General features: G+C 59.1%; 60 protein-coding genes (2 of these 60 only partly in view). 35 read left to right on the top strand and 25 right to left on the bottom strand.

The features are described from left to right. A protein-coding gene (locus ACA057_RS00555) for an acyl-CoA dehydrogenase (RefSeq protein WP_059405099.1) crosses the window boundary here: on the bottom strand, positions 1-487 show its beginning. 695 nt of this gene lie to the left of the window's left edge; the window shows 487 of its 1,182 coding nt (coding positions 1-487); its start codon is at positions 485-487; its stop codon lies beyond the left edge, outside the window. A gap of 157 nt (positions 488-644) precedes the next feature. On the opposite strand from ACA057_RS00555, the gene ACA057_RS00550 reads away from it, so the two are divergent. The 11 genes from ACA057_RS00550 to ACA057_RS00500 all read left to right on the top strand — a co-directional run bounded on the left by ACA057_RS00550 (position 645) and on the right by ACA057_RS00500 (position 10,735). Continuing rightward, positions 645-1,544 (top strand): LysR family transcriptional regulator, encoded by a 900-nt coding sequence (locus ACA057_RS00550; protein WP_497345126.1) that lies wholly within the window; start codon positions 645-647, stop codon positions 1,542-1,544. A gap of 434 nt (positions 1,545-1,978) precedes the next feature. Then, positions 1,979-3,100, top strand: coding sequence for a Re/Si-specific NAD(P)(+) transhydrogenase subunit alpha (locus tag ACA057_RS00545; protein ID WP_497345124.1), 1,122 nt, complete (start codon positions 1,979-1,981; stop codon positions 3,098-3,100). A 15-nt stretch (positions 3,101-3,115) separates the two neighbouring features. Next, the gene (locus ACA057_RS00540) at positions 3,116-3,439 is read left to right on the top strand and encodes an NAD(P) transhydrogenase subunit alpha part 2 (protein WP_003187010.1); all 324 of its coding nucleotides are present in this window, start codon (positions 3,116-3,118) and stop codon (positions 3,437-3,439) included. Continuing rightward, positions 3,439-4,875 carry an NAD(P)(+) transhydrogenase (Re/Si-specific) subunit beta gene (locus ACA057_RS00535; RefSeq protein WP_497345122.1) on the top strand — a complete coding sequence of 479 codons (1,437 nt, stop codon included), beginning with the start codon at positions 3,439-3,441 and terminating at the stop codon, positions 4,873-4,875. Before ACA057_RS00540 ends, ACA057_RS00535 begins: the two co-directional genes overlap by 1 nt. 180 nt (positions 4,876-5,055) lie before the next feature. Next, a complete protein-coding gene (scpC, locus tag ACA057_RS00530) occupies positions 5,056-6,549 on the top strand; it encodes a succinyl-CoA:acetate CoA-transferase ScpC (RefSeq protein ID WP_497345120.1) in 1,494 nt (497 codons plus the stop codon). Positions 6,550-6,868: 319 nt separating this feature from the next. After that, complete coding sequence (locus ACA057_RS00525) at positions 6,869-7,084, top strand: DUF1127 domain-containing protein (RefSeq protein WP_008154465.1); 216 nt, start codon at positions 6,869-6,871, stop codon at positions 7,082-7,084. A 257-nt stretch (positions 7,085-7,341) separates the two neighbouring features. Next, positions 7,342-7,551, top strand: a complete 210-nt coding sequence (locus ACA057_RS00520; RefSeq protein ID WP_497345118.1) for a DUF1127 domain-containing protein — start codon at positions 7,342-7,344, stop codon at positions 7,549-7,551. Positions 7,552-7,696: 145 nt separating this feature from the next. Beyond that, on the top strand, positions 7,697-8,014 hold the full coding sequence (locus ACA057_RS00515; protein WP_150711569.1) for a DUF2388 domain-containing protein: 318 nt from the start codon (positions 7,697-7,699) through the stop codon (positions 8,012-8,014). Positions 8,015-8,120: 106 nt separating this feature from the next. Further along, complete coding sequence (locus tag ACA057_RS00510) at positions 8,121-8,429, top strand: DUF2388 domain-containing protein (protein WP_497345115.1); 309 nt, start codon at positions 8,121-8,123, stop codon at positions 8,427-8,429. Between the two features lie 27 nt (positions 8,430-8,456). Continuing rightward, positions 8,457-8,777: a DUF2388 domain-containing protein gene (locus tag ACA057_RS00505; protein WP_008154459.1), complete on the top strand. Its 321-nt coding sequence runs from the start codon at positions 8,457-8,459 to the stop codon at positions 8,775-8,777. Then, positions 8,774-10,735, top strand: a complete 1,962-nt coding sequence (locus tag ACA057_RS00500; RefSeq protein ID WP_497345113.1) for a DUF7844 domain-containing protein — start codon at positions 8,774-8,776, stop codon at positions 10,733-10,735. The genes ACA057_RS00505 and ACA057_RS00500 overlap by 4 nt, the downstream gene beginning before the upstream one ends. Before the next feature lie 85 nt (positions 10,736-10,820). Here the strand turns inward: ACA057_RS00500 and ACA057_RS00495 are convergent, their stop codons facing one another. From ACA057_RS00495 to trpB, 3 genes are all read right to left on the bottom strand, one after another. Beyond that, positions 10,821-11,279: an anti-virulence regulator CigR family protein gene (locus ACA057_RS00495; protein WP_497345111.1), complete on the bottom strand. Its 459-nt coding sequence runs from the start codon at positions 11,277-11,279 to the stop codon at positions 10,821-10,823. 121 nt (positions 11,280-11,400) lie between these two features. Next, positions 11,401-12,213, bottom strand: coding sequence for a tryptophan synthase subunit alpha (gene trpA / locus ACA057_RS00490; protein ID WP_497345109.1), 813 nt, complete (start codon positions 12,211-12,213; stop codon positions 11,401-11,403). Next, the gene (gene trpB, locus ACA057_RS00485; protein WP_497345107.1) at positions 12,213-13,433 is read right to left on the bottom strand and encodes a tryptophan synthase subunit beta; all 1,221 of its coding nucleotides are present in this window, start codon (positions 13,431-13,433) and stop codon (positions 12,213-12,215) included. The genes trpA and trpB overlap by 1 nt, the downstream gene beginning before the upstream one ends. Positions 13,434-13,559: 126 nt before the next feature. Between trpB and ACA057_RS00480 the strand changes: the two genes are divergently transcribed. Next, entirely contained in the window at positions 13,560-14,453 is an 894-nt protein-coding gene (locus ACA057_RS00480) for a LysR family transcriptional regulator (RefSeq protein ID WP_497345105.1), read from the top strand. Here the strand turns inward: ACA057_RS00480 and ACA057_RS00475 are convergent. After that, on the bottom strand, positions 14,450-14,776 hold the full coding sequence (locus ACA057_RS00475) for an ElaB/YgaM/YqjD family protein (RefSeq protein WP_008027738.1): 327 nt from the start codon (positions 14,774-14,776) through the stop codon (positions 14,450-14,452). The genes ACA057_RS00480 and ACA057_RS00475 overlap by 4 nt on opposite strands. 155 nt (positions 14,777-14,931) lie before the next feature. Between ACA057_RS00475 and ACA057_RS00470 the strand changes: the two genes are divergently transcribed. Next, entirely contained in the window at positions 14,932-15,147 is a 216-nt protein-coding gene (locus ACA057_RS00470) for a dodecin (RefSeq protein WP_401360470.1), read from the top strand. Between the two features lie 124 nt (positions 15,148-15,271). Continuing rightward, a complete protein-coding gene (locus ACA057_RS00465; protein ID WP_497345102.1) occupies positions 15,272-15,493 on the top strand; it encodes a DUF1161 domain-containing protein in 222 nt (73 codons plus the stop codon). Between the two features lie 70 nt (positions 15,494-15,563). On the opposite strand, the gene ACA057_RS00460 is transcribed toward ACA057_RS00465, so the two are convergent. Next, positions 15,564-16,565, bottom strand: coding sequence for an LLM class flavin-dependent oxidoreductase (locus ACA057_RS00460; RefSeq protein ID WP_497345100.1), 1,002 nt, complete (start codon positions 16,563-16,565; stop codon positions 15,564-15,566). Between the two features lie 241 nt (positions 16,566-16,806). On the opposite strand from ACA057_RS00460, the gene ACA057_RS00455 reads away from it, so the two are divergent. Beyond that, positions 16,807-17,238: an OsmC family protein gene (locus ACA057_RS00455; RefSeq protein WP_497345098.1), complete on the top strand. Its 432-nt coding sequence runs from the start codon at positions 16,807-16,809 to the stop codon at positions 17,236-17,238. Between the two features lie 178 nt (positions 17,239-17,416). Continuing rightward, positions 17,417-17,650, top strand: a complete 234-nt coding sequence (locus ACA057_RS00450) for a DUF1161 domain-containing protein (protein WP_059403671.1) — start codon at positions 17,417-17,419, stop codon at positions 17,648-17,650. Between the two features lie 6 nt (positions 17,651-17,656). On the opposite strand, the gene ACA057_RS00445 is transcribed toward ACA057_RS00450, so the two are convergent. Both ACA057_RS00445 and ACA057_RS00440 read right to left on the bottom strand, forming a co-directional pair. Next, positions 17,657-18,079, bottom strand: a complete 423-nt coding sequence (locus ACA057_RS00445) for a PA0061/PA0062 family lipoprotein (RefSeq protein WP_497345096.1) — start codon at positions 18,077-18,079, stop codon at positions 17,657-17,659. 42 nt (positions 18,080-18,121) lie between these two features. Further along, positions 18,122-18,544 carry a PA0061/PA0062 family lipoprotein gene (locus ACA057_RS00440; protein WP_497345094.1) on the bottom strand — a complete coding sequence of 141 codons (423 nt, stop codon included), beginning with the start codon at positions 18,542-18,544 and terminating at the stop codon, positions 18,122-18,124. Positions 18,545-18,604: 60 nt separating this feature from the next. Between ACA057_RS00440 and ACA057_RS00435 the strand changes: the two genes are divergently transcribed. Next, complete coding sequence (locus ACA057_RS00435) at positions 18,605-19,681, top strand: aminopeptidase (protein ID WP_497345092.1); 1,077 nt, start codon at positions 18,605-18,607, stop codon at positions 19,679-19,681. A gap of 122 nt (positions 19,682-19,803) precedes the next feature. Here the strand turns inward: ACA057_RS00435 and ACA057_RS00430 are convergent, their stop codons facing one another. Both ACA057_RS00430 and ACA057_RS00425 read right to left on the bottom strand, forming a co-directional pair. Next, a complete protein-coding gene (locus ACA057_RS00430; protein WP_401360456.1) occupies positions 19,804-20,454 on the bottom strand; it encodes an HAD family hydrolase in 651 nt (216 codons plus the stop codon). A gap of 39 nt (positions 20,455-20,493) precedes the next feature. Then, positions 20,494-21,039: a gamma carbonic anhydrase family protein gene (locus ACA057_RS00425; protein ID WP_497345089.1), complete on the bottom strand. Its 546-nt coding sequence runs from the start codon at positions 21,037-21,039 to the stop codon at positions 20,494-20,496. Positions 21,040-21,128: 89 nt separating this feature from the next. Between ACA057_RS00425 and prlC the strand changes: the two genes are divergently transcribed. Both prlC and ACA057_RS00415 read left to right on the top strand, forming a co-directional pair. Next, the gene (gene prlC / locus ACA057_RS00420) at positions 21,129-23,180 is read left to right on the top strand and encodes an oligopeptidase A (RefSeq protein WP_497345087.1); all 2,052 of its coding nucleotides are present in this window, start codon (positions 21,129-21,131) and stop codon (positions 23,178-23,180) included. After that, the gene (locus tag ACA057_RS00415) at positions 23,177-23,464 is read left to right on the top strand and encodes a YheV family putative zinc ribbon protein (RefSeq protein ID WP_059403677.1); all 288 of its coding nucleotides are present in this window, start codon (positions 23,177-23,179) and stop codon (positions 23,462-23,464) included. The genes prlC and ACA057_RS00415 overlap by 4 nt, the downstream gene beginning before the upstream one ends. 40 nt (positions 23,465-23,504) lie before the next feature. Here the strand turns inward: ACA057_RS00415 and ACA057_RS00410 are convergent, their stop codons facing one another. The 3 genes from ACA057_RS00410 to ACA057_RS00400 all read right to left on the bottom strand — a co-directional run bounded on the left by ACA057_RS00410 (position 23,505) and on the right by ACA057_RS00400 (position 25,229). Continuing rightward, positions 23,505-24,149 (bottom strand): dual specificity protein phosphatase family protein, encoded by a 645-nt coding sequence (locus ACA057_RS00410; RefSeq protein WP_497345085.1) that lies wholly within the window; start codon positions 24,147-24,149, stop codon positions 23,505-23,507. Positions 24,150-24,277: 128 nt separating this feature from the next. Further along, positions 24,278-24,835 carry a hypothetical protein gene (locus tag ACA057_RS00405; protein ID WP_497345083.1) on the bottom strand — a complete coding sequence of 186 codons (558 nt, stop codon included), beginning with the start codon at positions 24,833-24,835 and terminating at the stop codon, positions 24,278-24,280. Between the two features lie 94 nt (positions 24,836-24,929). Further along, on the bottom strand, positions 24,930-25,229 hold the full coding sequence (locus ACA057_RS00400) for a hypothetical protein (RefSeq protein WP_497345081.1): 300 nt from the start codon (positions 25,227-25,229) through the stop codon (positions 24,930-24,932). Between the two features lie 216 nt (positions 25,230-25,445). Here ACA057_RS00400 and ACA057_RS00395 point away from each other — a divergent pair, with 216 nt between their 5' ends. The 3 genes from ACA057_RS00395 (at position 25,446) to ACA057_RS00385 (ending at position 29,095) form a co-directional block, all read left to right on the top strand. Further along, positions 25,446-26,504: a PA0069 family radical SAM protein gene (locus ACA057_RS00395; RefSeq protein WP_497345079.1), complete on the top strand. Its 1,059-nt coding sequence runs from the start codon at positions 25,446-25,448 to the stop codon at positions 26,502-26,504. A gap of 243 nt (positions 26,505-26,747) precedes the next feature. Then, entirely contained in the window at positions 26,748-27,479 is a 732-nt protein-coding gene (locus tag ACA057_RS00390) for a carbonic anhydrase (RefSeq protein WP_497345077.1), read from the top strand. 89 nt (positions 27,480-27,568) lie between these two features. After that, positions 27,569-29,095 carry a SulP family inorganic anion transporter gene (locus ACA057_RS00385; RefSeq protein WP_497345075.1) on the top strand — a complete coding sequence of 509 codons (1,527 nt, stop codon included), beginning with the start codon at positions 27,569-27,571 and terminating at the stop codon, positions 29,093-29,095. Between the two features lie 82 nt (positions 29,096-29,177). Here ACA057_RS00385 and ACA057_RS00380 read toward each other — a convergent pair whose 3' ends face one another. After that, a complete protein-coding gene (locus tag ACA057_RS00380; protein ID WP_497345073.1) occupies positions 29,178-29,828 on the bottom strand; it encodes a hypothetical protein in 651 nt (216 codons plus the stop codon). A 371-nt stretch (positions 29,829-30,199) separates the two neighbouring features. On the opposite strand from ACA057_RS00380, the gene coxB reads away from it, so the two are divergent. From coxB to ACA057_RS00360, 4 genes are all read left to right on the top strand, one after another. Further along, positions 30,200-31,327 carry a cytochrome c oxidase subunit II gene (coxB, locus tag ACA057_RS00375; protein WP_497345071.1) on the top strand — a complete coding sequence of 376 codons (1,128 nt, stop codon included), beginning with the start codon at positions 30,200-30,202 and terminating at the stop codon, positions 31,325-31,327. An 82-nt stretch (positions 31,328-31,409) separates the two neighbouring features. Beyond that, positions 31,410-32,999 (top strand): cytochrome c oxidase subunit I, encoded by a 1,590-nt coding sequence (ctaD, locus tag ACA057_RS00370; RefSeq protein ID WP_497345069.1) that lies wholly within the window; start codon positions 31,410-31,412, stop codon positions 32,997-32,999. Between the two features lie 117 nt (positions 33,000-33,116). Beyond that, positions 33,117-33,668 (top strand): cytochrome c oxidase assembly protein, encoded by a 552-nt coding sequence (locus tag ACA057_RS00365; RefSeq protein ID WP_497345067.1) that lies wholly within the window; start codon positions 33,117-33,119, stop codon positions 33,666-33,668. A gap of 25 nt (positions 33,669-33,693) precedes the next feature. After that, positions 33,694-34,581 (top strand): cytochrome c oxidase subunit 3, encoded by an 888-nt coding sequence (locus ACA057_RS00360; protein ID WP_497345065.1) that lies wholly within the window; start codon positions 33,694-33,696, stop codon positions 34,579-34,581. A 51-nt stretch (positions 34,582-34,632) separates the two neighbouring features. Here the strand turns inward: ACA057_RS00360 and ACA057_RS00355 are convergent, their stop codons facing one another. Continuing rightward, complete coding sequence (locus ACA057_RS00355; RefSeq protein ID WP_008152470.1) at positions 34,633-34,836, bottom strand: twin transmembrane helix small protein; 204 nt, start codon at positions 34,834-34,836, stop codon at positions 34,633-34,635. Positions 34,837-34,906: 70 nt separating this feature from the next. Between ACA057_RS00355 and ACA057_RS00350 the strand changes: the two genes are divergently transcribed. From ACA057_RS00350 to ACA057_RS00330, 5 genes are read left to right on the top strand one after another with little or no spacing between them, the layout of a single operon-like run. Then, positions 34,907-35,647, top strand: coding sequence for an SURF1 family protein (locus ACA057_RS00350; RefSeq protein WP_497345062.1), 741 nt, complete (start codon positions 34,907-34,909; stop codon positions 35,645-35,647). Next, positions 35,613-36,206, top strand: a complete 594-nt coding sequence (locus ACA057_RS00345; protein ID WP_497345060.1) for a PA_0111/PP_0108 family redox-active disulfide protein — start codon at positions 35,613-35,615, stop codon at positions 36,204-36,206. The genes ACA057_RS00350 and ACA057_RS00345 overlap by 35 nt, the downstream gene beginning before the upstream one ends. A 10-nt stretch (positions 36,207-36,216) precedes the next feature. After that, on the top strand, positions 36,217-37,296 hold the full coding sequence (locus tag ACA057_RS00340) for a COX15/CtaA family protein (RefSeq protein WP_497345058.1): 1,080 nt from the start codon (positions 36,217-36,219) through the stop codon (positions 37,294-37,296). After that, a complete protein-coding gene (gene cyoE / locus ACA057_RS00335; protein WP_109627098.1) occupies positions 37,284-38,183 on the top strand; it encodes a heme o synthase in 900 nt (299 codons plus the stop codon). Before ACA057_RS00340 ends, cyoE begins: the two co-directional genes overlap by 13 nt. Then, positions 38,180-38,815 (top strand): SCO family protein, encoded by a 636-nt coding sequence (locus ACA057_RS00330; protein ID WP_497345056.1) that lies wholly within the window; start codon positions 38,180-38,182, stop codon positions 38,813-38,815. Before cyoE ends, ACA057_RS00330 begins: the two co-directional genes overlap by 4 nt. Before the next feature lie 201 nt (positions 38,816-39,016). On the opposite strand, the gene ACA057_RS00325 is transcribed toward ACA057_RS00330, so the two are convergent. The 3 genes from ACA057_RS00325 to ACA057_RS00315 form a co-directional block, all read right to left on the bottom strand. Further along, positions 39,017-39,787 (bottom strand): MetQ/NlpA family ABC transporter substrate-binding protein, encoded by a 771-nt coding sequence (locus tag ACA057_RS00325; protein ID WP_497345054.1) that lies wholly within the window; start codon positions 39,785-39,787, stop codon positions 39,017-39,019. A gap of 75 nt (positions 39,788-39,862) precedes the next feature. Beyond that, positions 39,863-40,537, bottom strand: coding sequence for a methionine ABC transporter permease (locus ACA057_RS00320; RefSeq protein ID WP_497345052.1), 675 nt, complete (start codon positions 40,535-40,537; stop codon positions 39,863-39,865). Further along, entirely contained in the window at positions 40,537-41,544 is a 1,008-nt protein-coding gene (locus ACA057_RS00315) for a methionine ABC transporter ATP-binding protein (protein ID WP_497345050.1), read from the bottom strand. Before ACA057_RS00315 ends, ACA057_RS00320 begins: the two co-directional genes overlap by 1 nt. A 265-nt stretch (positions 41,545-41,809) precedes the next feature. Here ACA057_RS00315 and katE point away from each other — a divergent pair, with 265 nt between their 5' ends. Beyond that, on the top strand, positions 41,810-43,948 hold the full coding sequence (gene katE / locus ACA057_RS00310; RefSeq protein WP_497345048.1) for a catalase HPII: 2,139 nt from the start codon (positions 41,810-41,812) through the stop codon (positions 43,946-43,948). 105 nt (positions 43,949-44,053) lie between these two features. Here katE and ACA057_RS00305 read toward each other — a convergent pair whose 3' ends face one another. From ACA057_RS00305 to zur, 4 genes are read right to left on the bottom strand one after another with little or no spacing between them, the layout of a single operon-like run. After that, positions 44,054-44,770, bottom strand: coding sequence for a PA5502 family lipoprotein (locus ACA057_RS00305; RefSeq protein WP_497345046.1), 717 nt, complete (start codon positions 44,768-44,770; stop codon positions 44,054-44,056). A 37-nt stretch (positions 44,771-44,807) separates the two neighbouring features. Further along, positions 44,808-45,596 carry a zinc ABC transporter permease subunit ZnuB gene (znuB, locus tag ACA057_RS00300; RefSeq protein ID WP_497345044.1) on the bottom strand — a complete coding sequence of 263 codons (789 nt, stop codon included), beginning with the start codon at positions 45,594-45,596 and terminating at the stop codon, positions 44,808-44,810. Next, positions 45,589-46,374, bottom strand: a complete 786-nt coding sequence (znuC, locus tag ACA057_RS00295; protein WP_401360413.1) for a zinc ABC transporter ATP-binding protein ZnuC — start codon at positions 46,372-46,374, stop codon at positions 45,589-45,591. Before znuC ends, znuB begins: the two co-directional genes overlap by 8 nt. Then, positions 46,374-46,856: a zinc uptake transcriptional repressor Zur gene (gene zur / locus ACA057_RS00290; protein ID WP_497345042.1), complete on the bottom strand. Its 483-nt coding sequence runs from the start codon at positions 46,854-46,856 to the stop codon at positions 46,374-46,376. The genes znuC and zur overlap by 1 nt, the downstream gene beginning before the upstream one ends. Positions 46,857-46,922: 66 nt before the next feature. Here zur and ACA057_RS00285 point away from each other — a divergent pair, with 66 nt between their 5' ends. Next, positions 46,923-47,843 (top strand): zinc ABC transporter substrate-binding protein, encoded by a 921-nt coding sequence (locus ACA057_RS00285; protein ID WP_497345040.1) that lies wholly within the window; start codon positions 46,923-46,925, stop codon positions 47,841-47,843. A gap of 49 nt (positions 47,844-47,892) precedes the next feature. On the opposite strand, the gene ACA057_RS00280 is transcribed toward ACA057_RS00285, so the two are convergent. Together ACA057_RS00280 and ACA057_RS00275 are read right to left on the bottom strand one after the other, a co-directional pair. After that, positions 47,893-48,843, bottom strand: coding sequence for a homoserine kinase (locus ACA057_RS00280; protein WP_497345038.1), 951 nt, complete (start codon positions 48,841-48,843; stop codon positions 47,893-47,895). A 57-nt stretch (positions 48,844-48,900) separates the two neighbouring features. Further along, a complete protein-coding gene (locus tag ACA057_RS00275; RefSeq protein ID WP_059403714.1) occupies positions 48,901-49,191 on the bottom strand; it encodes a DUF2782 domain-containing protein in 291 nt (96 codons plus the stop codon). Positions 49,192-49,265: 74 nt separating this feature from the next. On the opposite strand from ACA057_RS00275, the gene polA reads away from it, so the two are divergent. After that, positions 49,266-52,037 carry a DNA polymerase I gene (gene polA / locus ACA057_RS00270; RefSeq protein WP_497345036.1) on the top strand — a complete coding sequence of 924 codons (2,772 nt, stop codon included), beginning with the start codon at positions 49,266-49,268 and terminating at the stop codon, positions 52,035-52,037. A gap of 380 nt (positions 52,038-52,417) precedes the next feature. Here polA and yihA read toward each other — a convergent pair whose 3' ends face one another. Beyond that, positions 52,418-53,062 (bottom strand): ribosome biogenesis GTP-binding protein YihA/YsxC, encoded by a 645-nt coding sequence (yihA, locus tag ACA057_RS00265; RefSeq protein ID WP_401360401.1) that lies wholly within the window; start codon positions 53,060-53,062, stop codon positions 52,418-52,420. Positions 53,063-53,253: 191 nt separating this feature from the next. Here yihA and ACA057_RS00260 point away from each other — a divergent pair, with 191 nt between their 5' ends. Beyond that, positions 53,254-53,318: the start of a c-type cytochrome gene (locus ACA057_RS00260; RefSeq protein ID WP_060540368.1), read on the top strand. Its footprint extends 226 nt past the window's final position; only the first 65 of its 291 coding nucleotides appear in the window; it begins with the start codon at positions 53,254-53,256; its stop codon lies off the right edge, out of view.

Below are 53,318 nucleotides of genomic sequence, written 5' to 3'. Positions count from 1 at the left end.
TGTAGCCGCCTTCCACTTTACGTGCACGAGTAATCATCGCGCCCGGGTCGGAACCGTGGTCAGGCTCGGTCAGACCGAAGCAACCAATCCATTCGCCCGAGGCCAGTTTCGGCAGGTACTTCTGCTTCTGCGCTTCGGTACCGAATTCATTGATCGGCACCATCACCAACGAGGATTGCACGCTCATCATTGAGCGATAGCCCGAGTCGACGCGCTCGACTTCACGAGCGATCAGGCCGTAGCTGACGTAGTTCAGACCGCTGCCACCATACTGCTCAGGGATAGTTGCGCCCAACAGACCGACTTCACCCATCTCGCGGAAAATCGCCGGATCGGTTTTTTCATGGCGGAAAGCTTCGAGAACACGCGGCGCGAGCTTCTGCTGAGCGAACTGTGCAGCCGTGTCACGGATCATGCGTTCTTCTTCGGTGAGCTGTTGATCCAGCAGCAGGGGATCGATCCAGTTGAAGCTAGCTTTACCGCCCATGAGTGTGTCCTCTCGAATCGAGTCAAATAACGTGGACTGATCCTAGGCCGGGTTCGGCGTTCCGGCAAACGAGGATTTAGCATACTGTTGTGCTAATTTCTCACTCCGTAACATCGCAAAAGAGCTTAGATGCGATGCATTAGTGAGGTTGACGTACATGCGCAGGAAAATACCCAGCACAACGGCCCTGATCAGCTTCGAAGCGGCCGCACGCCACGAAAGCTTTACCAAGGCCGCCGTGGAACTTTCGCTGACCCAAGGGGCCATTTGCCGACAGATCGCCAGCCTCGAGGAGTTCCTCGGCGTAGAACTGTTCCGACGCTCACGTCGTGGGGTCAAGCTGACGGAAGCCGGACTTTCCTACAGCCGACGAGTGGCTACCCAGCTCGATGCGGTCGAGCGCGACACCTTGTCCGTGATGGGCCAGCAAGGCGCCAACGTGATCGAACTGGCGGTGGTCCCGACGTTTGGCACTCAATGGCTGTTGCCACGGCTCAAGGACTTCCAGCAAAAACACCCGGAGGTCACGGTCAACCTCACGAACCGCACGCGGCCCTTCCTGTTCGCCGACACCGACTTCGATGCAGCCATCTACTTCGGCGATGCGGATTGGTCAGGCACCGAATCACACAGGCTGATGGGTGAAAATCCGATGCCGGTGTGCAGCCCCAACCTGCTGGGGAAAAGCACAAACCTGACGCCTGGTGAAATCGCCGAATTGCCCCTGCTGCAACAGACCACGCGCCCTTATGCCTGGCGCCAGTGGTTCAACTCGCAACACCTTAATATCCCGCGAGACATGACAGGGCCGCGCTACGAGCTATTCTCCATGCTTGCCCAGGCCGCCATGCACGACATGGGCATCGCGTTGATTCCGCCCTTCCTGATTCAACGCGAACTGGCCGAGAAGCGCCTGGTGATCGCCAACGCCCAGGCACTCTCCAGCATCAAGGCTTACTACCTGATGATTCCTGAGCGAAAGGTGGAATCGGCCTCTTTACGGGCTTTTCGCGATTGGCTGGTCAATCAGGCACAGAGTTACAACCTAGAAGGATAAGGGCTTGCACCCGTTAGCTGACCTGGTAGTCAGCTAAATAAAAGCCCTACAGATATAAGTATTTGTCGCATTTTGACAGACTGTACTGACAAACAGCACAAACGTCCCACAAGCGCCTGAAGACGTGGCCTTGAGCCGCTATTACAAAGCGATGACACTTCATTCACCGCGCCGATGCGTAATTTCTTGAAATTTTGCGAAAATCCTTACAAGCCACAGCCTGTAAGGGATTGCACCTAATAGTGCGACATTCGGTCACGGGGTGACTTGTAGTTAATTTTCCGTCACCCGTCATAAACCCTTGAAGGGCACAAAGTTCGCCTGCAAAATGCCGCGCCCCGCCCTGATTTAGCGGGATCGTGCTGATCGGCCGCCCCAGCCGCACCATCCGTAGTGCATGGGTTTACTCAATAAGATCACGCAGGAGATTTGACGTGCACATTGGTGTTCCTCTCGAAACCCAGACGGGTGAAACACGGGTTGCTGCAACCCCGGAAACCATCAAGAAGCTGATCGGCCAGGGTCATAAAGTCACTGTGCAAAGCGGCGCCGGCATTAATGCCAGTGTTGTCGACAGTGCTTATGAAGCGGCAGGCGCAACGATTGGCAGTGCCAACGATGCGTTTGGTACCGAGCTGATTCTCAAGGTGGTCGCCCCCAGCGACAGCGAGCTGACGCTGATAAAGAGCGGCACCGTTGTGGTGGGCATGCTCAATCCGTTCAGCAATGAAACCATCGCCAAGCTGGCCGAATGCGGCATTACCGCGTTTGCGCTGGAAGCCGCGCCGCGCACCTCCCGCGCCCAGAGTCTGGATGTGCTGTCCTCCCAGGCGAACATCGCCGGCTATAAAGCCGTGCTGTTGGCCGCTCACCACTACCCGCGCTTCATGCCGATGCTGATGACGGCTGCCGGCACCGTGAAAGCGGCGCGCGTGCTGATTCTTGGCGCTGGTGTGGCGGGTTTGCAGGCGATCGCTACCGCGAAACGCCTGGGTGCCGTGATCGAAGCGTCCGACGTACGTCCTGCGGTAAAAGAGCAGATCGAATCCCTTGGCGCCAAGTTCGTCGACGTGCCTTACGAGACCGATGAAGAGCGCGAATGCGCCGTCGGTGTCGGCGGTTACGCACGACCGATGCCAGCGAGCTGGATGCAGCGTCAGGCGCTGGCCGTACACGAGCGCGCCAAGCAGGCTGACATTGTCATCACCACTGCACTGATCCCGGGCCGCAAGGCACCGACGCTGTTGAGCGCGGAAACCGTGTCGCAGATGAAACCGGGGGCGGTGGTCATCGACCTTGCAGCGGCGCAGGGCGGTAACTGCCCGCTGACCGTGGCCGATCAGGTTGTTATCGAGAATGGCGTGACCATTTGCGGTCCGACCAACCTGGCCGGTGCGGTCGCGGCAGATGCTTCGGCCCTGTACGCGCGCAACCTGCTGGACTTCCTGAAACTGGTCTTCAACAAAGAAGGCCAGTTCGAGATCAACCTCGAAGACGACATCGTCGCCGCGTGCCTGATGTGCCGCGACGGCCAAGTCATCCGCAAAAACGCCTAAGCAGGGATTCAGACGATGGAAGAGCTTATCTCCCCCGGTATCTACAACCTGATCATCTTCGTGCTGGCGATTTATGTCGGTTATCACGTGGTCTGGAACGTTACACCTGCACTGCACACGCCACTGATGGCGGTGACCAACGCAATCTCGGCGATCGTGATCGTCGGCGCCATGCTGGCGGCGGCGTTGACCGTGACGCCACTGGGCAAGACCATGGGCACCCTGGCGGTGGCTCTGGCGGCGGTGAACGTGTTTGGTGGCTTCCTGGTCACCCGCAGAATGCTTGAGATGTTCAAGAAAAAAGCCCCGAAAGCCGTAAAAGAAGAGGCGCCTAAGTAATGAGCATGAACCTTGTCACGACGCTCTACTTGATCGCGTCAATCTGCTTCATCCAGGCCCTCAAAGGCCTGTCGCACCCGACCACATCGCGACGCGGCAACGTGTACGGCATGCTCGGCATGGCGCTGGCGATCCTCACCACCGTTGGCCTCATCTATAAGTTGGGCGCTGAGCTGGCTACTGCGGGCATCGGCTACGTCATCGTCGGCCTGCTGGTGGGCGGCACCGCTGGCTCGATCATGGCCAAGCGCGTTGAAATGACCAAAATGCCGGAACTGGTCGCTTTCATGCACAGCATGATCGGTATGGCGGCGGTGTTCATTGCGATCGCTGCCGTCGTTGAACCGCAATCGCTGGGTATCGTCAAGCAACTGGGTGATGCGATTCCCGCCGGTAACCGCCTGGAGCTGTTCCTCGGCGCGGCCATCGGTGCAATCACCTTCTCCGGCTCGGTCATCGCCTTCGGCAAGTTGTCGGGCAAGTACAAGTTCCGCCTGTTCCAGGGTGCACCGGTACAGTTCGGCGGCCAGCACAAGCTGAACCTGCTGCTGGGCCTGGCGACACTGGCACTCGGCGTAACCTTCATGCTGACGGGCAACCTGAGTGCCTTCGCGCTGATGCTGGCCCTGGCCTTCGTGCTGGGTGTGCTGATCATCATCCCGATTGGCGGCGCCGACATGCCGGTCGTGGTGTCGATGCTCAACAGCTACTCCGGCTGGGCAGCGGCAGGTATCGGCTTTTCGCTGAACAACTCGATGCTGATCATCGCAGGCTCCTTGGTAGGTTCGTCCGGTGCGATCCTCTCGTACATCATGTGCAAGGCGATGAACCGTTCGTTCTTCAACGTACTGCTGGGTGGTTTCGGCAACACCGCGGACGCAGCCGGCCCTGCGGGTTCGAAAGAAGCCCGCCCGGTGAAATCCGGTTCGGCTGACGACGCGACCTTCCTGCTGACTAACGCCGACACCGTCATCATCGTTCCGGGCTACGGCCTGGCGGTTGCACGGGCACAACATGCGCTGAAAGAGCTGACCGAGAAGCTGACCCATCGCGGCGTCACCGTGAAGTACGCGATCCACCCGGTTGCCGGTCGGATGCCTGGCCACATGAACGTCTTGCTGGCCGAGGCCGAAGTGCCTTACGACCAGGTGTTCGAGATGGAAGACATCAACTCCGAGTTCGGCCAGGCCGACGTGGTGCTGGTGTTGGGCGCCAACGACGTGGTCAACCCAGCGGCGAAGAACGACCCGAAATCGCCGATTGCCGGCATGCCGATTCTGGAAGCGTTCAAAGCCAAGACCATCATCGTCAACAAGCGCTCGATGGCCAGCGGCTATGCCGGTCTGGATAACGAACTGTTCTACCTCGACAAAACCATGATGGTTTTCGGCGACGCCAAGAAAGTCATCGAAGACATGGTCAAAGCCGTCGAGTAAAACCTGCTCCAACGCAATACCCAAAACCTCAGCCTTTAGTAGGCTGGGGTTTTTTTATTCCCCGTGAAACCCGACCAAAGGCTCTAAATCAGGGCTCTGCATTCGACCATGGTAGCGGGACGGATTTTTTTCAAATCACTAGACTGCATACCTTGCTTCCGTTGCCCGAGATAACAATCCATGTACCGTGATCGTATTCGCTTGCCTTCGTTGTTGGATAAAGTGATGAGTGCTGCTGATGCTGCCGCTCTGATTGAGGACGGCATGACCGTCGGCATGAGTGGTTTCACTCGCGCCGGCGAAGCCAAAGCCGTGCCCCACGCATTGGCCGAACGCGCCAAAATCTCCCCGCTGAAAATCACCCTCATGACCGGCGCGAGCCTGGGCAACGACCTCGATAAACAGCTCACCGAAGCCGGCGTATTGTCACGGCGCATGCCGTTCCAGGTCGACAGCACCCTGCGCAAGGCGATTAACGCCGGCGAAGTGATGTTCATCGACCAGCACTTGTCGGAAACCGTGGAGTCGCTGCGTAACCAGCAACTCAAACTGCCGGACATCGCGGTGATTGAAGCGGTAGCGATCACTGAGCAAGGCCATATCGTGCCGACCACTTCCGTGGGTAACTCGGCCAGCTTCGCGATTTTCGCCAAACAGGTCATCGTCGAGATCAACCTGGCGCACAACCCGAACCTGGAAGGTCTGCACGACATCTATATACCGACCTACCGGCCGACCCGCACGCCAATTCCGCTGGTGAAGGTCGACGATCGCATTGGCAGCACCGCCATCCCGATCCCGCCTGAAAAGATCGTCGCGATCGTCATCACCAACCAGTCCGACTCGCCATCCACTGTGCTGCCGCCGGACGTAGACACCCAGGCCATTGCCGATCACCTGATCGACTTCTTCAAGCAGGAAGTGGCGGCCGGGCGCATGACCAACAAACTCGGTCCATTGCAGGCCGGTATCGGCACCATTGCCAACTCGGTGATGTGCGGCCTGATCGATTCGCCGTTCGAAGACCTGACGATGTACTCCGAAGTGCTGCAGGACTCGACCTTCGACCTGATCGATGCCGGCAAACTGAGCTTTGCGTCGGGCAGTTCGATTACCTTGTCGGCCCGTCGCAATACCGACGTGTTCGGCAACCTGGAGCGCTACAAGGACAAACTGGTGCTGCGCCCGCAAGAAATTTCCAACCACCCGGAAGTGGTACGTCGGCTCGGTATCATTGGTATCAACACGGCGCTTGAGTTCGACCTGTACGGTAACGTCAACTCCACGCACGTCTGCGGCACGCGGATGATGAACGGGATCGGCGGCTCGGGCGACTTTGCGCGCAACGCGCATTTGGCGATTTTCGTGACCAAGTCGATCGCCAAGGGCGGCGCGATCTCCAGCGTCGTGCCGATGGTCAGCCACGTCGACCACACAGAGCATGACGTCGACATCCTCGTCACCGAGGTAGGCTTGGCCGACCTGCGTGGCCTGGCGCCACGTGAACGAGCTCGCGTCATCATCGACAACTGTGTGCACCCGGACTATCGCCAGGCACTTGACGACTACTTCACCGCTGCTTGCGCCGTCGGCGGACACACCCCGCATATCCTGCGTGATGCCCTGAGTTGGCACATCAACCTGGAAGAAACCGGGCGAATGCTGGCGGTGTAAATGGAACAGATAGCAGCTGACGCAAACACAGTTTCGTCAGCTTGCTGTTGCAAGACCAGATCCTGAACAAAACTGTACTGCTGTACCGGTCTTTTCCTACCGTAGTTGCCTACCTTTCCGAGTCAAACAGCCAAAAACGCACCATACAAGTGCGGATAGGTACAGTTGCCTCAATTTTGACCAGTACACCGCTGATTAACAGTTAACTGGTCCCTCACAATACAGGTGAACTGTATCTACAGAGACTAGCCAAACGAGAGGATCATTGGCATCAGTTAAACCACTACCTAATCCCGCCATAAGCGGAAGGATGTCAACCATGGAACGTACACTCAGTTCCGAGCTGTTTTTCGAAGACAACGCTGTAAAGACCCAGGCTTCCACGCCTCTTCGCGTTCTCGCCAACCTGATGTTGTGGCAGCGCCGCATCTCCAGCCGCCATCAACTGGCTCGCCTGGATTCGCGTCTGCTGGCTGACGCCGGGATTAGCGAAGCACAACGCTACGAAGAGCTGAGCAAGCCGTTCTGGCGCTAAGTAGCGTCGCTGGCTCTGACCTGTAGGGTCCACCGCCAGCAACCCGAATTGAACAAACAAAACCCGTCGTGGGAAACCACGACGGGTTTTGTCGTTTTCGGGCCATCAACATGGCCATTCAATAGGGATAACAGTGAACAGGTACAGTTTCTTAAAAACTGAAACTGAACCAGTACAATATCAGCCGAGTGTGTCTGTCCTGGACTGCCGTTGGGGATCACCATGAACCCTCAACCTGCCAGAAAAAGGACAGCGCCATGAATCACTTACTGGATGTTTCCGTTCCCGCAGCCCAAACGAAGCCTCGCTTTCGTTGGCTACGTCAATTATGGAGGTCTTTGGCCAGCGGCCTGGAGAGGGCCAGCACCCGGCGTTTACTGGGCCAACTCAACGAGCATCAACTCTCGGACCTGGGCATCAGCCTCGCGGATCGTCTCAACGAATTGGATAAACCGTTCTGGCGCTAGCGGCCTGTGTGAGCAGACAGGACTGTTCGAACCGACGCGCTCAGGCCTAATATCAAGTCAGAACGTGGCGCACACCGCGCTAAGCGCGTCTGAATTTACAGATACCGCGCCACCTCTCAATCGGTTTACCCAAAGGAGTTACACCATGTCCCGTCTTCGTCTGCTCAGCGCTGCAGCCCTGCTTGCCGTGGCTGCCAATTCCCACGCCACCAGCTTTATCGTGACCACCGACGCTGTCGTCGGCGCACTCAAGGCCACGTCCGATGCGACCTCCGATGTCACCTCTTCTTTTCGCGATGACAAAATCGTGCGCGCTGCCCGTGACGACGCCGCCAGCTTCGTCGCCAGTGAAGGCGCCATTCGCGGCGTGAAACTGGAAAGCGCACTCGATCACATTCGCCACCAGGCACCTGCGCTGAACGCGACTGACGCACAGCTGGCCCAGGCCATCCTGACGATCTAAGCCAGGCACTGACGTGGGACACGCCTGTCGTGTCCCAATGTTTCTACGCTGGCTCTAAACCGGACGTTGCGCTAGCCTTTGGACTCGCCTTTAACTGTCGAGTCTCATGCGTTTTATTTCAAACCCATTGATCACTTCAGTATTGGTGACGGCCTGCTGGACGGGCTCGGCCAATGCCCTCGATGTGTCTACCCAAGGCCTTGTGGCCACCGGCTACGCCACAACCATGGTGACCGCCGCCCCCTTCGACCGTAAGCTGTTGATCGCGGCCCATGATGACGCAGCAGCGTTCATCGCCAGTGACGGCCAGCTGCGAGGCGCGCAATTGGAGTCGGCCCTGGATTATCTGCGCCGCACCCGGCCAAAACTTCATGCAAGCGACCTTGAACTGGCGCAGGCAATTCTCGTCCAATAGTTATCCTTGTTCTTGCGGAGTCGTTCCATGCGTAGCCCACTGATTGCTGCCACTCTCGGCCTGTTGTTGTTGGCCGATGTGGCCCAGGCGCAAACCCTGGTAGCCACCAGTAACATCCTCATCAACGCCACCCGGCGCACCCTTGATTTCACCTCCGATACCACGACGTCCATCCGCGACTCGAAAATCGTTCGTGAAGCCCATGACGATGCGGCCAGTTTTGTTGCCAGTGATGGCGACATTCGCGGCGCGCACCTGGAAGCCGCCTTCAACACGTTGCGCACCCGCGTGCCGGAAGCCCGCGATGCCAGTGATCAGGTCCTCGCCGAAGCCATCCTCGCACTGTGAGGTTCGCAAGCGCCTGGCTGTTGGCCGGGGTCATGTTGCTGCTCGGCAACACGGCCCAGGCTGGCCTGCAATTAAAGCTCAAGACCGAAGGTCTGAGCCCCGCGCAACAGCAGGCCAGCCAGGCACTGCTCGATGAAGCCATGCAAGCATTGCCGCCGCGGTTCGTCGAGCAACTTGACCGACGTATCGACGTCGGCTGGACCGACGACATGCCCAGCAACGCCTATGGCCAGGCGTCGTTGGTGTCCGAACTCGATCTGAATCGAAACCTGCTCGCCAGCCTCACCGATGGCACTGCGGCGACAAAGAAGACTTATCGCCCCCACGGCACCGTCCGCCGGGAAATGCTCGCCACGGTGTTGCACGAACTCACCCACATTTACGACCGTTCGCGCCTGTGGCCAGACGCCGAGCGCACACTGATCCAGCGTTGCACCCGACGCAACAGCAGCTCGGGGCTGGTCGGTATCCCGGATCAATGCCGAGGCCAATCCGCCCGGCGCTTTACCCTCAGTGATGACCCACGCCTGCTCGACCTCGCGGGTTGGCCGCAATACGTTGGCCGCCGTGGCGAACGTGAACAGTACAACCGGCAGATCGCCCGCAGCCCGGACATTTACGAAACGAGCAGTCCCAAGGAGTTCGTCGCGGTCAACATGGAGTACTTCCTCCTCGACCCGAGCTACGCCTGCCGACGCCCTGCGCTGTACCGCTATTACAAAGAACATTTCGGCTGGGCGCCCGCCGCCAAAGACACCTGCGGCAAATCCTTTGCCTTCCTGAATGCGGGCAATGATTTCGCCCGACAGCCCTTGGGGCAGGTCGACCCGGAACGGGTTTACGCCGTCGACTACCTGCTGGCCGAAGCCAACCAGAACTGGGTCAGCCGCTGGGGCCACAGCATGTTGCGCCTGGTGATCTGTGCTCCGGGCCGGCCACGCGGGCCGGATTGCCGACTGGATCTGGACCAGCATCTGGTGTTGTCGTATCGCGCCTTCGTCGGTGACGTACAACTGTCGAGCTGGGATGGCCTGGTCGGTAAATACCCGTCGCGCCTGTTTGTCTTGCCGCTGGCTCAAGTGATCGACGAATACACCAAGACCGAACTGCGCAGCCTGGCCTCGGTGCCGCTTAACCTGTCGCGTAACGAAATCGAGGACGTCGTGGAACACGCCGCCGAGATGCACTGGAGTTATGACGGCAACTATTTCTTTCTTTCCAACAACTGCGCTGTGGAAGGCCTGAAACTGCTGCGCAGCGGCACCAACAATTCGCAACTGGTCGGACTCGACAGCATCATGCCCAACGGTTTGCTGGAGGTGCTCAAGGGCCGCGGGTTGGCGGACACCAGCGTACTGGACGATCCCCGCGAAGCCCTGCGCCTGGGCTATCGCTTCGACTCCTTCCGCGATCGCTATCAAGCCATGTTCGACGTGCTGAAAAAACACCTGCCGATCAAACAGGAAAAGGTCGAAGACTGGCTGGCCTTGAAGGCCGAAGAACGCCGCAAGTGGGTTGAGCAGGCTGACTTGCGCACCAGCGCGGCGTTGCTGTTGTTGGAGCAGGCTGCCTTCCGCCAGCAAATGGTATTGGCTCAGGACGAAGTGAAGCAGCGCTATCTGGGCGCGCGTGAACTGAAGAACGGCGGCATGGATAAGGCCAACGCAACCTTGCAACAGATTCTGGCCAATAGCGGCTTCCTCAGTCGTCCCGCGGAACTGCTTGGGACGGGTGGATATGGGCTGCCCCAGCCCAATGAATGGCAGCGACTGGAATCGGAAAGCAACCTGCGGCAGAAACAGCTTCAGGTGTTGACCGGGGATCTGGACAAGGAAGTGAGGGCGCTGCTCGAACCAAGCCGTGCGGCCGAGATGGCCGCCAATGAAGCCAACCTGAAGCAGATTGGCGAGCATTTGAGAAAGTTGCACAAGGCGTCGGGTGGATTGGAATTGCCGTGATTGATACACCGCAAAACTTGTAGCAGCTGGCGCAGCTTGCGTCCGGCTGCTACATGGGCCGGGTCAACCTGCAAAAATCAGCGAATCAGTAAAGCACCCCTTCAAGCACTTCATACACGATCCCGGTTCCTACAGCGATCAGCACAATATCGCCTCCCGCGCGACGCCATTCGTACCCTGGGTAATACGGCAGCCGGCCCAAGGCGCGATTGTCCAGGCGTTCGCCGTAATAACCGTGAGGCAACGGCCGGCCACGGACCAGATGAATGCCTGGAGGTGGCGGTGCACCGCGGACGAAATAGCCGTGGTTATCGTGGATAGTCTGGCGCACCGGACCGAAGTCACGTGGTGGAGGACCACCGCGATGGTTGTCCTGGCGGCCACGGTGGTCATCGCCGTGATTGTCACCATGATTATCGTACTGGCCCTGTTGCGGGCCGCCGTGGTCGTGATCGTCGCGCTGATCGGCGCTAGCATTCAGCAACGGAGTGGCACTGAGCATCAGTACACCCAGGCTGGCAATCAGACGTTTCGGCATTTTCATCAGGTCATTCCTCACTGCACATACAGCAAAAAGGGCTTCAGAACGTAGTCCTGAAGCCCTCGGTCTTGCTGTTTAGTCTGTGCCGCGAGGCTCTAATTCCTCTGTATCAGGAACTTTACCTTTAGCTGACGCGCGCCTTACGCACACCTTCCGCCAGCGCCGAGCAAAGGCTCAACACGCCATCGATTGCCTGCTCCGGCGTCGAGGCATCGGCGATGTGATCGATCAATGCCGAACCCACCACCACACCGTCGGCCAGACGAGCGATGGAAGCAGCCTGCTCCGGCGTGCGAATGCCGAAACCGATGCTGATCGGCAGATCGGTGTGGCGACGCAGACGGGCAACCGCTTCTTCAACGTGCTCCAGCGTGGCCGCGCCCGCACCGGTCACACCGGCAACCGACACGTAGTAAACGAAACCGGAGCTGCCGTTCAGCACGGTCGGCAGGCGCACATCATCGGTGGTCGGCGTGGTCAGGCGGATAAAGTCCAGGCCTGCTGCCTGCGCCGGATCGCACAATTCACCGTTATGCTCGGGCGGCAGATCAACCACGATCAGGCCATCCACGCCAGCCTCTTTGGCATCGGCAATGAAACGCGGCACGCCGTACATGTGAATCGGGTTGAAGTACCCCATCAACACCAGCGGCGTCTCGGTATTGCCTTCACGGAACTCACGAACCATTTGCAGGGTTTTCGCCAGGTTCTGCTTCGCACCCAAGGCACGGATGTTCGCCAGCTGGATCGCCGGACCGTCGGCCATCGGATCGGTGAAGGGCATGCCCAACTCGATCACGTCGGCGCCAGCACCGGGCAAGCCCTTGAGGATCGCCAGAGAAGTGTCATAGCTCGGGTCGCCAGCGGTGACAAACGTCACCAGGGCGGCGCGGTTCTGTTCCTTGAGTTCGGCAAAACGCGTTTGCAGGCGGCTCATCAGTGTTTCTCCTGCTGGGATTGTTCCATGTGGTGCATCACGGTTTGCATGTCTTTGTCGCCACGGCCGGACAGGTTGACCACCATCAGGTGCTCTTTCGGCAGGTTCGGTGCGCGTTTGAACACTTCGGCCAGGGCATGGGCGCTTTCCAGTGCAGGAATAATCCCTTCCAGACGGCAGCATTTGTGGAACGCATCGAGGGCTTCGTCGTCAGTCACCGAGGTGTACTGGACGCGGCCGATGTCGTGCAACCAGGCGTGTTCAGGACCAATACCTGGATAGTCGAGGCCGGCAGAGATCGAATGAGCGTCGATGATCTGGCCGTCGTCGTCCTGCAACAGGAAGGTGCGGTTGCCATGCAGTACACCCGGAACGCCGCCGTTCAGGCTGGCCGCGTGCTTGCCGGTTTCAATACCGTAGCCGGCCGCTTCGACGCCGATGATCTCAACGCTCTTGTCGTCGAGGAACGGGTGGAACAGGCCCATCGCATTGGAGCCGCCGCCGATGCACGCCACCAGGCTGTCCGGCAGGCGGCCTTCCTGATCTTGCAGCTGAGTACGGGTTTCCTTGCCGATAACGGACTGGAAGTCGCGAACCATGGCGGGGTACGGGTGCGGGCCGGCGACAGTACCGATCAGGTAGAACGTGCTGTCGACGTTGGTCACCCAGTCGCGCAGCGCTTCGTTCATCGCATCTTTCAGGGTGCCGGTGCCGGCCACGACCGGAATCACTTCAGCGCCCAACAGCTTCATGCGGAACACGTTGGCTTGCTGGCGTTCGATGTCGGTGGTGCCCATGTAGATCACACAGTCGAGGCCAAAACGCGCAGCCACGGTGGCGGTCGCCACGCCGTGCATGCCCGCGCCGGTCTCAGCGATGATGCGTTTCTTGCCCATGCGCCGCGCCAGCAGGATTTGGCCGATGCAGTTGTTGATCTTGTGCGCGCCGGTGTGGTTCAGCTCTTCACGCTTGAGGTAAATCTTCGCGCCGCCGCAGAACTCGGTCAGACGTTCGGCGTAATACAGTGGGCTTGGACGACCGACGTAGTCGCGCTGGAAGTAGGCCAATTCTTCTTTGAATGCCGGATCTTCCTTGGCCGCTTCATATTCGCGGGCCAGATCGAGGATCAACGGCATCAGGGTTTCGGCGACGTAGCGGCCGCCGAACGCGCCAAACAGGCCGTTGGCGTCGGGGCCGTTGCGCAGATTAGTCTGGGTCATGGGTCGCTCCAGTTGAATGTGTGAAATGAAGCTTTTGAAAAGAGAGTGGACTTAACTCTACCCCTGACGCCCGAGCCTGAAAACCGATAAGATCGCCACAACCTGTCAGGAAAACTCACAGATCCCATGAGCCACGACCTTCCGCCGCTGAACGCCCTTCGCGCTTTTGAAGCCACGGCTCGCCTGAACAGCGTCAGTCAAGCCGCCGAACAGCTGCACGTCACCCATGGCGCGGTCAGCCGACAGCTGAAAGTGCTGGAAGAACACCTCGGCGTCAGCCTGTTCGTCAAGGATGGTCGCGGACTTAAACTCACAGATGCCGGCGTTCGGTTGCGTGATGCCAGTGGCGAGGCGTTCGAGCGTCTGCGCACGGTTTGCGCCGAACTGACCCAAAGCACCGCCGACGCGCCATTCGTGCTCGGCTGCTCGGGAAGCCTGCTGGCGCGCTGGTTTATTCCACGTCTGGGACGCTTGAATGCTGATTTGCCGGACCTTCGCCTGCACCTGTCGGCCGGAGAAGGCGATCTCGATCCGCGTCGACCAGGCTTGGATGCCTTGCTGGTATTTGCCGAGCCGCCATGGCCGGCGGACATGCAAGTCTACGAATTGGCCAGCGAACGCATCGGCCCGGTCATGAGCCCACGTTATGCCGGTTACGAAAGGTTGCGCGACGCACCGGCCAACGCGCTGCTGAGCGAACCTTTACTGCACACCACTTCGCGTCCGCAAGCCTGGCCGAGTTGGGCGCAGCAAAGCGGCCTCGACGCCAAGGCGTTGAGGTTAGGTCAGGGTTTTGAACATTTGTATTATTTGCTGGAAGCAGCCGTCGCAGGCCTGGGTGTGGCCATTGCACCTGAGCCGTTGGTGGCCGAAGACTTGAAGGCCGGTCGCCTGGTTGCGCCATGGGGTTTCAGTGAAACCCCGGCGCAACTGGCGTTATGGCTACCCAAGCGCGCCGCGGACGGGCGCGCTCGGCAGTTGGCGCAGTGGCTTAAAAACGAGCTGCGCCAAACAGATTAGTCACCGCGTTTGCACAGCAGGTAGGCCGCGAGCAGACCCAATGCACCCACCGCGACGCCGGCTGTAGTCCACGGGTGTTCCTGGGCGTAGTCCCGAGTCGCGATCCCGGTTTCGCGGGTTTTGACTTTGACTTCTTCGTACGCATCGCTGAGCAAATGACGCGAGTGTTTCAGCGCGCTCTCAGCGTTGGCTTTCAAGGCTTTGAGCGTTTTACGCGACTCGTCCGAGGCGTCGTCTTTCAGGTTTTCCAAAGACTTCAGCAGACTCTCGATTTCGGCTTCCATGCTTTGCAATGAGGCTTTACGTAAAGAGGTGTTGGCCATGGTGGCTCTCCTGCATTGATTGAGTTGCGTGTGTTGGTTGGGACTTCAGGGGTTCGAGAAAGTGCAGTAAATCTGAACTTCACACTCGAATTGGCCGACAGAAGAAATACGAAAAATCACTGCTAGGCTGTATTTCACACCCTGAGGAGAACGCCATGACTGACCATCACACCTATAAAAAAGTCGAGCTGGTCGGCTCGTCCACCAGCAGCATTGAGGATGCGATCAACAACGCGCTGGCCGAAGCCAGTAAAAGCCTGAAGTACATGGAATGGTTTGAAGTGACCGAAACCCGCGGCCACATCAAGGATGGCAAGGCTGCGCACTTCCAGGTGACGCTCAAAGTCGGGTTCCGGATTGCCACCAGCTGAGTTTGAGCTAGTCTTCTGAACTTGCGCACCGGCCGAGTGCCATAGGGAAAATGGCACAGCGCTACTCGAGTGCCTCCGGCTGATGGCTGGAAGCTCCCTTTGATACGACCAGGTATTGCGACCGATGAAGAAGTTTATTTTGGCGGTAGGTTTGTTGAGCCTTGCGGGTACAGCGATGGCTGACGGCAAGTCGTGCGAAGAGTTGAAGGCCGAAATCGCCGCGAAACTGGACGCCAAGGGCGTTGCTGGTTATTCACTGGAAATCGTCGATAAAGGCGCAGAAGCCGGCGGAAAAATCGTCGGTACGTGTGAAAAGGGCACCAAGCTGATCGTCTACAAAAGGTAGGTTGATTCCATCGTGTTCATAGAAAAGCCGACGCGATTGCGTCGGCTTTTTTGTGCGCGCCGTTTGAGCGTCAGCCCTTCATCACCTGCGCCAACAGCTCGTAGGAATGAACGCGATCGGCATGTTCGTACAGGTCGCAGGTAAAGATCAGCTCATCCGCCTGGGTCTGCTCGATCAGCACGTCCAGTTTGGCGCGGATTTTCTGCGGGCTGCCGACCATGGCAAGCCCCAGGAAATCGCCCACCGCTTCTTTCTCATGAGGCAGCCACAAGCCATCCATCGTTTTCACTGGCGGACGTTGCACCAGGCTCTGGCCACGCATCAGGGCGAGAATCCGCTGGTAGACCGACGTCGCCAGGTAGTCGGCCTGTTCGTCGGTATCGGCGGCCACCAGCGGCACGCCAAGCATCACGTAGGGCTTATCCAGTACCGCTGAAGGCTTGAAGTGATTGCGATAGACGCGAATGGCTTCATGCATGAAACGCGGTGCGAAATGCGAGGCGAAGGCGTAGGGCAAACCGAGTTCGCCGGCCAGTTGAGCACTGAACAGGCTCGAACCCAACAGCCAGACCGGAACGTTGGTGCCGGTGCCCGGCATCGCGATGATCCGCTGATCAGGGGTGCGCGGGCCGAGGTAGCGCATCAGTTCCGCCACGTCTTCCGGGAATTCGTCGGCGCTGCCAGAGCGTTCACGGCGTAGCGCGCGGGCGGTCATCTGATCAGAACCGGGGGCGCGGCCCAGACCCAGGTCAATCCGGCCCGGGTACAGACTTTCGAGCGTGCCGAACTGCTCGGCGATCACCAGCGGTGCGTGGTTAGGCAACATGACGCCACCCGAACCGACACGAATCGTCGAGGTGCCGCCGGCCAGGTAACCGAGCAGTACCGAGGTCGCGGAACTGGCGATGCCGTCCATATTGTGGTGTTCGGCCACCCAGAAGCGGTTGTAGCCGAATTTCTCGACGTGCTGCGCCAGGTCCAGGGAATTGCGCAGCGACTGGGCCGCGCTGCCGTTTTCCCGCACGGGCACCAGATCGAGGGTTGAAAACTTGATATCGGACAGTCGTTTCATAAACCTGCTTCTCCCATTTGAGTGCGCAGGTTTTTTCTTGGGAACGAAAACCTGCCAAATCCATAAGCGTGTTTCATGCAATGAGGGCATATACCCGAGTTTCAATAGCAGAGACAAAATTCCTACAGAATTTGCGGACCGATCAGATGAGGTGAACTTTGCACCACGGTCTATCCTCAGAACCCTAGCGACCGAAAACCACGAAGGCGCGACGCTTCGCGCCGGATCTTGAGGAGGCAGCATGGCTATCACGAAGAAAGCATCGGCTCATTGGGAAGGTGATCTGAAAACCGGCATCGGCTCGATTTCCACGGAAACCGGTGTCCTCAGAGAAGCACCCTACGGCTTCAAGGCGCGTTTCGAAGGCGGCAAGGGTACCAACCCGGAAGAACTGATCGGCGCGGCCCACGCGGGCTGTTTCTCCATGGCGTTTTCAATGATTCTCGGAGACGCCGGCCTCAAGGCGGACAGCATCGATACCACTGCCGAAGTCACTCTGGACCAGGTGGACGGTGGTTTTTCGATCACCGCGGTGAAATTGATCCTCAAGGCGAAAATCCCCGGGGCCACCCAGGCGCAATTCGAGGAGCTGAGCAACAAGGCCAAGGAAGGTTGCCCGGTATCCAAAGTGCTGAATGCAAAGATCAGCCTGGAGGCGACGTTGGTCAGCTGATCGGCGCCGACGCCTTCGCGAGCCTGCTCGCGAAGGCGATCTAATAAACGACACAATCCCAACGGCTGAACCTGAGGTTTGTGAGCGATATCAGAACTCGCTTTGCGAAACTGTGGTCGAATAAATGACAGCAGCAAAAACGCATGACGGTGCGTGCTGCCTCAAAGGAGCTTCAACCATGAAACGTTTTGCCTTGGCGGTTATCTGTTGTGCACTGGCCACATCGGCCCTGGCGGCACCGAAATCCTGTGAAGAACTCAAGGCCGAGATCGAAGCCAAGATCCAGGCCAACAACGTCTCTTCTTACACCCTGGAGATCGTCACCAATGACGAAGTGCACGATCAGAACATGGTCGTCGGCTCGTGCGAAAACGGCACCAAGAAAATCATCTACCAGAAGAACGACCGCTGATTTGCCTCACATGAGGCAATAAGACTCCCGATCTTCAGCGACGATTTCGCGCTTGGCGTTGTACAACCGGGCGCCGGGCGTAAACGCTATCGACTGGCCAACCAGCACATAACGCTGGCCTGCTTCGAAATTATCGTAGTTGATGGTCAGGTAGCACAGCCGTTCCGTGGGGCCGCTCATCGTACTCAAGCCCCCGCCACCGGGAACTTCAAAGTCGAATCGAACGATCAGCTCATGGCTGCCGGGCGTGACCTGGAAAAAACGCCCGTCGCGCAATCGCTGTTTGTCCAGTCGCTCGGCCATCAGCAATTTATCGTTGGGGAACGGCGTAGAGAATTCGACCCAGGCCATTTGCGGATTAACCGCCGGCAATGGGCTCTGGCAGCCGGCAACGACACTTGCAGCGAGCAACAGCATCAACCTGCTCATGATGAATGTCCCAAACAATTGGTCCATTGAGCATAACGCCGATCAACTGCGTTGGCAGCCTGCCGGTGTGCCTTGGCCAATCACTTTTCGCTGCTGGTCATAGAGCTTGAGCCACGGCCGAAAGCCGATATTCCCCGCTTGCAGCTGATAGCGTTCGCCAGCGTTGAAGTCCTTGAATTTCACATTCATCTGACAGTCACGCCACAGCGGCTCGGCGTCGGGGCCGATATTGGTCGGTTGGACCGGGAATTGGTAACGAACCGTCAGTTCATGGCTACCTGGCTGAACCTCGAAATAGCGCTTGTCGGTGGCGGCCTGGTTATCGACCCCCAGCGCCAGCAAGGCCGTGTCTTCCTGCTTCGAATCCAGGTCGATCCAGGCTTGAGCCGGATCATGATGGGGTAATCCGAAACCAGCACAACCTGCCAACATCAGCAGGGTTCCTGTCAGCATCAACATGCGCATAGCGGAGCTCCAGTCAGGCGGGATAGTCTTGCGGGCAGACTCTCCAGGGAAGATTTTATTTTGATCAGGCCGCTTCCAAGCCTTGGGTTACTTGATCGCGTTTTTCGCATTTTGTTTCCGGGTGCGTTGTTTTTATTACTCAATGGCTGCGCCAGCGTCAGCTACTACGGTCAATTGGCCAGTGGTCAGCTGCAATTGCTGCGGGCTAGGGAGCCGGTTGCCAAGGTGATTGCCGATCCCGGCCGTGACCAACAATTGCGTGCGCACCTGACTCAATCGCAAAAGGCCCGGACGTTCGCCAGCCAACAGCTGCATCTGCCGGACAACCAGAGCTATCGCCTGTACGCCGACATTGGCCGGCCGTTCGTGGTCTGGAATGTCTTCGCCACGCCGGAATTTTCCCTGACGCCGCAGAACCATTGCTTCCCCATAGCCGGTTGCGTCGCCTATCGCGGCTATTACAGCCAGAGCGCCGCCCGTGGCGAGGCCGCCTTGCAACGCCTGCAAGGTATGGACGTTTCGATTGGCGGGGTCGAGGCTTATTCGACGCTCGGCTGGTTCAACGATCCGATTATCAGTTCGATGATGGGCTGGGGCGACGAACGATTGGCCACGCTGATCTTTCATGAGCTGGCCCATCAGCGCTTCTATGTGAAGGACGACACTGAATTCAACGAGTCTTTCGCCACCTTCGTCGAGCAGGAAGGCACCCGCCAATGGCGCGCCGTCCGCGGCCTGGCACCCGAGAACGGCGCACAGGCGCAGCATCGCGACCAGTTCATTCAGCTGGTTCTGGATACCCGCACACGACTCGAACAGCTTTATGCCCTGCCGCTACCGGCGGACCAGATGCGTCAGCGCAAAGCCGCCGAGTTCGAGCGATTGCGAGGTGAATACCGGCAGCTGCGCGACAGCCAATGGGCCGGCGACAAACGCTATGACACCTGGATCAATGCCCCGATGAACAATGCCCGGCTGCTGCCGTTTGGCCTGTATGACCAATGGGTGCCGGCGTTTGCCACGTTGTTCAGGCAAGTGGATGGGGATTGGCTGAAGTTTTATGCGGCGGTCGAGAAGCTGGGGGCGTTGCCGGTTGGCGAGCGCAGGGCGGCGCTGAAGGTTTTGGCAGAGTCATAAAATTTCGGTGGCCTAGCGGGTCTCTTCGCGGGCAAGCCCGCTCCCACAGTGTCCGTGACGAGCACAAAATAGGTGAACGCCATTGGACGTGTGGGAGCGGGCTTGCCCGCGAATGGATGTGATCAGCGCTGCAAAAACGCCTGATGCATCTCGTCCAGCGTCTCGAAGTGATAGGCCGGTGCTTCTGCGCTCAATTCTTCCCGGCTGCCAAAACCATAACCAACGGCTGCTGCGTCCAGCCCATTACTGCGCGCGCCGATCAAGTCGTGTTTGCGGTCGCCGATCATCAGGGTGTTGGCCGGGTCCAGGCCTTCTTCGGCCATCAAGTGGGCTATCAGCTCGACTTTATTCGTGCGGGTTCCGTCCAGTTCGCTGCCGTAGATCACTTTGAAGTGTTTGGCGAAGTCGAAATGCCGGGCGATTTCCCGGGCGAAGATCCACGGTTTTGAGGTCGCGATGTACAGCTGTCGCCCTTGCCCGCCAAGGGTTTCCAACAGCGGCGTGACGCCGTCGAAGACGCGGTTCTCGTACAGGCCGGTGACCTTGAAGCGTTCGCGGTAAAAGTTGACCGCCTCCCAGGCCTTGGCTTCGTCGAAGTCATAGAACTGCATGAACGCCTGCAACAACGGCGGGCCGATGAAGTGCTCAAGTTTGGTCAGGTCGGGCTCGTCGATACCCAACTTGCTCAAGGCGAATTGAATCGAACGGGTGATCCCTTCGCGCGGGTCGGTCAGGGTGCCATCGAGGTCGAACAATACGGTTTGGTAATGCATGAAAATTCCTGAGCAATAGCGGGTCGCTTTACTGGAGGCTTAGAGCTGGTCGTAGCCTTCGGCCAGGTGCAGGTCCTTGAGCTTCACGTAATTCGCCGCGCTGTAGGTGAAAAAGGCTTTTTCCTTGTCGGTCAGCGGGCGAACCTGTTTCACCGGACTGCCTACATAAAGGAAACCGCTTTCCAGGCGCTTGCCGGGGGGTACCAGGCTGCCGGCGCCGATGATCACCTCATCCTCGACTACCGCGCCGTCCATAACAATGCTGCCCATGCCGATCAAAACCCGACTCCCCACCGAACAACCGTGAAGCATGACTTTGTGAGCGATGGTCACATCGTCGCCGATCAGCAACGGGAAGCCATCGGGATTGAACGGCCCGGCGTGGGTAATGTGCAATACGCAGCCGTCCTGAACACTGGTGCGCGCACCAATGCGGATGCGGTGCATGTCGCCGCGGATCACCGTCAGCGGCCAAACGGAGCTGTCTTCGCCGATTTCGACGTCGCCGATCACCACCGCCGAGCCGTCGACAAAAGCGCCTTTGCCGAGCAGCGGCATGTGGTTCTGATACTTGCGAAGGGTCACGATAGGGTTTCTCTCTGTTGCTGATAGCTGCGGTGAGCGTCGATTGTAATTAAGATGGCTCCATGTTTCTTCCAGCCAAGGTGCCAACCGTGAGCGTGAACAACCCTCTTTTGCAGTCCTACGACCTGCCGCCGTTCTCGGCGATCCGTGCCGAACACGTGCAACCGGCCATTGACCAGATCCTGGCTGACAACCGCGCCGCCATTATCGAGATCCTCAAAACCCAAAGCAAACAACCGACCTGGGCCGGCCTGGTGCTGGCGATGGACGAACTCAATGACCGTCTGGGCGCGGCCTGGAGCCCGGTCAGCCACCTGAATGCCGTGTGCAACAGCGCCGAACTGCGTGAAGCTTACGAGTCCTGCCTTCCAGCATTGAGCGCCTACTCCACCGAGCTGGGCCAGAACCGCGAGCTGTTCGAGGCCTTCGAAGCCCTGGCCAACAGCCCGCAAGCTGCCGGTTTTGATGTGGCGCAGAAAACCATCCTGGAACACTCCCTGCGTGACTTCCGTTTGTCTGGTATCGACCTGCCGGAAGCCGAACAAAAGCGTTACGCCGAAGTGCAGAGCAAATTGTCGGAACTGGGCAGTCGCTTCTCCAACCAGCTGCTCGACGCGACTCAGGCCTGGACCAAGCATGTCACCGATGAAGCTACCCTGGCAGGCCTGACCGATTCGGCCAAGGCGCAAATGGCTGCCGCCGCGCAGGCCAAGGACCTCGACGGCTGGCTGATCACCCTCGAATTCCCGAGCTACTACGCGGTGATGACCTACGCCCAGGACCGCAACCTGCGCGAAGAAGTCTACGCCGCCTACTGCACCCGTGCGTCGGATCAGGGCCCGAATGCCGGTCAGAACGATAACGGCCCGGTCATGGAAGAAATCCTCGACCTGCGTCAGGAACTGGCCAAGCTGTTGGGTTTCGCCAGCTTCTCGGAGCTGAGCCTGGCCACCAAAATGGCTGAATCGAGCGATCAGGTTCTCAGTTTCCTGCGCGATCTGGCCAAGCGCAGCAAACCGTTCGCCGCCCAGGACCTGCAACAGCTAAAAGCCTACGCCGCCGAACAAGGCTGCCCGGACCTGCAAAGCTGGGACAGCGGTTTCTACGGCGAAAAACTTCGCGAGCAGCGCTACAGCGTTGCCCAGGAAGCCCTTCGCGCCTACTTCCCGATCGACAAGGTGTTGGGTGGCTTGTTCGCCATCGTTCAACGTCTGTACGGCATCGAGATCGCCGAACTGAAAGGCTTCGACACCTGGCACCCGGATGTTCGCCTGTTCGAAATCAAGGAAAACGGCCAGCACGTCGGGCGCTTCTTCTTCGACTTGTATGCTCGCGCCAACAAGCGCGGCGGTGCCTGGATGGACGGCGCCCGTGACCGGCGCCGTACGGCTGAAGGCGTACTGCAAAGCCCGGTGGCCAATCTGGTGTGCAATTTCACCCCGGCCGACAGCGGCAAGCCTGCGCTGCTGACCCACGATGAAGTGACCACTCTGTTCCACGAATTCGGCCATGGCTTGCATCACCTGCTGACCCGCGTCGAACACGCCGGTGTGTCCGGCATCAACGGCGTTGCGTGGGATGCGGTCGAGTTGCCAAGCCAGTTCATGGAAAACTGGTGCTGGGAGCCGGAAGGTCTGGCGCTGATTTCCGGTCATTACGAAACCGGCGAACCGCTGCCACAGGACCTGCTGGAGAAAATGCTCGCGGCGAAAAACTTCCAGTCTGGCCTGATGATGGTTCGCCAACTGGAATTCTCGCTGTTCGACTTTGAACTGCACGCCACCCATGGCGACGGCCGCAGCGTACTGCAAGTGCTCGAAGGCGTGCGCGACGAGGTCTCGGTCATGCGTCCGCCGGCCTACAACCGCTTCCCGAACAGTTTCGCCCACATCTTCGCCGGCGGTTACGCGGCGGGTTACTACAGCTATAAATGGGCTGAAGTGCTGTCGGCCGATGCCTTCTCGAAATTCGAAGAAGAGGGCGTACTCAACGCTGACACCGGTCGCGCGTTCCGCGAGGCGATCCTGGCGCGCGGTGGTTCTCAGGAGCCGATGGTGCTGTTCGTCGACTTCCGCGGACGTCCGCCGTCGATTGACGCACTCTTGCGCCATAGCGGCCTGAGTGAGGTCGCGGCAGCATGAGTGAGGGTCCTGTGATTACCAAAAGACGCTTTATCGCCGGGGCGGTCTGCCCGGCCTGCAGCGAGCCGGACAAGTTGATGATGTGGAACGAAGACGAAGTCCCGCACCGTGAATGCGTAGCCTGCGGTTATTCCGACACGCTGAATGAACAAGGCCTGTCCGTGCCCAAGGAATTGGGCACGCGGGTTAACACGTCGGCGCTGAAAGTGCCGGACGCCAAGGTTCAGGCGGTGCAGTTTTTCCCGAACCCCAAGCTGAAGAAAAAGCCTGACGAGCAGCACTGATACCAGCCCCCTCACTGTGCAATGCAGTGGGGGGGACAACTTACTCAACGTGGGCCGATTTGAACCAGCTTTTCATCGAACACGAGGCAAACGCACTGGTGCTGCAATCGCCGTTGGCCAGCGCCGTGCGAAGCTTGTCGACATCCGCCTGCTCCATGTAGCGGACACCGTCCTTGAAATGGACGCTGTCGCCAAAGCCGCCCTGAGTCATTTCGCTCAGCGCGTCCTCTTTGCTCCAACCCTGCACAACCACACGGTACATCGCCGCCATCAAGCCGGTTCGGTCAGAACCATGTTTGCAGTGCATCAGCACCGGGCCTTGGGTTTCAGCCGTCTGAATCGCACGAAGCGCCTTGAGTACATCCGCGTCATCCACGTGATTGGTGCGATAAGGCAGTTGTACCTGCGCGATACCTGGCGTGGATAACCAGCTTGAATCCGACTCAGGCAGGAAATTGATAACGGTGGCGACCTTGAGCTTTTGCAGTAACGACACGGCGCCCTGGTCTGGTAATGCGCTTCGATAAAGCGTCGGCGACATTTGATAGAGGTTGTATTGCACCTCGACGGATTGAGCCCACTCCGCAGGACGGTGCAAAGCGGTGTCGTCCGCGTGGGCGAGGGTCTGGTTGAAAAATGCGACCAGCGATAGGCATATCGCAGGGATACGGCGCGGTAGTGACATGCTGGGGTGACCGTTCAGAGAGAGGCTGGATGTTGGCATCCAGAATCACCCCTGAGCGGTCAAAGCCCTGTGAGGGGGGTGTCAATGAAACGTGAAACGGTGCGGTCTGGACTTCCGAGGACGCGGGATTACAATTTTAGCTTGATGAACGATTTGAGCAGGTCGTCCAGCCCCTGAATACGGACGATGCCAGTATAGGGATTGATCCTTCGGACGGTAAAACTAGCGCCATCATCCACGGATAAAGCGGTCAAGAAATAGTCGAACTCCGACTCATCACCATCCTCCATATCCAGCACTTCAATTTGCACCCCGATTCTTTGAGGAGGGACAGGTTCAACAGGTTTATCCGGATCAAAGATATCAACAAGGTCTTCTGGTTCAAGAGAGAGAAAAACTCCGTAGCCAGGGTCGATGACCGGTTGACGGTAGAAATCGAGAGCCAGTTGAGTAATGGCGCCTACATCTTTTTCATCAATGTTGCTATCCGGAATGACGTTTATATCAGACCAGGGATCGTAGTCGAGTTTGTATTCTTCAGTCCCGGCCGTTATATGCAACGCCATGGCGGTTACGTTGGTATAAAGCCCGGCACTTTGCTCTCGCACCAACCTTATAATTACTTTATTAACTTCAGGCGTTTCTACTCGCTGTAAAAATACGCCTGTATCGCCTGGTACCCACATAACGCTTCCCTTTATCCCGGAACTGCTGCACAGGGTGCAGCAGTTCATAAACCTTCGACAATCTGCACGTCGAAACCCGATCGAGCATCTTCGATTATGGCTCGACGATCTCTGCATAAGCCTTGGCCAAGGCCAACAATCTTGCCTTGTCGTTGTTATCGATGTCGCCATCACCATCCACGTCTCGGGCAGTATCAATGCTGAAAGATCGGCCACCATCGTAAGACGAAGCGTAGAAAGTAGTGGAATTCAGCAAGCGCTCCATCGGTGTGCCATCACCGTTCAAACCCGGTTCTTTCAAAGCAAACTGCATAGAGACTAATACTTCGTCCGGATCGACGATACTGGGACCCAGTTTTTGCAGAAAAATGCCACGTTGATTGAAGTTAGACATTTATTAAATCCTTTTAGTGATATCCATATTTAGTTTTACAGCGAATCAAACAATACAGACAACGATAATGGCAAAGCCATTATTTATATGTAACTCTCAATTGCATAAAACGCATCCAACTTATATATCCAGTCATGTGAGAAAGCGCCGAACGGCAGTGGCTCGCCGACGCGCCCTGCGATACTGTATGCACATACAGCATCAAGGGCTCTCCCTATGAACACGCCATTGCCCCCACGCGGTCGCGGCACCGCGACCAACCCGCACAACCGCTTCGCCCCCAGTCGCTCGGTGGCCGAGGACGACGGCTGGTATCAGGAAGTGCCGATGACGCAGGGCACCGAAGTGCGCATCGAAACCGCGAAAACCATCATCACCCGCAACAACTCGCCGGACCTGCCCTTTGATCGCTCGATCAATCCGTATCGCGGTTGTGAGCACGGCTGCATCTATTGTTATGCGCGGCCCAGCCACGCCTATTGGGACATGTCGCCGGGGCTGGATTTCGAAACCAAGCTCATTGCCAAGACCAACGCTGCCGATGTGCTGGAAGAACAGCTCTCCAAGCGCGGCTACCAATGTGCGCCGATCAACCTGGGTTCCAACACCGATCCTTATCAACCGATCGAACGCGAACACAAGATCACCCGGCAAACCCTCGAAGTGCTGCTGCGTTACCGCCATCCAGTAACCATCATTACCAAAGGCTCACTGATTCTTCGCGATCTGGACCTGCTGGCCGAACTCGCCCGGCAAAGGTTGGTGGCCGTAATGATCAGCCTGACCACCCTGGACGATGAACTCAAACGCATCCTCGAACCCCGCGCCGCTGCGCCCAAGGCTCGGTTGCGGGCCATCCGGGTAATGCGCGAAGCGGGAATCCCGGTGGGGGTGCTCTGTTCACCGATGATTCCAATGATCAACGACTGCGAACTTGAAAGCCTGCTCACCGAGGCCCATGCGGCCGGCGCACAAAGTGCCGCTTACATGATGCTGCGCCTGCCTCTGGAAGTGGCGCCGTTGTTCGAAGAATGGCTGGCGGCCCACTATCCTCAACGTGCCGCGCATGTGTTGAGCCTGATTCGCCAAAGCCGTGGCGGTGAGCTCTACGACAGTCGGTTTGGCGCCCGGATGCGCGGCGAAGGGCCGTTCGCCGACCTGTTGGCGCAACGCTTTGCCAAAACCATCAAGCGCCTGGGGCTCAATCGTCGGGAAGGTTTTAATCTGGATTGCGATGCCTTTTGTCCGCCGGGTCGCCAGATGTCGTTGATTTAAGGACAATTGGCCTATGGTTGAGTGGTTGGAAAGGCGCTTTGCCATTAGGCTGGTCACGTTTTGTGTGACCTGGAACACACGTTCTAGAGCGTTTCATTCAGTTTGAGTTAAGTTTCAACGGCTACCTTGTTCATCGAGTGACTGACGGGTTGAGATCTTCGGCCTGGATGTTTTTTAAACAGCCACTGGCTTCACACCGGACAAAACGGGAAAATTCCCTGACTCCGCCAAAGAGGATGAATCATGAGTGACAAGGATAAACAGCCGCTGGCTGCGTCGGCTTCAGCCCAACCGGAGGCGGAAACCGCCGATGCAGCGCTGCAGCATATCGTTGACGGCTTTTTGCATTTTCATCATGAAGTTTTTCCGCAGCAGGAAGAACTCTTCAAAAAACTCGCCACGGCCCAGAGCCCCAGGGCGATGTTCATCGCCTGCGCCGATTCGCGCATCGTTCCTGAGCTGATCACCCAAAGCGCCCCCGGCGACCTGTTCGTGACCCGTAACGTCGGCAACGTCGTTCCCCCTTATGGGCAGATGAACGGCGGTGTTTCCACGGCCATCGAATACGCAGTCCTGGCCCTCGGTGTGCAGCACATCATCATTTGTGGGCACTCCGACTGCGGTGCCATGCGCGCGGTACTCAACCCGCAAAGCCTGGAAAAAATGCCCACGGTCAAAGCCTGGCTGCGCCACGCGGAAGTGGCAAAAACCATGGTCCAGGAAAACTGCCATTGCGCTGACGAAAACGAAAGCATGCACGTCCTCACCGAGGAGAATGTGATCGCTCAGTTGCAACATTTGCGCACGCACCCGTCGGTAGCCTCACGCATGGCCAATGGTCAGCTGTTTATCCATGGCTGGATCTACAACATCGAAACCAGCGAAATCAGAGCTTACGACGCAGATCAGGGTTGTTTCCTGCCGCTCGATGGCACCCATCCGATTCCGGTGGCGACGCCTAAAGCGCGCTTCTAAATACTCCTAAATCCCGCGTGGTTTAGCCGAGGCTGCTGATCAAGCAGCCCGGCTTTGCCATGCCTGAAGAAAACTTCGGGAGAATCCCTATGCGTGCTGCGCAACTCAAAGCTGTTCTGCCACGGGAGCTGTTGGCTTCGGTGGTCGTATTTCTGGTCGCCCTACCCTTGTGCATGGGTATTGCCATCGCCTCGGGGCTGCCGCCCGCCAAAGGTTTGATCACCGGGATCATTGGTGGGCTGGTCGTGGGCTGGCTTGCCGGTTCGCCACTGCAAGTCAGCGGCCCGGCGGCGGGTTTGGCCGTGTTGGTATTCGAATTGGTGCGCCAGCACGGTATCGCCATGCTCGGGCCGATCCTGTTACTGGCGGGTTTTCTACAATTGGTGGCCGGGCGCTTGAAGCTCGGCTGCTGGTTTCGGGTGACGGCGCCAGCGGTGGTCTATGGCATGCTCGCCGGGATTGGTGTGCTGATCGTGCTATCGCAAGTGCATGTAATGCTCGACGCGGTGCCCAAGCCTTCCGGGCTGGATAACCTGTCAGCCTTCCCGGCCGCCGTAGCTCAGGCTTTGCCGTCGTTTGGCTGGCAGGCAGGTTTGCTGGGCCTATCGACCATTGCCGTGATGTACCTGTGGGAAAAATTCCGCCCTCACTCCCTGCGTTTTGTTCCGGGCGCCTTGCTCGGTGTCGGTCTGGCAACGGTTGCCAGCCTGATACTCGCACTGCAAGTCAAACGCGTGGAGGTACCGGCTAATCTGGCAGAGGCCATCGACTGGCTGAAACCCGCGGATTTGCTCAACCTGGCAGATCCGACGCTGCTGATCGCCGCCTTTGCAGTGGCCTTCATCGCCAGTGCCGAAACGCTGCTTTCGGCCGCGGCCGTTGACCGTATGCACAGCGGCCAGCGTTCGGATTTTGACCGGGAGCTATCGGCACAAGGTGTCGGCAACATGCTCTGCGGCCTGCTCGGCGCATTGCCCATGACGGGCGTGATCGTGCGCAGCTCGGCCAACGTCCAGGCCGGCGCCACTACGCGAATGTCGGCGATCTTCCATGGTTTGTGGCTGCTGGCGTTCGTGTTGTTGCTATCCAGTGTGTTGCAAAGCATTCCGGTGGCGAGCCTGGCGGGCGTGCTGGTTTACACCGGCTTCAAACTGGTCGACCTGAAAGCCTTCCGTGGCTTGGGCCGATATGGCCGGATGCCGATGTTCACCTACGCGGCGACCGCGCTGGCAATCATCTTCACCGACTTGCTGACTGGCGTGCTGATCGGTTTCGGGCTGACCCTGGCCAAGCTTGCCTGGAAAGCCTCGAGACTGAAGATCAGCCTGATCGATCTGCCCAAGGACGGTGAAATGGAATTGCGGCTGATGGGTGCGGCAACCTTTCTCAAGGTGCCAGCGCTGACCCAGGTGCTGGGTACGATTCCAGCAGGCGCGACGGTGCATGTGCCGCTCAATAACCTGAGCTACATCGATCATTCGTGTCTGGAATTGCTGGAGGAATGGGGCCGAGCGAATGCGGCGAAGGGTTCGAAGCTGCTGATTGAGGCGCGGGGGTTGAAGCGCAGGCTTGAAGGCCGATTGCGTACCACTACCGGAGTAGGTGCAACCGGCTAAATCACCTGTGGGAGCGAGGCTTGCCCGCGAAGGCGTCCTCAAACGCCAAAAGCTTCGCGGGCAAGCCTCGCTCCTACAAGGATTAGGCGGCTGGCTGATCCAGTGCCAGGCCTACGCCCAATTGGCGCGACAGGCAGGGCCAGCGCTTCCACGCGGCACCGGTATCCGGGCTGTTGAGTTTCTCGCGGTAGGCTTCCACCGATTCCAGCGCGAAACTATCTTCGTTGAGCATCTCGTCGACAGCGTGATGCACCGCCTCATCCAGTTGGTTGGCGAACGCCTCACCGATCAATTGGTGAGCAATCAGGTTGGCGACAGTCATGTCCAATGGGATCAGTGGCTGGCCAAAATGCTTGATGTACAGGTCGTTGACCTCTTCGACCAACCGGTGCGCCAGATAGGCTTCGTCCAGCAGGCTGTCCAGACCGACGTGACCGGTCATGATCGCCGGCGGCTGGAGGAAGAACTGCTCGGCGATTTTCAGCACCGGTTTGATCTGTGATTCGATACCCGCTTCCCTGGCGACTTCATTGGCTGCATCCAGCAGGTCTGGCACTTGCTCTATATACGCGGCCACAAAACGCGTCATCACGCCGTTGGCGTCGACATCCGGCAATTGGATGGCGGAGTGAAGGTGTGGCAATTGGGATTCCAGCTGACGAGTCAGCAGGCCGGTCTCGGCCTCGTGTTGTTGGGCTTTTTGGATCTGCTCGCGCAATGCGGCGGTGTTCATGAAAACTCCAGGAAACAAAGGCAATGAAATAGGGAAGACATAACTTAGCTGGCTTATGAAAAAGGCTAAGACGCATTTGTCATAAATATTTCATCCTTGAGACATCGCCGTTATATCGGTTGGCCACCACTCGTCTGCATCCTTCTCCATTCGTGACCTTGAACGCAAGTCCCAGCTGTTTCAGATCATTTACGCCATCACATTGCGAGGTGGCAGCCGCTGTCTATACTCGGGTGGGAATGGAGTTAGCTGATGACGCCCGACTGCACACGCAGCAAGGCACGGCGATTCAAGTTCGTAGTCTGAAAAAGCCGCTCCCTTGCCGCAGGTGAAAGCCGGCGGGATAACAAGAACGATAAGGGGAACCCGCAATGATGCGACATCCACACGTCTGGATGGGCCTCCTGTTGTGGTCAATTTTCAGCCCGGCACACGCTGCCTGGACTGTGAATATGGCGCCTGGAGCGACTGAAATCAGTCACGCAGTATTTGACCTGCACATGACCATTTTCTGGATCTGTGTAGTGATCGGCATCATCGTCTTCGGCGCCATGTTCTGGTCGATGATTCTCCACCGCCGCTCGACCGGGCAGGTGGCCGCCAAATTTCATGAAAGCACCACCGTCGAAATCCTCTGGACCATCGTGCCCTTCCTGATCCTGGTGGCGATGGCGGTTCCAGCGACCGCAACCCTGATCAAGATGTACGACGCCAGCGAGCCGGATATCGATATCCAGGTCACCGGCTATCAGTGGAAGTGGCACTACAAATACCTGGGCCAGGACGTTGAATTCTTCAGCAACCTGGCCACACCCGCCGACCAGATCCACAACAAGGAAACCAAGGGCGAGCATTACTTGCTCGAGGTCGACAAACCGCTGGTGCTGCCGATTGGCGCCAAGGTGCGTTTCCTTGTGACGTCCGCCGACGTTATCCACTCGTGGTGGGTGCCGGCCTTCGCGGTCAAGCGCGATGCGATTCCAGGGTTCGTCAACGAAGCCTGGACCCGGATCGACAAGCCCGGCCTCTACCGTGGCCAGTGCGCCGAATTGTGCGGCAAGGACCATGGCTTCATGCCGATTGTGGTCGAGGTCAAGGAAAAGGCCGATTACGAAAAATGGCTGGGCGAGCGCAAGGCTGAAGCCCTGCAACTCAAAGAGCTGACCAGCAAGGAATGGACCCTCGACGAGCTCAAAGAGCGCGGCGACAAGATCTATCACACGGCTTGCGTGGCCTGTCACCAGGCTGAAGGTCAGGGCCTGCCGCCGATGTTCCCGGCACTCAAAGGCTCGAAAATCGCCACCGGACCGAAAGAAGATCACCTGAGCATTGTCTTCCACGGCAAGCCTGGTACCGCCATGGCGGCGTTTGGCAAGCAGCTCTCGGAAGTCGATATCGCGGCGGTCGTGACCTACGAACGTAACGCCTGGGGCAACAACAAGGGCGACATGGTCACTCCTAAAGAAGTGCTGGAGCTGAAACAGGCGGAAAGCAAATGACCCGGTCTATTGCGCATCTAAGGAACCGGTCGGGGCAGCACGCCCCGGCCTGCCCAGCCCATCTGTTTGCAGGAGACAAGCCATGAGCGCCGTCATCGATGACCATGGTCACGCCACCGATCACGCCCACGGCCCGGCCAAAGGCCTGATGCGCTGGGTGCTGACCACCAACCACAAGGACATCGGCACGCTGTACCTGTGGTTTGCGTTTTCCATGTTCCTGTTGGGTGGTTCGTTCGCGATGGTGATTCGCGCCGAGTTGTTCCAGCCGGGACTGCAAATCGTCCAGCCGGAATTCTTCAACCAGATGACCACCATGCACGGTTTGGTGATGGTGTTCGGCGCGGTGATGCCGGCGTTCGTCGGCCTCGCCAACTGGATGATCCCGTTGATGATCGGCGCGCCCGACATGGCGCTGCCACGGATGAACAACTTCAGTTTCTGGCTGTTGCCGGCGGCGTTCATCCTGCTGGTGTCGACCCTGTTCACCCCCGGTGGCGGACCGAACTTCGGCTGGACGTTCTACGCCCCGCTGTCGACGACCTATGCACCGGAAAGCGTGACCTTCTTCATCTTCGCCATTCACTTGATGGGGATCAGTTCGATCATGGGTGCGATCAACGTGATCGCGACCATCCTCAACCTGCGCGCCCCCGGCATGACGTTGATGAAAATGCCGCTCTTCGTCTGGACCTGGCTGATCACCGCGTTCCTGCTGATCGCGGTGATGCCGGTGCTGGCCGGGTGCGTGACGATGATGCTGATGGACATCCACTTCGGCACCAGCTTCTTCAGTGCCGCCGGTGGCGGTGACCCGGTGTTGTTCCAGCACGTGTTCTGGTTTTTCGGGCACCCCGAGGTGTACATCATGATCCTGCCGGCCTTCGGTGCCGTCAGCTCGATCATCCCGACTTTCTCGCGCAAGCCGTTGTTCGGCTACACCTCGATGGTCTACGCCACGGCGAGCATTGCGTTCCTGTCGTTTATCGTCTGGGCGCACCACATGTTCGTGGTCGGCATTCCGCTGGTGGGCGAGTTGTTCTTCATGTACGCCACGCTGCTGATCGCGGTGCCGACCGGAGTGAAAGTGTTCAACTGGGCCAGCACCATGTGGCAAGGCTCGCTGACCTTCGAGACACCGATGCTGTTCGCGGTGGCGTTCGTGATTCTGTTCTCCATCGGCGGCTTCTCCGGACTGATGCTGGCCATCGCCCCGGCGGACTTCCAGTACCAGGACACCTACTTCGTGGTCGCGCATTTCCACTATGTATTGGTGCCGGGGGCGATCTTCGGGATCTTCGCCTCGGCCTACTATTGGTTGCCGAAATGGACCGGCCACATGTACGACGAAACCCTCGGCAAGCTGCACTTCTGGCTCTCGTTCATCGGCATGAACATGGCGTTCTTCCCGATGCACTTCGTAGGGCTGGCGGGCATGCCACGGCGGATTCCGGACTACAACCTGCAGTTCGCCGACTTCAACATGGTTTCGTCGATCGGCGCATTCATGTTTGGCGCCACGCAGATTTTCTTCCTGTTCATCGTGATCAAGACCATCCGCGGCGGCCCGCCTGCACCGGCCAAACCGTGGGATGGGGCCGAAGGGCTGGAATGGAGCATTCCGTCACCGGCGCCGTATCACACGTTCACCACGCCGCCGGAAGTGAAATGAACAGGCTCGGTCCTGTGGGATCTGGCTTGCCTGCGATGCAGGCGACGCGGTGTGTCAGACATACCGCTATCGCGGGCAAGCCCGCTCCCACAGGGTCAAGCGTAGAGGTTTGGAATCATGGCTGATTCAATTTCGTTGAAAAAGCTGGTCACGCGTCTGCTGATGGTGGTGGTGGCGATGTTTGTCTTCGGGTTTGCCCTGGTGCCGATCTACGACGTGATGTGTAAGGCATTCGGCATCAACGGCAAGACGGCCGGGCAGTACGAAGGCGAGCAAACGGTCGACACGTCGCGGCAGGTGCGCGTGCAGTTTCTGTCGACCAACTCGGCCGACATGTCCTGGGACTTCTACCCAAAAGGCGATGAGCTGATCGCGAATCCGGGGGCGGTGAACGAGATGATCTTCATCGCCCACAACCCCACCGATCGGCCGATGAGCGCCCAGGCGGTTCCGAGCATCGCGCCCAGCAACGCGGCGGCCTATTTCCACAAGACCGAATGTTTCTGCTTTACCCAGCAAGTGCTGCAGCCCGGTGAGCGGATCGAGATGCCGGTACGTTTCATTGTTGACCGTGACATGCCCAAGGAAGTGAAGCACCTGACGCTGTCCTACACGCTGTTCGATATCACCGCCCGACATCCACCGGTAGCTGTAAACACTGGCGGCTGAGCGTGCCCGATAAGGAGAACAATAAATGGCAACTCATGAACACTATTACGTTCCGGCCCAAAGCAAATGGCCGATCATCGCCACCGTCGGTATGTTCGTCACCGTGCTCGGCCTGGCCACCTGGTTTAACGACCTGAAGGCTGCGCGGCCGGAATCCCACGGCCCGCTGATCTTTTTCGTCGGCGGCCTGCTGTTGGCTTACATGCTGTTCGGCTGGTTCGGCACGGTGATCAAGGAAAGTCGCAGCGGGTTGTACAGCGCACAGATGGATCGCTCGTTCCGCTGGGGCATGAGCTGGTTCATCTTTTCGGAGGTGATGTTCTTCATCGCCTTCTTCGGCGCACTGTTTTATGTGCGTCATATTTCCGGTCCCGCCTTGGGCGGTGAAGGCGCCAAAGGCCTTGCCCACATGCTGTGGCCGAACTTCCAGTTCACGTGGCCATTGTTGAATAACCCTGACTCAAAACTGTTTCCGCCGCCCACGGAAGTCATCAGCCCCTGGGGCCTGCCGCTGCTCAATACCGTGTTGCTGGTGAGTTCCAGCGTCACTGTGACCATCGCCCACCACGCCTTGAAAAAGGGCCATCGCGGCGCGCTGAAAATCTGGCTGGCGATCACCGTATTGCTGGGCTGCGCGTTCCTCGGTTTTCAGGCCGAAGAGTACCTGCACGCTTACAACGAACTGGGCCTGACACTCGGCTCGGGCATCTACGGCGCAACGTTCTTCATGCTCACCGGTTTCCACGGCGCCCACGTGACCATCGGCACCATCATTCTGTTTGTGATGCTGATGCGGATCATGCGCGGGCACTTCGATAACGAGCACCAGTTCGCGTTTGAAGCGGCGAGTTGGTACTGGCACTTCGTGGACGTGGTGTGGATCGGGCTGTTCGTTTTCGTCTATGTGCTTTAGAGCTGCAAGTTTGAAGCCGCAAGCTTGAAGCGTTGAACTTGCCACTTGCAGCTACCACGGAACGTGGGACACCAACTGGCCGCTGAAAAAACCCCAGGCAATCAAGCCGACGGTGATGGCGGCCAGCGCCACACGAACACTCAAGGCAATGACGAGGCGGTTCGAGCTGCTGTCGTCCTTGACCAGAAAAAACAGGCCGCTGAACAGGCTGACAACCGTGGCAATCAGCATCAGGACGATGGCTGCTTTGAGCATGGTGAGACTCCGGGGGTAAGGCGATGCACTTGAGTATATCTATCGCGACTAGCGACTTTCTGGCGATGCCATGAAGCGCTTCCGGCCGGGCATCGTGCCGACATTGGTGGTCGCCCTGTTGCTGCCGCTGCTGGTGTCGCTCGGGTTCTGGCAATTGAGCCGGGGCGCGGAGAAAAGCGCGCTGCTGCAAAGCTACGCCGAACGCCGCGCGGCTGAACCGATGGCCAGCACCGAGCTGCCACACACCGAGGATCCAGCCTTTCGCCGGGTTCGAATTCACGGCCAGTTCGATGCCACGCACAGCCTGCTACTGGATAACCGCCAGCGCGACGGCAAGGTCGGCGTCGAACTGCTGCAACCGTTTCAGGATCAGGCGACCGGGCTTTGGTTGCTGATCAATCGCGGCTGGCTACCGTGGCCGGATCGGCGCACACCGCCGCAATTCACCACGCCTAAAGAAACGTTGAGCCTCGACGCCTGGGTCTACGTCTCCCCCGGCGCGACCTTTCAATTACATGCCGATCCGAGCACAACAACCTGGCCTCAACTGGTGACAGCCGTTGAGCCGGCGAAGCTCTGGACAGTGCTTGACCGTGAAGGGTTTGCCTACGAATTACGCGCAGAAGCCGGCCCCGCGTCCTACCAGGCCGATTGGCCAGTGGTGGCCATGGGGCCGGAGAAACATATCGCTTATGCCGTGCAGTGGTTCGCCATGTCGATCGCCCTGTTCGGCCTTTATCTCTATCTCGGCTGGCACAACGCAAAGGAGAAACACCATGGGAGCGGCCATGAATCCACCCAGCATGTCTGAAGCGAAAACGCCGGCAAGTCGGCGCAAGGGGCGCTTGCAGTTGCTGCTGATCCTGCTCGGGGTGATCGGTCCGATGATCCTCGCCACCGGCATGTACAAATTGCAGTTCTGGGTGCCGGAGGGGCGCAGTTATCACGGCGAGCTGATCGGCAATGGCCAGACCCGCGCCGACCTTGGCGTGCAAGCGCAGGAGGAGCGTTGGCAATTGCTGGTCACGGCGCCCAAGGAGTGTTCGGTGGACTGCCAGCAGCTGGTTTATCTGGCGCGGCAGATCCAGATCGGCCTCGGTCGCGATGCCGGGCGTGCCAGTCACGCCTTGGCCGCAGCCCAACCGTTGGCTGCCGATTACGACGCCAAGCTGACCCGCGAATACCCGCAACTGCAACGTTACCCAATGGACCTGACCACCTTCAGTAAAACAGCGGGAGACAAGGCCGCGCCGCAACTGTGGATCATCGACCCCCACGGCAATCTAGTGCTGCGCTACGACCCGACGGTGAAGGGTAAGGACCTGCTCAACGACCTGCGTCATTTGCTGAAACTGTCGAACATCGGATAAGGGCATCGTCATGGCCAAACCTGGATTTCGCCTCGCGCTGTTTGCCACGCTGCTGGCACTGATTGTGGTGTTGCTCGGCGCCTACACCCGCCTGACCCACGCCGGCCTCGGCTGCCCGGACTGGCCCGGCTGCTACGGCTTTATCAGCGTGCCGAAAAGCGAAGCCCAATTGGCCCATGCCGAATTGCACTTTCCCGATGCACCGGTGGAAGCCCACAAGGGCTGGAACGAGATGGTCCACCGGTATTTCGCCGGGACACTGGGGATATTGATCTCGGTGTTGGCCGGTCGCGCCTGGGTACATCGCCGTCATCCGGGGCAACCGGTGAAGTTGCCGCTGTTTCTGCTGGTGGTTGTCATCGCCCAAGCGGCGTTCGGCATGTGGACGGTGACGCTCAAGCTCTGGCCGCAAGTGGTCACCGGGCATTTGCTCGGTGGATTCGCGACATTGAGTTTGTTGTTCCTGCTGACCTTAAGACTGTCTGGCGTGCTGCCGGCGTTGACGGTGCCGCGCCGCTTGCAGTACTGGGCGACGGCCGGATTGCTGCTGGTGATTCTGCAAATAGCCCTCGGTGGCTGGGTCAGTTCCAACTACGCGGCGGTGGCGTGCATCGACTTCCCGACCTGTCACGGGCAATGGCTGCCGCAGGCCGATTTCGCCAACGGCTTTCACCTGACCCAACACATCGGCCCGAATTACCTCGGCGGGCAACTGGACAGCGATGCGCGCACTGCGATTCACCTGACGCACCGCATCGGCGCCTTGCTGGTGACGCTTGTACTGCTGGGGCTGGCCTGGCAACTGAAAGTTGTCGGCATGACGCGCCTGGCCGGGTTGGTGCTGATCGCCCTCGCCGCACAAATCACCCTGGGCATCAGCAACGTGTTGTTCCATCTGCCACTGCCGGTGGCCGTCGCCCATAACGCGGGAGGCGCCGCGTTGCTGCTGACGATGGTGCTGGTCAATTATCACGCGCGAACCAGTCTGGTTCGGATCAAGCAACAAACCCCTGCGCGCTGGCGGTTCAGCCCGCGCAAACACTCAGCCGGGCCCATCACAATAAAAGGAGAGATGCCATGGCGACTCTGATCGGCGAACGTCACAGTCAGGCGATCTGGCGTGACTACCTGGAGCTGACCAAGCCGAAAGTGGTGGTGCTGATGCTCATCACCTCGTTGGTGGGCATGTTCCTCGCGACCCGCGCCGGGGTGCCGTGGACGGTGCTGGTGTTCGGCAACCTGGGGATTGCCTTGTGTGCCGGTGGTGCGGCGGCGGTCAACCATGTGGTGGACCGGCGGATCGATGCGGTGATGGCGCGCACGCACAAACGGCCCTTGGCCGAGGGCCGGGTGTCACCGGCGGCTGCGTTGACGTTCGCGCTGGTGCTGGCCGTGCTCGGACAAGCCATTCTATTGGCCTTCACCAATCCGTTGACCGCCTGGCTGACCCTCGCCTCGCTGCTCGGTTACGCTGTGGTTTATACCGGTTTCCTGAAACGCGCGACGCCACAGAACATCGTCATCGGCGGCCTGGCCGGCGCTGCCCCACCGCTGCTCGGCTGGACCGCAGCCACCGGTCACGTCAGCGCAGAACCGCTGTTGCTGGTGCTGATCATCTTCGCCTGGACCCCGCCACACTTCTGGGCCCTGGCCATCCACCGCAAAGAGGAATACGCCAAGGCCGACATTCCGATGCTGCCGGTGACCCACGGCGAGCACTACACCAAGGTCCATATCCTGCTGTATACCTTCGCACTGCTGGCCGTCAGCCTGATGCCGTACGTAATACACATGAGCGGCATGCTCTACCTGATTTGTGCACTGGGACTGGGCGCGAGGTTTCTGCAATGGGCCGTGGTGCTGTACCGTGGCACTCGGCCGCACGCGGCGATCAATACGTTCAAGTACTCTATTTACTACTTGTTCCTGCTGTTCATCGCCCTGCTCGTAGACCACTACCTACTGTTGAACCTATGACTCGAACTCAGAAAACCGTCTTCATCCTCGTCGCCCTGATCGCGCTGGTTCTGGGCCTGACCATCAACAAAGTGCTGTCCGGCAAAGGCCAGGGCGACCCGACTGCGTTGATCGACGCCGGCATCATCCTGTTGCCGCAAAGCCGTAATTTGCCGGACGTGACGATGACCGACCAGGACGGCAAACCGGTGGCGGTCAACGAGTTGAAAGACAAGTGGAGCCTGCTGTTTTTTGGCTACACCTTCTGCCCGGACATCTGCCCGACCACCCTCGCCCAACTGCGTCAGATCAAAAGCGAACTTCCGCCCGAGGTTGTGGCCAAGTTGCAGATCATCCTGGTCAGCGTCGACCCGAATCGCGACACGCCGAAGCAGCTCAAGCAGTATCTGGGCTACTTTGATCCACAGTTCCAGGGGCTGACAGCCTCCTCGGTGGAAGACATTCAGAAACTCGCCAACGCAGTGAGCATTCCGTTCATTCCGGCGGACACCAGCAAGCCGAACTACACCGTTGATCACAGCGGTAACCTGGCGGTGATCGGTCCGGACGGGACGCAACGTGGGTTTATTCGGGCGCCGTTGAACAACACCAAGTTGGTGGCACAGTTGCCGGTGATGCTCAATCGCAAATAAGCACCACAAAAACCTGTGGGAGCGGGCTTGCCCGCGATAGGGCCATCAGCTCCAACGCAGATGTTGAATGTCAGGCCGTCATCGCGGGCAAGCCCGCTCCCACAGGATCAGGCATAAAAAAGGGGCGCATTGAATGCGCCCCGATCGTTCCCACGCTCCGCGTGGGAATGCAGCCAGGGACGCTCTGCGTCCCCTTCAGTATCAGAACGCCGGCACGACCGCGCCTTTGTACTTCTCAAGAATGAACGCTTTCACTTCCGGGCTATGCAGCGCGGCAACCAGTTTCTTCATCGCATCGCTGTCCTTGTCGTCCGGACGGGCCACTAGGATGTTCACGTACGGCGAGTCGCTGCCTTCGATGACCAGCGCATCCTTGGCCGGATCGAGCTTGGCTTCCAGCGCGTAGTTGGTGTTGATCAGCGCCAGGTCGACCTGGGTCAGCACGCGCGGGATGGTCGCGGCTTCCAGTTCACGGATTTTCAGGTCTTTGGAGTTTTCAGTGATGTCCTTCACGGTCGCCAGGATGTTGTTCGAATCCTTCAACTTGATCAGGCCAGCCTTGGCCAGCAGCAACAGCGCACGGCCGCCGTTGGTGGCGTCGTTCGGGATCACCACGTTGGCGCCGCCTGGCAACTCGGTCAGTGCTTTGTACTTGCTGGAGTAAGCGCCCAGCGGTTCCAGGTGCACGCCGGCAACGGCCACCAGGTTGGTGCCCTTGGCCTTGTTGAATTCATCGAGGTACGGCTGGTGCTGGAAGAAGTTGGCGTCCAGGCGTTTTTCCGCAACCTGCACGTTCGGCTGGATGTAGTCGGTGAAGACTTTGACCTTCAGGTCCACGCCTTCTTTGGCCAGGGCCGGTTTCACGAATTCGAGGATTTCCGCGTGCGGGACCGGGGTCGCTGCGACAGTCAGGGTGTCGGCATGGGCGGAAAAGGCTGCAACGGCAGCGAACGCGACGAATAGTTTTTTCATTCAGCTAACTCCTTGTGCGGCGCCCGTTCGGCGCCTGCCAGCGAATGGCCGGCTCATGCATTTATTTAGAAACGCTTATTTACGAGAAAAGTGGACAACCAATTTGTCGCCAACGGTTTGCAGCACCTGGACCAGTACCAGCAGCAACACCACTGTCACGACCATCACATCGGTCTGGAAACGCTGGTAACCGAAACGAATCGCCAGGTCACCCAGACCGCCAGCGCCCACCACACCGGCCATCGCCGTGTAGGACACCAGCGTAATGGCTGTCACCGTAATCGCTGCGAAGATGCCTGGGCGGGCCTCCGGCAGCAAGGCGTTGGTGATGATCTGCCGCGTCGTCGCGCCCATGGCCTGGGTCGCCTCGATGATGCCGCGATCGACTTCACGCAGGGCGGTTTCCACCAGTCGCGCGAAGAACGGCGTGGCGCCCACCACCAGCGGTGGAATCGCACCGGCAACACCCAGTGAGGTGCCGGTGATCAGCACGGTGAACGGAATCATTACGATCAGCAGGATGATGAACGGCAGCGAACGCAGAATGTTCACCACCAGCGACAGCATCGCGTAGACGCCTTTGGCTTCCAGCAACTGCCGCGGGCTGCACAGAAACAACAGCACGCCCAGGGGCAGGCCAAGCAATACCGTGAATAGCAACGAACCGCCGAGCATCAGCAAGGTGTCGCCGGTGGCCAGCCAGATTTCGAACCAGTCGATGTTGGCGAAGAAACGTGTCAGGGCTTCCATTAGCGCAGCACCTCCATGTGGACGTCAGCCGCGGTGAAGCGGGCGAATGCCGCGTCCATGTCGCCACCGGTGACGGCCAGGGTGAGCTGCCCGTAGGGAACGTCTTTGATGCGGTCGATACGACCGGCCAGGATGCTGTAGTCCACACCCGTTTCGCGAGCGACGGTGCCCAGCAACGGCGCGTAGGTCGCTTCGCCCTGGAAGGTCAGGCGTACGATGCGGCCCGGGACATGAGCGAAATCGTCACGCTGTTCGCTTTCGTCGATCTGCTCGTCTTCTTGCACGAAACGCTTGGTGGTCGGGTGCTTCGGATGCAGGAACACCTCGGCCACCGAACCTTGCTCGACGATGACGCCAGCGTCCATCACCGCCACCTGGTCGCAGACCCGGCGAATCACATCCATCTCGTGGGTGATCAACACGATAGTCAGCTTCAGCTCGCGATTGATCTCGGCCAGCAATTGCAGGACCGACGCCGTGGTCTGCGGGTCCAGGGCGCTGGTGGCTTCGTCGCACAGCAGGATTTTCGGTTTGGTCGCCAGGGCGCGGGCGATGCCCACCCGTTGTTTCTGGCCGCCAGACAATTGCGCCGGGTACTTCCTGGCGTGGTCGGACAGGCCAACCCGCGCCAGCAACTCGGCCACCCGCAGGTCGATGTCACTGCGCGACAATTCGCCCGCCAAGGTCAGCGGCAGCGCGACGTTGTCGGCCACGGTCTTGGACGCCAGCAGGTTGAAGTGCTGGAAGATCATCCCGACCTGCTGACGGAAACGCCGCAGGCTATTGGCGTCGAGCGCGGTAACTTCTTCGCCGTCGACGAAGATCTTGCCGCCACTGGCGTTTTCCAGGCGATTGATCAGACGCAGCAGGGTACTTTTTCCCGCACCGGAATGACCGATCAGACCGTAAACCTGACCATTCTCAATCGTCAGACTGGTCGGATGCAGGGCGGGGATATCCTTACCGGCGACGCGGTAGGTTTTGTGGACGTTTTGAAACTCGATCACGTAGCGAACCTTGTGGGGCGCGTTATAAAGGGTCAGCGGTTAGCCGGGCGCGCATTTTAGCCTGTCCGTATAGAGGTTCTTAGCATTTATTTCGCATTCATCCTGCCATTTGGCAATAACGCGATCAAAGGTCAGAAAAAAGGAACGGCTAAAAGCGCCATCAGTCACTAATTAAGCAACTCGAAAACACCCTGGGTGCCGTGCCTGGGGAATGGCTCAAGCGTCCTGGCTACGGCAGGAATCGCAAACGAGGAGTTTATGCCTGATGAGTACTAAAAAGCCTGCCGCCCCCAAAAGCGCACTGGCCGGGACCGATACCCTGGACCGCAGCAACACCAATGCCAAGCTCGACAGCCTGGAAAAATTCCGCTCCGACGCCACCGATCAAGCCCTGCGCACCAATCAGGGCGTGAAGGTTTCGGACAACCAGAACACCTTGAAGGTCGGTGCTCGCGGGCCGTCGTTGCTGGAAGATTTCATCATGCGTGAAAAAATCACGCACTTTGACCATGAACGCATTCCCGAGCGCATCGTGCATGCCCGCGGCACCGGCGCGCATGGGTTCTTCCAGAGTTATGAAAACCATTCGGTACTGACCAAGGCAGGCTTCCTGCAAGACCCGGCAAAGAAAACCCCGGTGTTCGTGCGCTTTTCAACGGTACAAGGCCCTCGTGGGTCAGGCGATACCGTGCGGGACGTACGAGGTTTCGCCGTGAAGTTCTTCACCGACGAAGGCAACTTCGACCTGGTGGGCAACAACATGCCGGTGTTTTTCATTCAGGATGCGATCAAATTTCCTGACTTCGTGCACGCGGTCAAACCCGAGCCACACAACGAGATTCCTACCGGCGGTTCGGCCCACGATACGTTCTGGGATTTTGTTTCGCTGGTGCCGGAGTCGGCGCACATGGTGATCTGGGCCATGTCCGACCGGGCGATCCCGAAAAGCCTGCGCAGCATGCAGGGCTTCGGCGTACACACCTTCCGGCTGATCAATGCCGAGGGTAAATCGCGCTTCGTCAAATTCCACTGGCGCCCCACGGCTGGTACTTGCTCGCTGGTGTGGGATGAAGCGCAGAAGCTCGCCGGCAAGGACACTGACTACCACCGCCGCGATCTCTGGGAGTCGATCGAGATGGGCGACTACCCAGAATGGGAACTGGGCGTCCAGGTCATCGAGGAGGAAAACGAACATAGCTTCGACTTCGACATCCTCGACCCGACCAAGCTGATCCCGGAAGAGCTGGTCCCCATCACGCCGCTGGGCAAAATGACCCTCAATCGCAACCCGGACAATTTCTTCGCCGAAACCGAGCAGGTCGCCTTCTGCCCAGGGCATATCGTGCCAGGGATCGACTTCTCCAACGATCCGCTGCTGCAAGGTCGGTTGTTTTCCTACACCGATACGCAGATCAGCCGACTTGGCGGGCCGAATTTTCACGAGATTCCGATCAACCGCCCGGTGTCACCGTTCCACAACGGCCAGCGGGATGCGCTGCACCGCACCACCATCGACAAGGGTCGCGCGTCCTACGAGCCGAATTCGATCGATGGCGGTTGGCCGAAAGAAACCCCGTCGGCTGCACAAGATGGCGGCTTCGAGACGTATCCGGAGCGCATCGATGCCAACAAGATCCGCCAGCGCAGCGAGTCGTTCAGCGACCACTTCTCCCAGGCGCGGCTGTTCTTCCACAGCATGAGCAAGCACGAACAGGAACACATCATCTCGGCCTACAGCTTTGAGTTGGGCAAGGTTGAGCGTGAGTTTATTCGGGCGCGACAAGTGAATGAGATCCTGGCCAATATCGACCTGGAACTGGCCAAGCGCGTGGCGCAGAACCTTGGACTGCCGGCGCCTAAAGCGGGGACGGTCGAGGTGCCAAAAACCTCGCTGGATCGCTCGCCAGCCCTGAGTCAGGCCAACCTGCTGCCGGGCAATATCAAAACCCGGAAAGTGGCGATTCTGGCAGCGAATGGTGTCGATGGCGCCGCCATTGATGCGTTGAAGAAAGCACTGGCGGCCGAAGGTGCGCACGCCAAACTGCTGGGCCCGACCTCCGCCCCTGTGACGACGGCCGATGGCAAGGCGCTGCCGGTCGATGCGTCGATGGAAGGCATGCCTTCGGTGGCGTTCGATGCGGTGTTCGTGCCCGGTGGCGCGGCGTCGATCAAGGCGTTGAGCACGGACGGTGTGGCGTTGCATTACTTGCTGGAAGCCTACAAACATTTGAAGGCGATCGCACTGCATGGCGAGGCCAAGCAGTTGCTGGATGTGGTGAAGCTGGAGGCTGATGCGGGGTTGATCGTCGGGGCGGACGCCAAGCTGTTCAAAGCGTTTTTTGCCGCGATTGGGCAGCATCGGGTGTGGGACAGGGAGCCTAAGGCCAAGGCGATTCCGGCTTAAGGCAGTGCGTCGTTTGTGAGGACGCCTTCGCGGGCAAGCCTCGCTCCTACAGGATCGCCATGGAACGACATAATCCTGTAGGAGCGAGGCTTGCCCGCGAAGCTTTTAGGGCTTACGCGGACTCAAGACCATTTGCGCCGGAACGTTGCGCAAAATCTGCTTTTCCAGCTTCAACTCAAAATCCGCATCGAGTTTCTTGACCCGTTTGGTCAGCAACGTGGCCAACCAAGGGTAGTCCTCGGTCCGTGGCGCTTGAATGCTGACGTCACACTGGTAATTCACTACATCGGCGGCGATGGCATCCATCTGACGCCGTAGCTTGGCAATATCGGTGACGTTCAGCGCAACGGTGGTGCTTTGCGCCGACGGATCGATCACTTTCGCCTGCGCCTTGGCTTCGGCAGCCATCAGCGCTGCTTCTGCCTTATCCAGCTCAGCCTTGCGCGCATTGACGATGGCGTTGTTAACCCCACCGGTCAGCGCCGGAGCCTTAGGCATCAGCGCCCGGGCACGGCTCAGCGCCGTAGCGGCGGCATTCACATCACCTTTTTGCAACACGATTTGACTGCGTTGCAGATAGGCTTCGGCCAATTGCCGTTGGTACTGCACCAGCGTCGGGTCGTTGGGTGACTGGGCTTGCAAGGCAGCCAGTTGATCCTCGGCGGTGGCCAGCTCACTGCTGGCCAGATTTTTCTCAAGCTGTGCGACGGCCTCGGCTCGCCCATCGGGGGCCTCGGTGGCCGACGGTGGCGTGCTTTGGCAAGCGCCCAGCAGCAGGGAAAATGCGACAAGGAGCAGATAACGTGAGGCGAACGGCTTCATTCCTGCGACTCTCTATTTGCGCAAAAAACGAGCAAGTCTACACCCCTCGACGGGGCAGGACAAAACTCAGCAGAAACAGCGCGGCGGCCGCCACCACAATCGACGGGCCCGCCGGGGTGTCCTTGAACCACGACAGCGCCAGCCCGCCACAGACCGCGAGCATACCCAGCAGGCTCGCGCCCAGTGCCATCTGCTCCGGTGACCGGGCGTGACGTTGTGCCGCAGCCGCCGGGATGATCAGCAGTGACGTAATCAGCAAAACACCGACGATTTTCATCGCCACCGCGATCACCACGGCAATCAGCAACATCAGGGCCAGGCGCAACGACGCCACCGGCAGACCTTCAACCCTGGCCAATTCTTCATGCACGGTAATCGCCAGCAATGGCCGCCACAACGTCACCAGTAAGGCCAGAACGCCCGCACTGCCGCCGAGGATCCAGGCCAGATCGGTCGGGCTGATCGCCAACAGGTCACCGAACAGATAGGCCATCAGGTCGATCCGTACTTCGTGCATGAAGCTTAGTACTACCAAGCCCAAAGAGAGCGTGCTCGGTGCAAGAATTCCCAAAAGCGTGTCGGACGCCAGCGGCTGACGCTGCTGCAAGGTCACCAACAACACCGCCAGCAACAAACAGCCGACGGTGACCGCCACCGTCGGGCTGACATCCAGCAGAAAGCCGAGCGCCACGCCGAGCAACGCCGCGTGAGAAAGGGTGTCGCCGAAATAGGCCATGCGCCGCCAGACCACGAACGAACCCAGCGGGCCCGCGACCAATGCCAGGGCCAGGCCTGCAAGCAGGGCATACAGAAGAAAATCAGCCATGCTTGCAGCTATCTCCATGAACGTGGGGTTGGGCCGCCGAGGCCGCAGTGACCACGGAACCATGCAAGTCATGGGCGTGGTCGTGATGGTGGTGATAAATCGCCAGACTTTGTGCGTTCTTTCCGAACAGCTCGACGAACGCCGGATCACCGCTGACCTGCTCGGGATGGCCGGAGCAGCAGACGTGACGGTTGAGGCAGACCACCTGGTCGGTGGTGCTCATCACCAGGTGCAGATCGTGAGAGACCATCAACACGCCGCAGCCGTGACGGTCGCGCAGGCGTGTGATCAGGCTGTAGAGCTCGGCTTGGCCGGCCACGTCGACGCCTTGTACCGGTTCGTCGAGCACCAGCAGTTCCGGCTCGCGCAACAGCGCCCGGGCCAGCAGCACGCGCTGCATTTCGCCGCCGGAAACGCTTTGCACCGGGCTGTCGATCACCTGTTCGGCGCCCACTTCCTTGAGTGCCGACAAGGCCATCGCGCGGTCGACACCCGGCACCAGGCGCAAGAAGCGCAGCACCGACAGCGGCAGCGTCGGATCGACGTGAAGTTTTTGCGGCATGTAACCGACGCGCAGCTTCGGCTTGCGCCACACGCTGCCGCTGTCCGGTTTCAACAGGCCGAGCACCGCGCGCACCAGCGTGGTTTTGCCGGCACCGTTGGGGCCGATCAGGGTCACGATCTGCCCCGGCTCGACGCTCAGCTCGATGTTATCCAGCACATTCTGGCCGGCGAAGGTGACGGCAACCTGCTCGAGGCGGATCAGCGCATTGCTCATCAAGCCCCCTGGCAACCGGCGCAGAGACCGACCACTTCAACGGTCTGGCCTTCAACGACAAATCCGACATCCTTGGCGCTGCCGATGATCGCGTCGCTGATGGATTTCTGTTCCAGCTCGATGGCGGCGTGGCATTCGCGACAAATCAGGAACTGCCCCTGGTGGGCGTGTTCCGGGTGATTGCAGCCGACAAAGGCGTTCAGCGAAGAGATGCGGTGCACCAGGCCGTTTTCCAGCAGGAATTCCAGCGCGCGGTACACGGTCGGCGGCGCGGCGCGGCGGCCGTCCTGCTCGCTGAGCACGGCGAGGATGTCGTAGGCACCCAGCGGCTTGTGGCTTTGCCACACCAGTTCCAGCACCCGCCGACGCAAGGCCGTCAGGCGCAGGCCTTGACGCGCGCACAGGGTATCGGCCTCAGACAATGCGGTATGTACGCAATGAGAGTGGTCGTGGGGACGGCTGGCAATCGGTGTTTTAGGCATGAGCGGCGACGAGTTTTGTGAGAGACGTTATTATGTTACCCGTTCTCGCCTCTTCGAGTGGTCATCGTGTCCCGACTTTTTTCTATCTTTGTCGCATTTTTCGCAAGTTTTCTGCTGATCGGTCCAGTGCATGCCGACGTCAAAGTCCTTACCAGCATCAAGCCGCTACAGCTGATCGCGGCGGCGGTGCAGGACGGTGTGGCGATTCCGGAAGTTCTGTTGCCGCCCGGTGCGTCGCCGCATAACTATGCCTTGCGCCCTTCCGACGTACGGAAGGTGCAGTCGGTCGATCTGCTGTACTGGATTGGCCCGGACTTGGAAGGTTTCCTGCCTCGCGTGCTGAACGGTCGTACGCAGCCCAGCGTTGCCGTGCAGGATTTGCCGGGGCTGAAATTGCGTCGCTTCGCCGAAGATAGCCACTCTCACGCCGAAGAAGCCGACGAACATGACCACGATCACCGTCCCGGCAGTCTGGATGCGCATTTGTGGTTATCGCCGGTCAATGCTCGCGTGATCGCGACAAAAATGGCCGCTGACCTGAGTGCTGCGGATCCGGCGAATGCGGCCCGTTATCAAAGCAACCTCAAGGCATTCGATGAACGTCTGGATGCTCTGGACCTGCGCTTGAAGAAACGTCTGGCCAGTGTTGAGGGCAAACCCTATTTCGTGTTCCACGAAGCCTTCGACTACTTCGAAGACGCTTACGGCCTCAAGCACACCGGCGTGTTCAGCGTCGCCGCCGAAGTGCAGCCCGGCGCCCAGCATGTCGCAGCCATGCGCGCGCGATTGCAGGAAGTCGGCAAGACCTGCGTGTTCAGTGAGCCGCCATTGCGTCCGCGCCTGGCAGAAACCCTGGTGGCCGGCTTGCCGGTGAAGCTGGCGGAACTCGATGCGCTGGGCGGGTACACGCCAGCGACCGCTCAGGGCTATGAGCAGGTGCTGGAGAAGTTAGGGAATGATTTGGCGGGGTGTCTGGAGTCGTTGTAACCCGGAATTTGTGGCGGCCCATTCGCGAGCGGGCTTGCTCGCGAAGCTTTTAAAGGGCGAACGGCAACGGCGTACTGACCTTCTGCCGCTGCGCCAAGCGCAGCTGAAATTCCATCGGATCGTGAATCAACACGTCCTGGCCGGCAAAAGACTCTGCCGCAATCAACCGCGACAACCAGAACCGCACGCACGCCACCCGCAGCAGGGTCGGCCAAAGTTCGGCTTCGGCTGCGGTAAACGGGCGCAACGACGCGTAAGCCCCAAGCAATGCCCGCGCACGGGGCCCGTCGATCAAACCGTCGTCGTCCGAACACCAGTCATTCAAGGCGATCGCCACGTCGTAGAGCATCGGCCCCGAACACGCGTTGTAGAAATCGATCAGCCCGGTCAGGTGCGTGCCTTCGAACATCGCATTATCGCGGAACAGATCAGCGTGGATATTGGCTCGCGGCAGCGCCAGAATTTTCGTCTTTTGCTGTGTGATCTCGTCCAGCGCCCGTTGCAGCAGTTCTTTCTGCTCGGCATTCAGGTGCGACAGCAACTGCGTGCCCTCTTCCATCATCCAGTCCAGGCCGCGATCGGTTTTGCGCTTGATCATGTGGGCCTGGGTCGCCAGGTGCAGATGACCGAGCAACTCGCCGACCTGGGCGCAATGCTGCGCGTTGGCGTCCTTGATGTGCTTGCCGGCCAGACGCGGCTGCAGCAGCGCAGGCTTGCCGGCCAGTTCGCGCAAGGCGACGCCGTCGGTGGTGCGCAGCGCATACGGCACAGGCAAATCGGCCTCATGCAACACGTCGAGCAGTTCGATGAAGAACGGCATTTCCTGGACCGGACCACGCTCGACCAGGGTCAGGACAAATTCGCCCTGCTCCAGGCTGATAAAGAAATTGGTGTTTTCGCTACCGGCGGCAATCCCCTGGAAATCAAGCAGGCGGCCGAGGCCATAAGGGGCGAGAAAAGCTTCCAGCTCGGGCCGAGCCAGGGGGGTGAACACAGACATGTTTAAACTGCCAGTACGGGCGCCGCTCTTGAGCCAGCGCCGATTGAATTTAAGAAACTACTTCCACTCGAAAATCTTCCACGACGGAATCAGCATATCCGGCTGATCCGAGCGGATGAAGTTTGCATCCGTCCCGTCCGCGCGCACCAGAAAATACGGTGGTGCGCCCTTCGGCGTGACCTTGATTGCATACAGGAAACCGTTTTGGCGGTATTCCTGAATGACTTTATCCCCTTCCGTGCGGATCGTGACTTCAGGCTCTGGAGTCGGCGCATCATCCGCCGCCATGACGGCGAACGGAACGGTTGCAAACATGCCAGCCAGCAGCAAGCGATTTAGTGTGCGCATGATAACCTTGTCCCTTTGTCGTCAACGGTCCCGCTATTCTAGCGCCGGACCCGCCGAAAAGGTTGATCCTGCTCATGAGCCAAGCCCCCCTCGTCCTGGTGGACGGTTCTTCTTACCTGTACCGCGCCTTTCACGCCCTGCCACCGCTGACCACGTCCAAAGGTCTGCCGACCGGTGCGGTCAAAGGCGTGCTGAACATGCTCAAGAGTCTGCGCAAGCAGTATCCGCAAAGTCCGTTCGCCGTGGTGTTCGACGCCAAGGGCGGGACCTTCCGCGACGAAATGTTCGCCGAGTACAAGGCCAATCGCCCGAGCATGCCCGACGACATGCGCGTACAGATCGAGCCGCTGCACCAGAGCGTGATCGCCTTGGGCTTCCCGCTCCTGTGCGTCGAAGGCGTCGAGGCCGATGACGTGATCGGCACCCTGGCCCGCAGCAGCGCGGCGGCCGACCGTCCGGTGGTGATCTCCACTGGCGATAAAGACATGGCGCAACTGGTCGACGGCCACATTACCTTGGTCAATACCATGACCGGTAGCGCGCTGGACATTGAGGGCGTGAAGGAGAAATTCGGCGTCGCTCCCGAGCAGATCATCGATTACCTGGCCCTCATGGGCGACTCTTCCGACAACATTCCGGGCGTTCCGGGCATCGGTCCGAAAACCGCTTCCGGCCTGTTGGTGGGCGTGAATGGCGGCCTGACCGAGCTTTATGCGCAGCTCGACATCGTCCCGACCCTGCCGATTCGCGGCGCCAAGACCCTGCCGGCCAAGCTCGAAGAGCACAAGGAGATGGCATTCCTCTCGTACCGGCTGGCAACCATCAAGATCGACGTGCCGCTGGATATCGGCCTCGACGACTTGCAAATGGGTCAGCCGGATCACGACAAACTCGCCGAGCTCTACACCCTGCTGGAATTCAAGAGCTGGTTCGAAGACAACCAGCGCGACGCCAAGCGTTCCGGCCAGGAAGTTGCCGCGCCAGTGGCTGAAGAAGCGGCCGTCGAGACTGAGCTCAAGTACACCACGATCCTCACTCAGGCCGATTTCGACCTGTGGCTGAAGAAGCTCAACGACGCCAAGCTGATCGCCTTCGATACCGAAACCACCGGCATCGATGCGCAGCAGGCGCAACTGGTGGGCCTGTCGTTTGCGGTACACGCCAACGAAGCGGCCTACATCCCGCTGACCCACTCCTACATGGGCGTGCCGGATCAGCTCGATCGAGACACCGTGCTGCGCGCGCTGAAACCGATCCTCGAAGACCCGAACAAACTCAAGGTTGGCCAACACGCCAAGTTCGACATGAACATCCTGGCCAACTGCGCCATCGGTGGCGATCAAAGCTGCGGCATCACGGTGCAAGGCATCGCCTTCGACACCATGCTCGAATCCTACGTGCTGGACTCCACCGCGACCCGTCACGACATGGACAGCCTGGCGCTCAAATACCTGAACCACACCACCACCAGTTTCCAGGACATTGCCGGCAAGGGTGCGAAGCAGCTGACTTTCGACCAGATCTCCCTGGAACTGGCCGGGCCGTACGCCGCCGAAGACGCCGATGTCACCCTGCGCCTGCATCAAACGCTGCAAGAAAAACTCAACGCCATTCCGAGCCTGAGCAAGGTCCTGAGCGAAATTGAAATGCCGCTGGTGCCGGTGCTGGCGCGGATCGAACGCCAGGGCGCGCTGGTCGATGCCAACCTGCTGGGGATTCAGAGCGTTGAGTTGGGCGAGAAGATGGTCGCGCTTGAGCGTGAGGCATTTGCCATCGCAGGCGAGGAATTCAACCTTGGTTCGCCAAAGCAACTGGGCGTGATCCTGTACGAAAAACTTGGCCTGCCGATCCTCAGCAAAACCGCCAAGGGCCAGGCGTCCACCGCCGAAGCCGTGCTGGCGGAACTGGCCGAGCAGGACTATCCGCTGCCTAAAGTGCTGATGCAGTACCGCTCGATGAGCAAGCTGAAAAGCACCTACACCGATCGCCTGCCGGAGCAGATTAACCCGCGCACCGGGCGGATTCACACCTCTTATCACCAGGCCGTCGCGGCGACCGGGCGTTTGTCGTCCAGCGATCCGAACCTGCAGAACATCCCGATCCGTACCGCCGAAGGTCGTCGGATTCGTCAGGCGTTCGTCGCGCCAAAAGGCTACAAACTGCTGGCGGCGGACTACTCGCAGATCGAACTGCGGATCATGGCGCACCTGGCCAAGGACGAAGGCCTGCTTCACGCCTTCCGCAATGACCTGGACGTGCACAAAGCCACCGCCGCCGAAGTCTTCGGGGTTGAACTGGCGGAGGTCACCACCGACCAACGGCGCAGTGCCAAGGCGATCAACTTCGGTTTGATCTATGGCATGAGCGCGTTTGGCCTGGCCAAGCAGATCGGTGTCGATCGCAAGCAATCCCAGGCTTACATCGACCGATATTTCGCCCGTTATCCTGGCGTGCTGGAATACATGGAGCGCACCCGCGCCCAAGCCGCCGAGCAAGGTTTCGTTGAAACCATCTTCGGTCGTCGCCTGTACCTGCCGGAAATCAACGCGAAAAACCCGGCCCTGCGCAAAGGCGCCGAACGCACGGCGATCAACGCCCCGATGCAAGGCACCGCGGCGGACATCATCAAGAAAGCCATGGTGGCTGTGGATAACTGGCTGACAACCTCAGGCCTGGACGCCAAAGTCATCCTGCAGGTGCACGATGAATTGGTCCTGGAAGTTCGTGAAGACCTGGTCGACCAGGTTCGCGATGAAATCCGCGTGCACATGAGCGACGCCGCGAAACTGGATGTGCCGCTGCTGGTCGAGGTAGGTGTGGGCAATAACTGGGACGAGGCTCACTAGAGCTATCGGAAAAATGACGTTCCCCTGTAGGAGCGAGCTTGCTCGCGAAGGACGAAAGGGCGCCGCGTTTGCACTGGCACCCCGCGTTTTCGTTAACGTCCATCGCGAGCGAGCTCGCGCCTACAGGCAGGGAATTCATGGCTCGAAGGGCCGTTATTTCGAAAAGTGCTTGGGCTTATTCCCAATGGATTTTGAACCACTCCGGAACTAAACCCGTGAACCGCCACTCAGAGTTACTGAATGGCTGGTGAAGCCCTTCGATGCTCCTATGTTGTGTTAAGTGTTGGCAGATAATCTGGACCCCGCCCTAGCGGTCCGGAACTTGAACCCCGGAACTTCCCCCTCCCCATAAGAAGTCCGGGGTTTTTTTTGCCTGCGATTTATTGCTCGGCCACCTCGGCGCCCTTGTCCGCCAGTTGCATCCAGCCCGCCAGTACAGTGTAGGCGTCTTCCAGGCCCATGCGTTTTGGCGCCGAGAACAGCTGGATAGAGATCGCATCACCCCAACCTTTGCGGATGTCTGCCTGAACCTTGAGCAGGACGTTTTTCGCCGCGCCGTAGGTCAGCTTGTCGGCTTTGGTCAGCAAAATATGCATCGGCATGCCGCTGGCCACGGCCCAGTCGAGCATCAGCAAGTCGAAGTCGGTCATTGGATGACGGATGTCCATCATCAAAATCAGGCCCTTCAAACTCTCGCGACCGCCCAGATAGGCTTCCAGGTGACGCTGCCAGTGCAGCTTCAACGGGATAGGTACTTTCGCGTAACCGTAACCCGGCAGGTCGACCAGACGACGATCATCGTCTAGCTTGAAGAAGTTCAACAACTGCGTGCGACCCGGCGTTTTCGAGGTCCGCGCGAGGCTGGCGTGCGTCAGAGTGTTCAAAGCGCTGGATTTGCCGGCGTTGGAACGCCCGGCGAAAGCCACTTCAAAGCCTTCGTCGTCGGGGCATTGATCGACTTTGGCAGCGCTGAGCATGAAGGTGGACTGTTGGCACAGGCCGAGGATGGGGTTCTTGAGTTGCATGGGATTTCCGATGTGGGCGGCGCCGGGAATGGACGCGGCGAGCAGTGTCGTTTCCGTTTCAGTGACGCCAGTATATAATGCCGCAGATTTTGTGTGCGCTTTGTCCCAGCGTAGGATGAAGTTCACGAGAGCGATTGACCTTGATTGCGCATTAGAACGCAGAACGCTCTCAACCCTGAAAAGGTCGTTTTATGACGAAATGGCTGCTAGCTGCCGGTGTCTTGATGCCGCTTTACAGCGCTCAGGCTACACAGGA

Source organism: Pseudomonas sp. LBUM1661 (genome assembly GCF_059695925.1).
This window is presented reverse-complemented; position numbering and strand designations above follow the sequence as displayed.

What these genes read in the sequence shown, in the direction of transcription:
- ACA057_RS00280 (WP_497345038.1), bottom strand. Translation starts at nt 48,843, where the DNA reads ATGTCTGTGTTCACCCCCCTGGCTCGGCCCGAGCTGGAAGCTTTTCTC.
- ACA057_RS00385 (WP_497345075.1), top strand. Translation starts at nt 27,569, where the DNA reads ATGCGTGCTGCGCAACTCAAAGCTGTTCTGCCACGGGAGCTGTTGGCT.
- katE (WP_497345048.1), top strand. Translation starts at nt 41,810, where the DNA reads ATGAGTACTAAAAAGCCTGCCGCCCCCAAAAGCGCACTGGCCGGGACC.
- ACA057_RS00450 (WP_059403671.1), top strand. Translation starts at nt 17,417, where the DNA reads ATGAAACGTTTTGCCTTGGCGGTTATCTGTTGTGCACTGGCCACATCG.
- ACA057_RS00340 (WP_497345058.1), top strand. Translation starts at nt 36,217, where the DNA reads ATGGCCAAACCTGGATTTCGCCTCGCGCTGTTTGCCACGCTGCTGGCA.
- znuC (WP_401360413.1), bottom strand. Translation starts at nt 46,374, where the DNA reads ATGAGCAATGCGCTGATCCGCCTCGAGCAGGTTGCCGTCACCTTCGCC.
- ACA057_RS00480 (WP_497345105.1), top strand. Translation starts at nt 13,560, where the DNA reads ATGAGCCACGACCTTCCGCCGCTGAACGCCCTTCGCGCTTTTGAAGCC.
- ACA057_RS00525 (WP_008154465.1), top strand. Translation starts at nt 6,869, where the DNA reads ATGGAACGTACACTCAGTTCCGAGCTGTTTTTCGAAGACAACGCTGTA.
- ACA057_RS00505 (WP_008154459.1), top strand. Translation starts at nt 8,457, where the DNA reads ATGCGTAGCCCACTGATTGCTGCCACTCTCGGCCTGTTGTTGTTGGCC.
- znuB (WP_497345044.1), bottom strand. Translation starts at nt 45,596, where the DNA reads ATGGCTGATTTTCTTCTGTATGCCCTGCTTGCAGGCCTGGCCCTGGCA.
- ACA057_RS00415 (WP_059403677.1), top strand. Translation starts at nt 23,177, where the DNA reads ATGAGTGAGGGTCCTGTGATTACCAAAAGACGCTTTATCGCCGGGGCG.
- ACA057_RS00395 (WP_497345079.1), top strand. Translation starts at nt 25,446, where the DNA reads ATGAACACGCCATTGCCCCCACGCGGTCGCGGCACCGCGACCAACCCG.
- yihA (WP_401360401.1), bottom strand. Translation starts at nt 53,062, where the DNA reads ATGCAACTCAAGAACCCCATCCTCGGCCTGTGCCAACAGTCCACCTTC.
- ACA057_RS00330 (WP_497345056.1), top strand. Translation starts at nt 38,180, where the DNA reads ATGACTCGAACTCAGAAAACCGTCTTCATCCTCGTCGCCCTGATCGCG.
- ACA057_RS00550 (WP_497345126.1), top strand. Translation starts at nt 645, where the DNA reads ATGCGCAGGAAAATACCCAGCACAACGGCCCTGATCAGCTTCGAAGCG.
- ACA057_RS00345 (WP_497345060.1), top strand. Translation starts at nt 35,613, where the DNA reads ATGGGAGCGGCCATGAATCCACCCAGCATGTCTGAAGCGAAAACGCCG.
- ACA057_RS00440 (WP_497345094.1), bottom strand. Translation starts at nt 18,544, where the DNA reads ATGCGCATGTTGATGCTGACAGGAACCCTGCTGATGTTGGCAGGTTGT.
- ACA057_RS00380 (WP_497345073.1), bottom strand. Translation starts at nt 29,828, where the DNA reads ATGAACACCGCCGCATTGCGCGAGCAGATCCAAAAAGCCCAACAACAC.
- ACA057_RS00320 (WP_497345052.1), bottom strand. Translation starts at nt 40,537, where the DNA reads ATGGAAGCCCTGACACGTTTCTTCGCCAACATCGACTGGTTCGAAATC.
- ACA057_RS00445 (WP_497345096.1), bottom strand. Translation starts at nt 18,079, where the DNA reads ATGAGCAGGTTGATGCTGTTGCTCGCTGCAAGTGTCGTTGCCGGCTGC.
- ACA057_RS00515 (WP_150711569.1), top strand. Translation starts at nt 7,697, where the DNA reads ATGTCCCGTCTTCGTCTGCTCAGCGCTGCAGCCCTGCTTGCCGTGGCT.
- cyoE (WP_109627098.1), top strand. Translation starts at nt 37,284, where the DNA reads ATGGCGACTCTGATCGGCGAACGTCACAGTCAGGCGATCTGGCGTGAC.
- ACA057_RS00350 (WP_497345062.1), top strand. Translation starts at nt 34,907, where the DNA reads ATGAAGCGCTTCCGGCCGGGCATCGTGCCGACATTGGTGGTCGCCCTG.
- ctaD (WP_497345069.1), top strand. Translation starts at nt 31,410, where the DNA reads ATGAGCGCCGTCATCGATGACCATGGTCACGCCACCGATCACGCCCAC.
- ACA057_RS00355 (WP_008152470.1), bottom strand. Translation starts at nt 34,836, where the DNA reads ATGCTCAAAGCAGCCATCGTCCTGATGCTGATTGCCACGGTTGTCAGC.
- ACA057_RS00275 (WP_059403714.1), bottom strand. Translation starts at nt 49,191, where the DNA reads ATGCGCACACTAAATCGCTTGCTGCTGGCTGGCATGTTTGCAACCGTT.
- ACA057_RS00460 (WP_497345100.1), bottom strand. Translation starts at nt 16,565, where the DNA reads ATGAAACGACTGTCCGATATCAAGTTTTCAACCCTCGATCTGGTGCCC.
- ACA057_RS00390 (WP_497345077.1), top strand. Translation starts at nt 26,748, where the DNA reads ATGAGTGACAAGGATAAACAGCCGCTGGCTGCGTCGGCTTCAGCCCAA.
- ACA057_RS00465 (WP_497345102.1), top strand. Translation starts at nt 15,272, where the DNA reads ATGAAGAAGTTTATTTTGGCGGTAGGTTTGTTGAGCCTTGCGGGTACA.
- ACA057_RS00520 (WP_497345118.1), top strand. Translation starts at nt 7,342, where the DNA reads ATGAATCACTTACTGGATGTTTCCGTTCCCGCAGCCCAAACGAAGCCT.
- ACA057_RS00540 (WP_003187010.1), top strand. Translation starts at nt 3,116, where the DNA reads ATGGAAGAGCTTATCTCCCCCGGTATCTACAACCTGATCATCTTCGTG.
- ACA057_RS00325 (WP_497345054.1), bottom strand. Translation starts at nt 39,787, where the DNA reads ATGAAAAAACTATTCGTCGCGTTCGCTGCCGTTGCAGCCTTTTCCGCC.
- ACA057_RS00365 (WP_497345067.1), top strand. Translation starts at nt 33,117, where the DNA reads ATGGCTGATTCAATTTCGTTGAAAAAGCTGGTCACGCGTCTGCTGATG.
- ACA057_RS00470 (WP_401360470.1), top strand. Translation starts at nt 14,932, where the DNA reads ATGACTGACCATCACACCTATAAAAAAGTCGAGCTGGTCGGCTCGTCC.
- zur (WP_497345042.1), bottom strand. Translation starts at nt 46,856, where the DNA reads ATGCCTAAAACACCGATTGCCAGCCGTCCCCACGACCACTCTCATTGC.
- ACA057_RS00360 (WP_497345065.1), top strand. Translation starts at nt 33,694, where the DNA reads ATGGCAACTCATGAACACTATTACGTTCCGGCCCAAAGCAAATGGCCG.
- ACA057_RS00455 (WP_497345098.1), top strand. Translation starts at nt 16,807, where the DNA reads ATGGCTATCACGAAGAAAGCATCGGCTCATTGGGAAGGTGATCTGAAA.
- ACA057_RS00495 (WP_497345111.1), bottom strand. Translation starts at nt 11,279, where the DNA reads ATGAAAATGCCGAAACGTCTGATTGCCAGCCTGGGTGTACTGATGCTC.
- ACA057_RS00430 (WP_401360456.1), bottom strand. Translation starts at nt 20,454, where the DNA reads ATGCATTACCAAACCGTATTGTTCGACCTCGATGGCACCCTGACCGAC.
- ACA057_RS00400 (WP_497345081.1), bottom strand. Translation starts at nt 25,229, where the DNA reads ATGTCTAACTTCAATCAACGTGGCATTTTTCTGCAAAAACTGGGTCCC.
- ACA057_RS00305 (WP_497345046.1), bottom strand. Translation starts at nt 44,770, where the DNA reads ATGAAGCCGTTCGCCTCACGTTATCTGCTCCTTGTCGCATTTTCCCTG.
- coxB (WP_497345071.1), top strand. Translation starts at nt 30,200, where the DNA reads ATGATGCGACATCCACACGTCTGGATGGGCCTCCTGTTGTGGTCAATT.
- polA (WP_497345036.1), top strand. Translation starts at nt 49,266, where the DNA reads ATGAGCCAAGCCCCCCTCGTCCTGGTGGACGGTTCTTCTTACCTGTAC.
- ACA057_RS00405 (WP_497345083.1), bottom strand. Translation starts at nt 24,835, where the DNA reads ATGTGGGTACCAGGCGATACAGGCGTATTTTTACAGCGAGTAGAAACG.
- ACA057_RS00410 (WP_497345085.1), bottom strand. Translation starts at nt 24,149, where the DNA reads ATGTCACTACCGCGCCGTATCCCTGCGATATGCCTATCGCTGGTCGCA.
- trpB (WP_497345107.1), bottom strand. Translation starts at nt 13,433, where the DNA reads ATGACCCAGACTAATCTGCGCAACGGCCCCGACGCCAACGGCCTGTTT.
- ACA057_RS00475 (WP_008027738.1), bottom strand. Translation starts at nt 14,776, where the DNA reads ATGGCCAACACCTCTTTACGTAAAGCCTCATTGCAAAGCATGGAAGCC.
- ACA057_RS00510 (WP_497345115.1), top strand. Translation starts at nt 8,121, where the DNA reads ATGCGTTTTATTTCAAACCCATTGATCACTTCAGTATTGGTGACGGCC.
- scpC (WP_497345120.1), top strand. Translation starts at nt 5,056, where the DNA reads ATGTACCGTGATCGTATTCGCTTGCCTTCGTTGTTGGATAAAGTGATG.
- trpA (WP_497345109.1), bottom strand. Translation starts at nt 12,213, where the DNA reads ATGAGCCGCCTGCAAACGCGTTTTGCCGAACTCAAGGAACAGAACCGC.
- ACA057_RS00535 (WP_497345122.1), top strand. Translation starts at nt 3,439, where the DNA reads ATGAGCATGAACCTTGTCACGACGCTCTACTTGATCGCGTCAATCTGC.